Genomic DNA, 49,717 nt, shown 5'->3' with positions numbered 1-49,717 from the left:
GACCGCGCTCATCCTGGGCTTCCCTCCCCACCTCGCTCCCCTTCCCGCTCGACCGAGCCACACCTCATCCGCTGTTGCAGCGGCCGCCGAATGCCTGTGCGCCTATCGCCGAGCCCACCCCGGGTGCCGGAAGTCATCTGCACCCGCGGGGCTGCCGCAAACTCAGTAGAACGCAATGAAAAAGGCCCGGATCATCGCTGATCCGGGCCTTTGGCGTGGCACTTAACGCTGAGCCAGAAAGCGCTCCCTGAGGCTGTCGAGCAAGGCAGGCGAAACGATCATGTCTTCATGGCAAGACTCGACCCTGAGCGAACTGCCTGGACGCTGACCTCCCGCCAGGGCACTGATGGCCTCCTCCAGCCGCATGACCCGGGCCGCGCTGTAGTCCGCGGACCACCACAAGTGCGGGCTGACCCGCAGCGGTCGGTAGCTATAGGCGGCAAACAGACGACGCAGGTCGTTGAACACCGTGTTCACCAGCGCGCTGTCGAACTCGGCCTTGAACAGCGTCACCGCCCGGTCCAGCTCCGCGCGCGGCAGGTCGGTATGGGCGACCATCCAGGCAAAGATGCTGTCCCAGGACAGTTGCGCCTCGTCTCTCAAGCGGCTGCCAATCAGCCCGGCCTGTGCCGGATAGAGCAGGCTCAGCTTGTCGATCACGGCCCGCCATTCGGACTCGGCGGCCAATTTTGCGGCAGGAACCTGCAACTCGACCTGCTGATGCGCGGCATCCTCGGGCGGGGTTGGGTCAAACAGTCCGAGGAAGCTGACCTCTTCGCCCATGGCCTCCAGTTCGCTGGCGGCGTCCATGGCGATGGAACCGCCCAGGGACCAACCCAGCAAACGATAAGGGCCGTGCGGCTGGACCTGCCTGATATTGCCGACATAACGCCGCACCATGGCCTGCCATGAGGTTTCGCTCCAGTCCTCCTGCAGATAGGCCTCGTTCAGCACCCCGTAGACCGCATAACGGTCCTTGAGCCGCGCCGCCAGCGAGAGGTAGCAATAGACGGTCCCGCCCGCCGGGTGGAAACAGAAAACCGGCTGCCCGGTTCCGCCCAGCGCGACGATGTTGTCAGCCTTGGACGCCTGGCGCGTGGTCGCGAACCGGGCCATTTGCTGCACATCGGGCGAAGTGAAGACGGTGTTGAGGCTCAACTCCAGCCCCAAGGCCTGCCTGATCTCACTGACCAGTCGCAAGGCATCCAGCGAATGGCCGCCCAGTTCGAAGAAGTTGTCGGTCAGGCCGACCCGGTCCAGTTTCAGTACATCGGCCCAGATCGCTGCGAGTTGTTGTTCCAGCTCGGTTTGCGGCGCGACATAGGCCTGCTGCACCTGGCTGGCATCGGCTTTGGGCAGGGCCTTGCGGTCCAGCTTGCCGTTCGGCGTCAGTGGCAAGGCCTCAAGGAACAACAGATAAGCCGGCACCATGTAGTCCGGCAGGTTGTCCTTGAGCCGCGCCTTGATGGCCTCACGCAGATTGGCCTGGCGCGCCACATCGAGCGCTACGTCGGTATCGGCCGGCACGATGTACGCCACCAGTTGCTGGCCACCATCGCCGTCCTGCGCCAGGACAAAGGCTTCGCGTACCGCCTCCTGTTGCACCAGTCGCGCTTCGATCTCTCCCAGCTCGATGCGGAAACCGCGCACCTTGACCTGATGGTCGATACGGCCGATGTACTCGATCACCCCGTCGTCGCGATAACGCGTCAGGTCGCCGGTGCGATACAGGCGACCGCCGTCCGTGGCGAACGGATTGGGCACGTACTTCTCGGCGGTCAGCGCCGGGCGGGCCAGGTAACCCCGGGTGACCCCGGCACCGGCCAGGTAGAGTTCTGCCGCGCTACCCGCCGGCACCGCTTGCAGGTCCGCGCCGAGGATGTAGCCCTGGGTGTTGCTGATCACCCGGCCGATATTGGCCCGACCGCCTTTTTCCCGACGGGTATAGGTCGAGTAAGTGGTGTCTTCCGACGGCCCATACAGGTCATAGACGTGCTGCAACCCCGGGTTCTCATAAAGCTTGTCGACCAGGCTCTGCTTCAGCGGTTCGCCGGCCAGGTTGATGATGCGTACGCCATCCGGAATCTGCCCGCCACGCTGCAGAGCGGCAATGGCCGACGGCACGGTATTGATCAGGCGCACCTGGTCGCGCGCCGGCAGCTCGGGCAACTCCAGGGCATTACGGGCCAGGACGATATAACCGCCAGCGGACAGGGTAACGAACAGCTCCCACACCGACAGGTCGAAACAGATCGAGGTCGAAGCCAAGACCCCTTGCAGATCCGCCGGGCTGTAAACCTGCAGCGACCAGTCGATCAGCGCCAACACGTTGCGGTGAGCGATGGCCACGCCCTTGGGCAGGCCGGTCGAACCCGAGGTGTAGATCACATAGGCCAGGTTATCCGGGGTCGCCACCGCCTGTGGATTCTCCGCGGAGTACCCATCGAGCCAGCCAGCGTCGGCATCCAGTTGCAGGGTTCGCACGGACTCAAGGGTTGGCAGGACTTCCAACAATGCGCGCTCGGTCAACAGAATCTGCGCCTGACTGTCTTGCAGCATATGGGCCAGGCGATCCTGCGGATAATCCGGGTCCAGCGGCACATAGGCAGCGCCGGCTTTCAGCACCGCCAGCAAGGCCACAACCATTTGCGTCGAGCGTTGCAAGGCCACGCCGACGCTCACTTCAGGCCCCACACCCAGCTCGATCAGCTTGTGCGCCAGGCGGTTGGCCCGGGCATTCAATGCCTGGTAGCTGACGCGTTGCTCACCGAAGATCAGTGCCTGGGCATCCGGGGTTTTAACCGCTTGAGCCTGGATCAGCTCATGCACACAGCGCTCGCTCGGGAAATGGCTGGCCGGCGGATTCCACTCATGGAGGATCCGCGACTGCTCGGCGGCCCCCAGCAACGGCAACTCGCCCAGGGACTGCTGCGCGTCGAGCATGATGCCCAGCAGCAGGTTTTCCAGGTACTCGCCCAACCGGGTCATGGCCGCCGGGGAGAACGACGCCAGGGCGTATTTGAACTCCAGGGACAGGCTTTCACCCACACCCACCAGCAAGGTCAGCGGGTAGTTGGTCTGCTCAAAGTTGCCCACGCTACCGAAGCGCAATGTTCCAGGCGCGCCCTGCTCCAGGGCTTGCGAGACGGGGTAGTTCTCGAACACCAGGATATTGTCGAACAGGGCTTCGCCACCCAGGCCGGCCCAGCGCTGCACTTCATACAGCGGCGTATGTTCGTAGTCACGCAAGGCCAGGTTGTGGCGTTGCACCGCTTGCAGCCAGTCGCGCGCCGTCATGTCCGGACGTGGCGTGGCCACCACGGGCAAGGTGTTGATAAACAGACCGATCTGCTGCTCCACGCCTTTGAGTTCCGCGGGACGCCCGGACACCGTGGCGCCAAACGCCACCGTCTCCTGCCCGGTGCAGCGTTGCAGCAACAACAGCCAGGCGGCTTGCACCAGGGTGTTGACCGTGACCTTCTGCTGGCGGGCGAACTCGCCCAGGCGTCGGGTCTGCTGCGCATCCAGGCTGTGCAGATGGGTGGCATGGCCGCTGGCGCTCAACCCCTGCGCAGCCGCCACCATGGACTGGGCCAGGCGGGTCGGCTCGTCCAGGGCCACCAGTTGCTCTTTCCAGAAACGCTCGCTGGCCTGGGCGTCCTGACGCTGCAACCAAGCGATGTAATCGCGGTAGCGACCGGGCACATGGCCCGGCAACTGACCGGCATAACGTTGCAACACCTCGCCGAGCAGCTGCGAGTTGCTCCAGCCATCCATCAGGATGTGGTGGTTGGTGTAGATCAGGTGATGACGGTTTTCGCCAGTGCGCACCAGGGTCAGGCGCAGCAACGGCGCAGCGCTGAGCTCGAAACCGCGCTGACGCTCGGCATCGGCCAGAGTATCCAGGGCCTCTTGCTGTTGAGGCTGGCCACGCCAGTCATGCTCGACACAGTCCAGCACGATCTGCTTGTGCACGACTTGAACCGGCGTCGATAGCTCGCCTTGCCAGATAAAGCCGCTGCGCAAAATGTCGTGGCGATCGATGGCGTCCTGCCAGGCCTGCTGGAAGCGCCGCGGGTCGAGCCCGTCCACGTCCACCCGCAGCTGGTTGATGTAGTCGCCTGCGGCCTGCTCGTACAGGGTGTGGAACAGCATGCCCTGCTGCATCGGCGACAGCGGGTAGAGGTCCTCGATCTGCGCCACCGGCACGGGCAAGCGATCCAGTTGCTGCTGGCTCAGGCCCGCCAGCGGGAAGTCCGACGGCGTCACGCCACGGTGCTCGGGCTGGCTGCAATGCTCGATCAGCGCCCTGAGCTCCTCGGCGTACTCATCCGCCAGGCGCTGGATGGTCGCTGGCTCGAACATCGCCTGGCTGAAGCTCCAGCCCAGGCTCAGCTCGCCGCCATAGACCTGGCCATTGATGCTTAGCCAGTTGCCCAGCGGGGCCTCGGCACTCTGGTCTTCACCCTTGGCTTCACGGGCCGGCGTGAACAGCGCCTGCTCTTCATCGAAACTGGCATCGAACTGGCCCAGGTAGTTGAAGGTGATGCGCGGCACCGCCAGCAGCGCCAGGGCCTGCCGGGCCGCCTCGTCCCCCAGGTAACGCAGGGCGCCAAAGCCGATGCCCTTGTTCGGCACGGCACGCAGCTGCTCCTTGATCTGCTTGATCGAGTCGGCCAGGGCCGCCTGCGGCGTCAGCTTGACCGGGAACACACTGGTGAACCAACCCACGGTGCGGCTCAGGTCGATGTTGTCGAACAGCTCTTCGCGGCCATGGCCTTCCAGTTGCACCAGGGCACTGTCGCTACCGGTCCAGCGGGTGATGACCCGCGCCAATGCCGTCAGCAACAGGTCGTTGATCTGGGTGCGATAGGCCGCCGGGGCATCCTGCAGCAGGCGCTGGGTATCGCGCTTGTTCAGCCGGGTATCGACACTGCACGCGTGCTGGTTCTGCAGCCCGTCGCTGGCGTGATCCCTGGGCAGGCTCGAGTCGACGCCTTGCAGCTGTGCCTGCCAGTAACCCAGCTCCTGTTGCAGGGCCGCGCTGCTGGCATAAGCCTGCAACTGCCCGGCCCAGGCCTGGGTCGAACTGGACTTGGCCGGCAGCGGCCGGTTGCCCAGCAACGCCTGCAGGTCTTCCAGGAGGATCCGCCAGGACACCCCATCCACCACCAGGTGATGGAAGATCAGCAGCAAGCGCTGACTCTGGTCCGCCAGGGTAAAGAGCACGGCACGCAGCAGCGGGCCATCCTGCAGGTTCAGGCTGCGCTGGGCGCGCTCACTGAATTGCTGCAACGCCTGGTCGTTGGCCACGCTGGCCTGCCACAGCAGTTGCGCCTGCTCGTCGAACTCGGCGAACGCTGCGTTCCAGCCCCCCTCGCCCTCGACAAACCGCAGGCGCAAGGCGTCGTGCTGCACAGTCAACGCCTGCAAGGCCGTCTCCAGGACAGCCGCTTGCACAGGCTGGGCCGGTTTGAGCAAGACCGACTGGTTCCAGTGATGGCGCTCCGGCACCGGGGTGTCGAAGAACCATTGCTGGATCGGCAGCAGCGCCATCTGGCCACGCACCGGCCCTTGATCGATCTGCAACCCGCCCTCGCCCTGCTCCGCCACCGTGGCCAGCCCCTGCACCGTCTGGTGCTGGAACAGGTCTTTCGGGGTGAAACGGATGCCGGCCTGACGCGCGCGGCTGACCACCTGGATCGAGATGATCGAGTCGCCGCCCAGCTCGAAGAAGTTGTCGGTGACGCCGACCTGTTCCAGCTTCAGCACATCGGCCCAGATCGCCGCGATCTGTTGCTCCAGGTCGTTTTGCGGCGCCACATAAGTCTGCTGCATCAACTGGGCATCGACTTTCGGCAGCGACTTGCGGTCCAGCTTGCCGTTCGGTGTCAGCGGCAAAGCTTCGAGGAACAGCAGGTAGGTGGGCACCATGTAGTCCGGCAGGTTTTCCCGCAGCCGGACCTTGATGCTCTCGCGCAGTTGCGCCTGGCGTTCGGCACTGTGCGCCACGTCGGCGTCCACCGGCACGATGTAACCCACCAGCTGCTGGCCGCTCGGCCCCGGCTGGGCGATCACCGCCACTTCCAGTACCGGGTCCTGTTCCAGCAGCCGTGCCTCGATTTCACCCAGCTCGATACGGAAGCCACGCACCTTGACCTGATGGTCGACACGACCGACGTATTCCACCAGACCGTCGGTGCGATAGCGGGTCAGGTCACCACTGCGATACAACCGCGCCCCATTGGTGCTGTAAGGATCGGGAATAAAGCGCTCGGCTGTCAGCCCTGGCCGATCCAGGTAACCCCGGGCCACGCCCAGGCCGCCCAGGTACAGTTCGCCCGCCACCCCAACCGGCAGCAGGTTGAGGTTGGCATCGGCCACGTAGGCGCTGCGGTTACCGACGATATTGCCAATTGGCGCGTAGGCCGCGTCACACGGATCGCCAGCCTTGGCCTTCCAGATCAGTGGGGTAACCACCGTCTCGGTCGGGCCATAACCGTTGAAGATGTACTTGGGCCGCAGCACCCGCCAGGCCAGGTCGTAACTGGCCTGGGGCACTGCGTCGCCGCCGAAGCAGTAGACCCGCACCGCCGGCGGATTGCCGTCGCGCTCGGCGTGTACCGCCAGTTGTTGCAGGTACACCGGCGGGAACACGCCCACGGTGACGCCGTAGCGGTGCATCTGTTCGTAGGTGAATTCCGGTGACCACAGGCTGTCGTCGCGGATCAATACGCTGGCGCCGTAGATCAGCGGGTGCATCCAGCCTTCGTGAGAGCCGTCGAAAGCGAAGGACATAAAGTGCAGCTCGCAATCCGCCGGGCTCATTTCATAACGCTCGCCAGTGGCCAGGCTGTGCATGGCCAGCGGACCGTGGGATACCGCCACACCCTTGGGCAAGCCGGTAGAGCCGGAGGTGTAGATCACATAGGCGAGGTTTTCTTCGGCCAGATCCACTTCGGGTGCACTGGCGGGGTAGCCGGCAAAATCGGCCGCGCCTTCGACGCTGAGGGTCGGCAAACCGTCCGGAATCGGCAAGCGGTCCAGCAGGTGGCTCTGGGTCAACAGCAACCAGGCACCGCTGTCCTGCATCATGTAGCGCAGGCGGTCCTGGGGGTATTCGATATCCAGCGGCACATAGACCCCACCGGCCTTGAGCACCGCCAGGAAGGCCACCATGATTTCCGCGCAACGCGGCATGGCGATGGCCACCCGCACTTCCGGGCCGACGCCCAGCTCGATCAGCTTGTGCGCCAGCTGGTTGGCCTGAATGTCCAGCTCGCGATAGCTCAGGCGTTGTTCGGCGAACAACACCGCCGGCGCATCCGGGGCCTTGGCCGCCTGGTCGGCGAACAGTTGGTGGACAAAGCGGTTGGTCGGATAGACCACATCAGTGTGATCCCAGTCCTGGCGGATGCCACGTTGCTCTTCCAGGGTCAACAATGGCAACTCGCCCAGGCCCGTCTGCGGATGCGCCATCAGGCTCAGCAACAGGCTCTGCAAGTGCCCGCCCAACTGCACCATCGAAGCCTCGGAGAACGACTCGCGGGCGTAGATGAATTCGAACGACAGGCTCTCGCCCAGATTGACCGCGACCGTCAGCGGGTAGTTGGTCTGCTCATGGTTGCCCACCGTGCCGAACTGCAGTTGTGCCGGCGCGCCTTTTTCCAGCGCCTCGGACACCGGGTAGTTCTCGAACACCAGGATGTTGTCGAACAGCGCATCGCCACCCAGCCCGGCCCAACGCTGCACTTCGTACAGCGGCGTGTATTCATAGTCGCGCAGCGCCAGGTTGCGGCTCTGCACCGCCTGCAGCCATTGGCTCACGGTCATGTCCGGACGTGGCGTGGCCACCACCGGCAAGGTGTTGATGAACAGGCCCACTTGCTGCTCGATGCCCTTGAGCTCCGCCGGACGCCCCGCCACCGTGGCGCCGAACACCACGCTTTCCTGGCCGGTGCAACGCTGCAGCAACAGCAGCCAGGCCGCTTGCACCAGGGTATTGATGGTGACCTTCTGCTGGCGGGCAAATTCGCCAAGGCGCGCCGTCTGCGCCAGGTCCAGCTCGCGATGGTGCTGGCCGTGACCGGTGCCGGCCGGAATGTCCGCGACCCGGGACAGCGCCTGGGTCAGGCGGGTCGGTTCATCCAGCGTCTGCAGTTGTTCTTTCCAGAAGCTTTCACAGGCCTGGGCATCCTGGCGTTGCAGCCAACCGATGTAATCCCGGTAGCGACCGGGCGCATGGTTCGGCGCCTGGCCGGCATAACGCTGCAGCACTTCGCCGAGCAACTGCGAGTTACTCCAGCCGTCCATCAGGATGTGATGGTTGGTGTAGATCAGGTGATGACGCTGGTCGTCGATACGCACCAGGGTCAGGCGCAGCAAAGGCACCGCATCCAGCTCGAAGCCACGCTGGCGCTCGGCGGCGGCCAGGGCGTCCAGGGCTTCCTGCGGCTGTGGCTGGCCACGCCAGTCGTGCTCGCTGCACTCCAGGGCAATGTGCTTGTGCACCACCTGCAGCGGTGTCGACACCTCGCCCTGCCAGATAAAGCCGGTGCGCAGGATGTCGTGCCGATCGATGGCCGCCTGCCAGGCCTGCTGGAAGCGCCGCGGATCGAGCCCGTCCACGTCCACCCGCAGCTGGTTGATGTAGTCGCCCGCGGCCTGCTCGTACAGGGTGTGGAACAGCATGCCCTGCTGCATCGGCGACAGCGGGTAGAGGTCTTCGACCTGGGCCAGCGCCACCGGCAAGCGGTCCAGCTGCTGCTGGTCCAGGCCGGCCAGCGGGAAGTCCGAAGGCGTCGCGCCGCCCTGGCCCGGCTCGCAGCAATGCTCCACCAGGGCCTTGAGTTCCGCGGCATAGTCGTCCGCCAGGCGCTGGATGGTCGCGGCGTCGAACATCTGCGTGCTGAAGGTCCAGCTCAGGCTCAGCTCGCCGCCATAGACCTGGCCATCCAGGCTCAGCCAGTTGCTCAGCGGGGCCAGCGGGCTCTGGTCTTCGCCCTTGGCTTCACCGGTTGGCTTGAACAGGGAATCCTGCTCGTCGAAGCTGCCGTCGAACTGCCCCAGGTAGTTGAAGGTGATGCGCGGTACGGCCAGGGCCGCCAGGGCCTGCCGGGCCGCCTCGTCCCCCAGGTAACGCAGGGCGCCAAAGCCGATGCCCTTGTTCGGCACGGTGCGCAGCTGTTCCTTGATCTGCTTGATCGAGTCGGCCAGGGCCGCCTGCGGCGTCAGCTTGACCGGGAACATGCTGGTGAACCAACCCACGGTGCGGGTCAGGTCCAGGTCATCGAACAGCTCTTCGCGACCGTGGCCTTCCAGTTGCACCAGGGCGCTGGCCTCGCCGGTCCAGCGGGTGATGACCCGGGCCAGGGCCGTGAGCAGCAGGTCGTTGATCTGCGTGCGGTAGGCCGCCGGGGCGTCCTGCAACAGGCGCTGGGTATGGGCCTTGTCCAGGCACGAACTCAGGCTGCTGGCATGCTGGTTCTGCAACGCGGTCACGGGGCGATCCAGCGGCAGGCTCGACTCGACGCCTTGCAACTGGGCCTGCCAGTACTTGAGTTCCTGTTGCAGCGCCGCGCCTTGGGCATAGGCCTGCATCTGCTCGGCCCAGGCCTGGGTCGAGCTGGTCTTGGCCGGCAATGCCAGGGATTGATCGGCACTCAGTTGCGCGTGGGCCAGTTGCAGATCCTCCAGCAGGATCCGCCAGGACACCCCGTCCACCACCAGATGGTGGATCACCAGCAACAGACGCTGGCTGCCGTCCGCCAGGCTGAACAGCACGGCCCGCAGCAGCGGCCCGTCCTGCAAGTTCAGGCTGCGCTGCGCCTCGATCGCCGACTGCTCCATGGCCTGGGCGCTATCCACCGCGATCTGCCAGAGCAGCTCCGGCCGCTGGCTGGCATCGGCAAAACGCGCCGACCAGCCATTAGCCTCCTGGCTGAACTGCAAGCGCAGGGCGTCATGCTGCACCCACAGCGCCTGCAAGGCGTTTTCCACCACCTCGGCGCGCAACGGCTGGGCCGGCTTGAGCAGCACCGACTGGTTCCAGTGATGGCGCTCGCTCATGGGCGCCTCGAAGAACCACTGCTGCACCGGCAACAGCGCCGTGCTGCCGCGCACCGGCCCCTGGTCGATCTGCACCCCGCCCTCGCCCTGCTCGGCCACCGCCGCCAGACCTTGTACCGTCTGGTACTGGAACAGGTCCCGCGGGGTGAAGCGAATACCGGCCTGGCGCGCGCGGCTGACCACCTGGATCGAGATGATCGAGTCGCCGCCCAGTTCGAAGAAGTTATCGGTGACCCCCACCTGTTCCAGCTTCAACACATCGGCCCAGATGGCGGCGATCCGTTGCTCCAGCTGGCTTTGCGGCGCCACATAGACCTGTTGCAGCTGCTGCGCATCGACCTTGGGCAGGGCCTTGCGGTCCAGCTTGCCGTTCGGCGTCAGCGGCAACGCCTCGAGGAACAACAGGTACGCCGGCACCATGTAGTCCGGCAGATGTTCTTTCAGGGCAGTCTTGATGCTTTCGCGCAGGGCCAGTTGCCCGTCACCGGCAACCGCCGCCCCGGCATCGCTCGGCACGATATAGGCCACCAGCTGCTGGCCATTTTCACCGTCCTGGGCCAGGACGAAGGCTTCGCGCACCGCGGCCTGCTGCACCAGCCGCGCTTCGATTTCACCCAGCTCGATACGGAAACCGCGGATCTTCACCTGATGGTCGATACGGCCGATGTACTCGATCACCCCATCGGCGCGGTAACGGGTCAGGTCACCGGTGCGGTACAGGCGGCCGCCGTCGCTGGAGAATGGATTGGGCACGAACTTCTCGGCGGTCAGCCCCGGGCGCGCCAGGTAGCCGCGAGTCACCCCGGCGCCGGCCAGGTACAACTCGCCAGCACTGCCCACCGGTACCGGCTGCAAATCAGGGCTCACGATATAGCTCTGGGTATTGCTGATGGCCCGGCCGATATTGGCCTGGCCGCCGGCCTCGCGGCGGGTGTAGGTCGAGTAGGTGGTGTCTTCCGAAGGGCCGTACAGGTCGTAGACATGCACCAGCCCCGGCTGCTGGTAGAGGCTATCCACCAGCGCCTGTTTCAGCGGCTCGCCCGCCAGGTTGATGATCCGTACGCTGGCCGGAATCTGTCCGCTGCGCTGCAGCGCGGCAATCGCCGACGGCACGGTGTTGATCAGCCGTACCCGGTCGCGGTCCGCCAGTTCCGGCAGTTCCAGGGCGTTGCGCGCCAGGACGATGGAGCCACCGCTGGACAGGGTCACGAACAGCTCCCACACCGACAGGTCGAAGCAGATCGAGGTCGAGGCCAGCACCCCTTGCAGGTCGTCGGCCGAGTACACCCGGCTGGACCAGTCGATCAGCGCCAGCACGTTGCGATGGGCAATCGCCACGCCCTTGGGCAAACCGGTGGAGCCCGAGGTGTAGATCACATAGGCCAGGTTGTCCGCGGTCGCTCGCGGCGCCGGGTTTTCTAGTGAATAAGCGTCCAGCCAGCCCGGCTGGGCATCCAGTTGCAGGGTCTGCAAAGACTCCACAGCAGGCAGCAGCGACAGCAACGCGCTCTCGGTCAGCAGAATCTGCGCCTGGCTGTCGCGCAGCATATGAGCCAGGCGGTCCTGCGGATAATCCGGGTCCAGCGGCACATAGGCGCCACCGGCCTTGAGCACCGCCAGCAGGGCCACGACCATTTCCGGGGTGCGCTGCATGGCCACGCCGACCCGCACTTCCGGCCCGACACCCAACTCGATCAACTTGTGCGCCAGGCGGTTGGCCCGGGCATTGAGCTCCCGGTAGCTCAGGCTTTGCCCGGCAAACAGCAGGGCTTCGGCTTCAGGGTTTTTTAGTGCTTGCGTTTCCACCAGTTGCTGCACACAGCCATTGCTGGGGAATTCACCGGTGGCCGGGGCCCACTCGTGCAGCAGCTTGTTCTGCTCGGAGGCCGCTAGCAGCGGCAGGTCCCCCAGGCGCTGGCGCGGCTGCTGGACAATGCCCTGCAGCAACTGCACCCAGGACTGGGCCAGGCGCTCGATGGTCGAGGGCTCGAACAGGTCGGTGGCATAGGTCAGCGAAGCCCACAGGCCATCCTCGGACTCGAAGGTGTCCAGGGTCAGGTCGAACTGCGCGGCGCGCCCCTGCCAGCTCAGGGTTTCAATACTGAGGTCGTCCAGGCGCTGGCTCTGCGCACCCTTCTTGACCGCGGTCTGATGGTTGAACATCACCTGGAACAGCGGACTGTGGCTCAGGCTGCGCTCGGGGCGCAGGGCCTCCACCAGCTGTTCGAAAGGCAGGTCCTGATGGGACTGCGCCATCAAGGCGGTCTGCTTGACCTGTTGCAGGAAGTCAATGAAGCCCAGCTGGCCATCGACCTCGGCCTTGAACACCTGGGTGTTGACGAAGAAGCCGATCAGGCGTTCGGTCTCGACCCGGTTGCGGTTGGCGGTGGGCACGCCAACGCGGATATCCGTCTGGCCGCTGTAGCGGTGCAGCAGCACCTGGAACGAGGCCAGCAACAGCATGAACAGGGTCGCCCCTTCACGCTGCGCCAGTTGCTTGAGGCCGACCCGCAGTTCATCTCCCAGCGGGATGTCGAACAACGCACCGCGATAGCTCTGGATCGCCGGGCGCGAATGGTCCAGGGGCAGCATCAGCAGCGGCTGTTCCCCGCCCAGTTGCTGCAGCCAGTAGCCCAGCTGCCGCTCACGCTCGCCGGCGTCCATCCACTGCCGTTGCCAGTTGGCATAGTCGGCGTATTGGATCGGCAGGGCCGGCAGGCTGACCGTGCGTCCCTGGCGGTAGCCGGCATAGAGCTGGATCAGCTCATCGACCATCACCCCCATCGACCAGCCATCGGAGACGATATGGTGCTGGGTCAGGACCAGCACATGTTCGTCCGCCGTCACTCGCAACAGGCTGGCTCGCAGCAGCGGGCCGTTACGCAGGTCGAAGGGAGGCTGGCGCTTGCTGTCGGTCAAGGCGTTGACCTGCTCCTCATAAGACAGGCCGCCGGCTTGCAGATCGATGACCTCGATGTCCAGCGGCGCCGGTGGATGAACCACCTGCACCGCGATGCCATCTTCTTCGCAAAAGGTAGTACGCAGGGTTTCATGCCGGGCAATCAGGCTGTCGAACCCATGGCGCAGCGCGTCGAGGTCCAGTTCTCCGGTCAAGCGCAACGCCGTGGTGATGTGGTAGGCGCTGCTGTCGGGCTCCAGTTGCCAAAGGAACCATTGGCTTTCCTGGGTATAGGAGAGAACCGGCGCCCTCGGCGGCGCCGCGGCTGCAGATAGGAGCGATACCAAAAAGGTTGATGCCCTTTTCTTTAAGCAAAATCGCCAGGGCTTTTCTTTCTTTGGCAGAAAGCGTGCCTACCGAGTCGATTAAAGCTTGCATGTACTACCTCTCCTAAGAAATTATTTTTTCAAGATCATCAGGAGATAAACGTTTGAGGGCCTCCAAAGATTTAGCCAATTCATCCTGCAGCGAAGAGGTTGTTTCCCGCAGGGCCTGAACCTTCTCGACAAAGGCCGACAGGCTCTCCGCGCCGAACAGCGACTTGATCGGAATATCCACCCCGAACTGCTGCTTGACCCGGGTCACGACCTGGGCCACCAGCAGGGAATGGCCGCCCAGTTCGAAGAAGTTGTCGCTCAGGCCCACCCGGTCCAGTTTCAGCACATCGGCCCAGATCGCCGCGACCTGCTGCTCCAGCTCGCTCTGCGGCGCCACATACACCTGCTGCATCAACTGCGCGTCGACCTTGGGCAAGGCCTTGCGGTCGAGCTTGCCATTCGGCGTCAGCGGCAACGCTTCGAGGAACAGCAGATAGGTCGGCACCATGTAGTCCGGCAGATGTTCTTTCAGGGCAGTCTTGATGCTTTCCCGGAGCGCAGCCTGGGCCTCGACGGCCGCGGTGGTTTCGCTCGGCACGATATAGGCCACCAGTTGCTGGCCGTTTTCACCGTCCTGGGCCAGGACGAAGGCTTCGCGCACCGCCGCCTGCTGCACCAGACGCGCTTCGATTTCACCCAGCTCGATACGGAAACCACGGATCTTCACCTGATGGTCAATACGGCCGATGTACTCGATCACCCCGTCAGCGCGGTAACGGGTCAGGTCGCCGGTGCGGTACAAGCGGCCACCGTCGCTGGAGAACGGATTGGGCACGAACTTCTCGGCGGTCAGCCCCGGGCGCGCCAGGTAACCACGGGTCACCCCGGCGCCGGCCAGGTACAACTCGCCAGCACTGCCCACCGGCACCGGCTGCAAATCAGGGCTCACGATATAGCTCTGGGTATTGCTGATGGCCCGGCCGATATTGGCCTGGCCGCCGGCCTCGCGGCGGGTGTAGGTCGAGTAGGTGGTGTCTTCCGAAGGGCCGTACAGGTCGTAGACATGCACCAGCCCCGGCTGCTGGTAGAGGCTATCCACCAGCGCCTGTTTCAGCGGCTCGCCCGCCAGGTTGATGATCCGTACGCTGGGCGGAATCTGCCCGCTGCGCTGCAGCGCGGCAATCGCCGACGGCACGGTGTTGATCAGCCGTACCCGGTCGCGGTCCGCCAGTTCCGGCAGCTCCAGGGCGTTGCGCGCCAGGACGATGGAGCCACCGCTGGCCAGGGTCACGAACAGCTCCCACACCGACAGGTCGAAGCAGATCGAGGTCGAGGCCAGCACCCCTTGCAGGTCGTCGGTGCTGTACACCCGATTCGACCAGTCGATCAGCGCCAGCACGTTGCGATGGGCAATCGCCACGCCCTTGGGCAGGCCGGTGGAACCGGAGGTGTAGATCACATAGGCCAGGTTGTCCGCGGTCGCTCGCGGCGCCGGGTTTTCTAGTGAATAAGCGTCCAGCCAGCCCGGCTGGGCATCCAGTTGCAGGGTTTGCAGGGACTCGACAGCCGGTAGCAGCGACAACAGTGCGCTCTCGGTCAGCAGAATCTGTGCCTGGCTGTCGCGCAGCATATGGGCCAGGCGGTCCTGCGGATAATCCGGGTCCAGCGGCACATAGGCGCCACCGGCCTTGAGCACCGCCAACAGGGCCACGACCATTTCCGGGGTGCGCTGCAAGGCCACGCCGACCCGCACTTCCGGCCCGACACCCAACTCGATCAGCTTGTGCGCCAGGCGGTTGGCCCGGGCATTGAGTTCCCGGTAGCTCAGACTTTGCCCGGCAAACAGCAGGGCTTCGGCCTCGGGGGTTTTCCGCGCCTGGGCCTCGACCCACTGATGCACACAGTGATCGCCCGGGAACTCGACAGACGCCGGGGTCCACTCGTGCAGCAGCTGGTTCTGCTCGGAGGCCGCTAGCAGCGGCAGGTCCCCCAGGCGCTGGCGCGGCTGCTGGACAATGCCCTGCAGCAACTGCACCCAGGATTGGGCCAGGCGCTCGATGGTTGAAGGTTCGAACAGGTCGGTGGCGTAGGTCATGGACGCCCAGAGGCCGTCCTCGGACTCGAAGGTATCCAGGCTCAGGTCGAACTGGGTACTGCTCTCCTCGCCACTGAGCATCTCCACCTGTAAGCCGGGCACCACCAGGCCCCGGGCGCCCTGACGGGCGGCGGCCTGGTGGTTGAACAGCACCTGGAACAGCGGGCTGTAGCTCAGGCTGCGTTCCGGGTTCAGGGCCTCCACCAACTGTTCGAAGGGCAGGTCCTGGTGCTCCTGGGCTTCCAGGGCACGGCCTTTGACATGACCAAGGAAGTCGCTGAAGCTCGATTGCCCGTCGACCTCGGCCTTGAGCACCTGGGTGTTGACGAAGAAGCCGATCAAGCGCTCGGTCTCGACCCGGTTGCGGTTGGCGGTGGGCACACCAACGCGGATATCCGCTTGGCCGCTGTAGCGGTGCAGCAGCACCTGGAACGAGGCCAGCAACAGCATGAACAGGGTCACCCCTTCGCGCTGCGCCAGTTGTTTCAAGGCGCCCGGCAACGCGCCGTCCAGGCTGATGCCCAGGCGCGCGCCGCGGTGGCTTTGCTGCAAGGGGCGAGGATGGTCCAGCGGCAGGTCCAGCACCTGGGTGCCGCCTTCCAGTTGCCGCAGCCAGTAGCCCAATTGACGTTCACGCTCGCCGGCGTCCATCCATTGCCGTTGCCAGGCCGCGTAGTCCGCGTACTGCACCGCCAGCGCCGGCAGCTGTGCCGGCTGCCCCTGGGCATGGGCGCCATACAGCTGGATCAGCTCCTCGACCATCAGTTGCATCGACCAGCCATCGGAGACGATATGGTGCTGTACCAGCACCAGAACATGCTCGTCCGCCGCCAGACGCACCAGGGTGGCCCGCAGCAAAGGCCCCTGGCGCAGGTCGAAGGCCTGGCGTACCTGGGCCTCGATCACCTGCTGGATCAATTGCTCGGCGTTGCCGGCTTGCACCAGCAGCGACAGATCCTGTCGCTCGATCCGCAAGCGGGCCTGGGCCTCGATCACCTGAGTCAGGCCCTGGGGGCCCTCGACAAAGCGTGTGCGCAGGGTTTCATGGCGAGCGATCAGGGCATCGAAGCTGCTCTGCAGCGCCGCATCATCCAGGGCACCGCGCAGGCGCAAGGCCATGGGGATGTGGTAGGCGCTGCTGTCGGCATCCAGTTGCCAGAGGAACCACTGGCGTTCCTGGGCATAGGAGACCGCCAGGGGCTGCTGGCGATCCACCAGGGGAATCGGCTGGAGGGGCTGGGCAGTTTCCGGCCCAAGCAGGCGGACGAAATCTTCCAGCGACTCGCCTTCGAACAACAGCTTGAGCGGTGCCTCGATGCCCAGCTCCTGACGGATGCGGGACATCACCTGAGTGGCCAGCAGCGAATGGCCACCGAGCTCGAAGAAGTTATCGCTCAAGCCGACCTTTTCCAGTTTCAGCACCTGGGCCCAGATCCCGGCCACTTGCTGTTCGCGCTCGCTGCGCGGGGCCACATGGACCTGCTGTAACAGGCTGCCGTCAATGGCCGGCAAGGCAGCGCGATTGAGCTTGCCGTTGGCGGTCAGGGGCAGCGCCTGGAGGAACAGCACATGGGCCGGAACCATGTAGCCCGGCAGGTGCTCGCGCAGCCCGGCCTTGATGCCGTCGCGCAGTGGCAGTTGCTCGGCAACCGGGTCCTGGCTGTGCCAGTCCAGGCCGGTGGGCACCACATAGGCCACCAGTTGCGGACCGTCCGGCCCTTCCTGGGCCAGGACCACCGCCTCGCGCACCGCCGGCAGTTCCAGCAGGCGTGCTTCGATCTCGCCCAGTTCGATGCGGAAACCGCGGATCTTCACCTGATGGTCGATGCGGCCGATGTAGCCGATCGAACCATCGGCCTGGTAACGCGCCAGGTCGCCGGTACGGTACAGGCGCGCGCCAGGTTCGCCGAAGGGGTCCGGGACAAACCGCGCGGCGCTCAGGTCGCCGCGGTTCAAGTAGCCCCAGGCCAGCCCGGCGCGCCCGACATACAGCTCACCGATGCAGCCCTTGGGCACCGGTTGCAGATTGCCGTCCAGCAGGTACCAGGACATGTCGGGGATCAGCTCGCCGATCGGGCTGGCCCCCGCCAGCGTCACGTCCGCCCGGGACAGCGGGCGGTAGGTCACGTGCACCGTGGTTTCGGTGATGCCGTACATGTTCACCAGCTGCGGCTGGCAGTCGCCGAAACGCTGGAACCAGGGTTGCAGGGTATTGACCTCCAGGGCCTCGCCGCCGAACACGATGTAGCGCAGCGCATGCCCCTGCTCGGCGGCGCAGGCCACGTGCATCAACTGGCGGAAGGCCGACGGCGTCTGGTTGAGCACCGTGACCCCTTCGGCGCAGAGCAGCGGGTAGAAGTCCTGGGCCGAGCGCGCCACCTCCTGGGGCACGATCAACAGGCGCCCGCCATGCATCAGGGCACCAAAGATCTCCCATACGGAGAAGTCGAAGGCATAGGAATGGAACAGGCTCCAGACATCCCGCGGGCCGAAGCGGAACCAGTCGGCGGTCGCCGCGAACAGCCGCAGCACGTTGTGATGGGGCTGCAAGGTGCCCTTGGGCTTGCCGGTGGAGCCTGAGGTATAGATCACATAGGCCAGGTCCTGCGGGGTCACCCCGACCTCGGGGTTGTGCACCCCGTAGTCCTCGAGCGGCTGCTCGAGCAACAGGGTGCTGCCGGCAAACGCCGGCAGCCCCTGCCGCAGAGACGCCTGGGTCAGCAGCAGCCTGATGCCGCTGTCCTGCATCATGTGTTGCAGACGGTCCTGGGGATAGGCCGGGTCCAGCGGCACATAGGCACCGCCGGCCTTGAGGATCGCCAGCAGGCCGATCAGCATCTCCAGGCCACGCTCCGCCGCCAGCCCCACCAGCACATTGGGCCCCACGCCCTGCTCGATGAGTTTGTGCGCCAGGCGGTTGGCCCGTTCATTGAGCTGCCGGTAGTCCAGGTGCTGCCCCTGGAACGTCAGGGCGATGGCCTCGGGCGCCTGGGCCGCCTGCGCCTCGATCAGCTGGTGCACGCAGGCCGTCGAGGGGAATGCCTGCGGCTGCGGATTCCACTGGGCCACGATCCGCGCCTGCTCCCCGGCGTCGAGCATCGGCAACAGGCCAATGCGCTGCTCGGGCTGGCGGACCATGCCCTGCAGCAACTGGCGCCAGTGGCCGGCCATCTGCTCGATGGTCGCGGCATCGAATACGTCGGTCGCATAGATCAGCGCGGCGGCGATCCGGCCCTGGGTCTCGACGGTGTCCAGGGTCAGGTCGAACTGCGCCGACTGCCCCGCCGAGTCCAGGGCTTCGATGCCCAGGCCCGGCAGGTTGAGGGCGCCGGTTGGAGCCGCGGCCTCGACCTGATGGTTGAACATCACCTGGAACAGCGGGTTGTGGCTCAGGCTGCGCTCCGGTTGCAGCGCCTCCACCAATTGCTCGAAAGGCAGGTCCTGGTGCGCCTGGGCCGCCAGGGCGGTTTGCCGCACCTGCTGCAACAGCTGGCTTACGGACATCTGCCCGTCGATCTCGGCCTTGAGCACCTGGGTGTTGACGAAGAAGCCGATCAGGCGCTCGGTCTCGACCCGGTTGCGGTTGGCGATGGGCACGCCGACGCGGATATCGGCCTGGCCGCTGTAGCGGTGCAGCAGAACCTGGAACGAGGCCAGCAACAGCATGAACAGGGTCACCCCTTCACGCTGGGCCAGGCTGCCCAGGGCTTCACTCAACGGCTGCTCCAGGATCAGCTCCAGGCGCGCGCCGCGATGGCTCTGGACGGCCGGACGCGGACGGTCCAGCGGCAGTTCCAGCAGGGGCTGCTCGCCCCCCAGTTGCGCCGTCCAGTAGGCCAGTTGCCGCTCCTTCTCACCGGCTTCCATCCAGTTGCGCTGCCAGATGGCGTAGTCGGCGTAGTGGATCGGCAGCGGCGGCAGCTGGGGCTGCTGCCCCTGGCTGTAGCCGATGTAGAGGCTCATCAGCTCATCCACCATGACCTGCATCGACCAGCCATCGGAAACGATATGGTGCTGGGTCAGGACCAGCACATGGTCGTCCTCGGCCACCCGCAACAAGCCGACCCTGAGCAGAGGCCCTTGCAACAGATCGAACAACTGCCGGGTCTGGGCCTGCACGAAGCCCTGCACCGCGGTGTCGATCTCACATTCATCGGCCATGGCCGGCAACGACTGGCGGGCGATTTCCAGGCGCACCTCGGGCAGCACCATTTGCACCGCCGCGTCGGCGTCCTCGACGAAATGCGTGCGCAGGCTTTCATGGCGGGCAATCAGGGTGTCGAAGCTGCGCTGCAAGGCCTCCACGTCCAGCCGGCCACGCAGGCGCAGGGCCTTGGGGATGTGATAGGCGGTGCTGTCCGGCGCCAGTTGCCAGAGAAACCACTGGCGTTGCTGGGCATAGGAAAGCGGCAGGCGCGCCTGGCCCAGGCGCACCTGCGGAATCGGCAGGTTGGCCGGGGAAATGCCCTGCTCCAGCATCTTCTGCAGGTAGACCTTGCGCTTCTCCAGCGGCAGCAGGATGAAGCCTTTGACAATCTTCAGCGCGGTGGCGTTATCCATTACACAGCCTCCATTTCGTCGAGCAACAGCTCGAGCGCACTCAGGTCGGCGCCCTGCGCCTGGCCCGGGGCCTGCTGCAACTGGCTGACGAACAGCCCCAGGGTTGGAAATTCGAACGCCATCTGCACACTGACTTGACGCCCAAGCTTGAGCTGGACTCGAGAGACCATCGCGGTTACCAACAAGGAATGCCCACCTGATTCAAAGAAGTTATCGTTCATGCCCACTCGCTCGACTTCGAGCACCTCGGCCCAGATCGCCGCGACCTGTTGTTCCAGCTCGCTCTGCGGCGCGACATAGGCCTGCCGCAGCAGGCTGGCGTCGGCCTTGGGCAGGGCCTTGCGGTCCAGCTTGCCGTTGGGGCTCAGCGGCAGCGTTTCCAGGAACAGCAGGTGCGCCGGCAGCATGTAGTCCGGCAGCACCGCCTTGAGCGCCGCTTTCAACTCGTCGCGCAACCGGGCCTGGTCGTCCTGGCTGTTTTGTTCCGAGCACTGCGCCAACACGCCCTCGGCGGCGACCAGATAGGCCACCAACTGCGGACCACCGGCCGCCTCCTGGGCCAGCACCACGGCTTCACGCACCTGGGGCTGTTCCAGCAGGCGCGCTTCGATCTCGCCCATCTCGATCCGGAAACCGCGAATCTTCACCTGATGGTCGATACGCCCGGCGTAATCGATCACGCCCTCGGCGTCGTAGCGCGCCAGGTCACCAGAGCGATACAGGCGCCCGCCGTCCTGGCTGAACGGGTCGGGGATGAAACGCTCCGCCGTGAGGCCTGGGCGATCGTGGTAACCCCGGGCCAGCAGCTCGCCGCCGATCATCAGCTCGCCGGTGGCGCCCTTGAGGGTCAGGTTGCCGCTGTTGTCCAGCAGGTAGATGGAACGGCCCGGCAGGCCCTTGCCCAGGGGGATCTGGCTCGGCAGGGGTGCGTCGTCCCGCAGGTAGCGGCTGCAGTCATGGGCGGTGACACTCACCGTGGCCTCGGTGGGCCCGTAGGTATTGAGCAGGCAAACGTCCTTCAACCCGGCCTTTTTCCAGGCGGCCACCCCTTCCGCCGCCATGGCTTCGCCGCCCAGGTTGAGCTGGCGCAGGCGCCCGAAGTCCCGGGGTTCGCGGCTGGCGTAATCCTTGCCGAGCATGAACCAGTAGGCAGTGCTCAAGTCGACGATGCTGATGCCCTGCCCGATCAGCTCACGGTAGAAGGTCTCGCTGTCCCACAGGTCCTTGCCACGGATCACCACCGAGGCGCCGCAGATCAGCGCCGGGTACAGCTGCTCGACGAAGGCGTCGAAGTTGAAGGTGGAGAACTGCAGCCCACGGTCCTCGGCGGTCATCTTGAAATAATCCCGGGAAACCTGGGCGTGCCGGCTCAAGGCAGCGTGGCTGATATCCACGCCCTTGGGCCGCCCGGTGGAACCGGAGGTGTACATCACGTACGCCAGGTTGCCGGCCTCGGCCCGCGAGCGCGGATTGTCCAGGGGGTAGCCGCGCAGGCTGTGCTCATGCGGGTCCAGGCACAGGTGCGGCACCGCTACGCCGTCCTTCAAGCGTTCAAGCAGTGGCGCCTGGGTCAGCAAGAGCTGGATGCCGCTGTCCTGCATCATGTAGTGCAGGCGGTCCTGGGGGTATTCCGGGTCCAGCGGCACGTAGGCGCCACCGGCCTTGAGCACCGCCAGCAGGCCGACAATCATGTCCAGCCCGCGCTCCACGGCGATACCGACCCGGACATCCGGACCGATGCCCTGCTCGATCAGCTTGTGGGCCAGCTGGTTGGCCCGCTGGTTGAACTGGCCGTAGCTCAGTTGCTGGCCATCACACAGCAGTGCCACGGCATCCGGGGTGCGCTGGGCCTGGGTCTCGATCAACTGATGGACAGACTGCGACGCCAGGTCCCGCGCCGGGGTCCGGCCGCGCTGCTCGTCGATCAGCCGACGCTCGGTGGCGCCAAGCAACGACAGCTCGCCGATGCTGCCCTGCGGGCTCGCCAGCATGCCCATGAGCAGTTGCTCCAGGTAGCCGGCCAGTTGCTGGATGTCCGCCTGGGCAAAATGCTCGCGGGCATAGCTGTAGTCGAAGGCCAGGGTCTGCCCCAGGTAGACCGACAGGGTCAACGGGTAGTTGGTCTGCTCGTGGTTGGCCGCCACGCCGAAGCTCAACTGCGCCGGAGCGCCTTGGGCCAGGGCTTCGGACACCGGGTAGTTCTCGAACACCAGGATGTTGTCGAACAGGGCTTCGCCCCCCAGGCCGGCCCAGCGCTGCACGTCATACAACGGCGTGTGCTCGAAATCGCGCAGGGCCAGGTTGCGTTCCTGCACCAGCTGCAGCCAGGCGCTGGCGGCCATGTCCGGACGCGGCGAGGCCACCACCGGCAAGGTGTTGATAAACAGGCCGATCTGCTGCTCCACGCCTTTGAGTTCCGCGGGACGCCCGGACACCGTGGCGCCGAACACCACCGTGTCCTGCCCGGTGTAGCGTTGCAGCAACAACAGCCAGGCAGCTTGCACCAGGGTGTTGACCGTGACCTTCTGCTGGCGGGCGAACTCGCTCAAGCGCTGGGTCTGCTGCTCGTCCAACTGCTGCTGGTAAGCCCCATGGCCTTTGTCCAGGGTGCTCGGCCCGCTGCGGTGGATGGCCTGGGCCAGGCGGGTCGGCTCGTCCAGGGCCGCCAGTTGCTCTTTCCAGAAGGCCTCGCCGACCTGGGCATCCTGGCGCTGCAACCAGGCGATGTAGTCGCGATAGCGGCCAGGCGCCGCCCCCGCCGATTGCCCCGAGTAACGTTGCAGCACTTCGCCCAACAGCCGCGAGTTGCTCCAGCCGTCCATCAGGATGTGATGGTTGGTGTAGATCAGGTGATAACGCTGGTCGTCGATCCGTACCAGGGTCAGGCGCAGCAACGGCGCCGCCGCCAGGTCGAAACCGCGCTGGCGCTCCTGCTCGGCCAGGGCGTCCAGGTCCTCGGCCGCCGATGCCACGGCACGCCAGTCATGCTCGACACAATCCAGGGCGATGCGCTTGTGCACCACCTGGATCGGCGCCGGCAACTCGCCCTGCCAGAGGAAACCGCTGCGCAGGATATCGTGACGGTCGATGGCCTCTTGCCAAGCCTGCTGGAAGCGCTCGGGATCGAGCCCCTCCACGTCCACCCGCAACTGGTTGATGTAGTCGCCGCCCTGCTGCTCGTACAGGGTATGGAACAGCATGCCCTGCTGCATCGGCGACAGCGGGTAGAGGTCCTCGACCTGGGCCAGGGACAGCGGCAGGCGATCCAGTTGCTGCTGGCTCAGGCCCGCCAGCGGGAAGTCCGACGGCGTCACGCCACGATGCTGCGGCTGGCTGCAATGCTCGATCAGCGCCTTGAGTTCCTCGGCATAGTCATCCGCCAGGCGCTGGATGGTCGAGCGCTCGAACATTGTCTGGCTGAAGCTCCAGCCCAGCTTCAACTGACCGCCATAGACCTGGCCATTGATGCTTAGCCAGTTGCCCAGCGGTGCCTCGGCACTCTGGTCTGCGCCCTTGGCTTCGGCGCTTGGGGCAAACCAGGCATCCGGCTCGTCGAAGCTGGCGTCGAACTGGCCCAGGTAGTTGAAGGTGATGCGCGGTACCGCCAGGGCCGCGAGGGTTGCCTGGGCATTGGCATCCCCCAGGTAACGCAGGGCGCCGAAGCCGATGCCCTTGTTCGGCACCGCGCGCAGTTGTTCCTTGATCTGCTTGATCGAGTCGGCCAGGGCCGCCTGCGGTGTCAGCTTGACCGGGAACACGCTGGTGAACCAACCCACAGTGCGGCTCAGATCGATGCTGTCGAACAGCTCCTCGCGGCCATGGCCTTCCAGTTGCACCAGGGCGTTGGCCTCGCCGGTCCAGCGGGTGATGACCCGCGCCAATGCCGTCAGCAACAGGTCGTTGATCTGGGTGCGGTAGGCCGCCGGGGCATCCTGCAGCAAGCGCTGGGTATAGGCCTGATCCAGCTCGGTGCTGACGTCCAGGGCATCCTTGATCGCCACCCGGTCCGTTACCCGGTCACAGGGCAGGCCCGACTCGACGCCCTGCAACTGCGCCTGCCAGTAACCCAGCTCCTGCTGCAGCGCCGTGCTGCTGGCATAGGCTTGCAACTGCCCGGCCCAGGCCTGGGTCGAGCTGGTCTTGGCCGGCAGCCGGATGGCTTGCCCGGCCGCTTGCTGCACCAGAGCCCGATGCAGGTCTTCCAGCAGCACCCGCCAGGACACGCCGTCCACCACCAAGTGATGGATCGCCAGCAGCAGACGCTGGCTGCCGTCCTGCAAAGTGAAGAGCACGGCGCGCAGCAAAGGCCCCTGCTGCAGATTGAGGCTGCGTTGCGCTGTATCGCACAGGGCTTGCAGCGAATCTTCAGTGGCATCGTCCACCAGCCACAGCAGCGCATCGGCTTGCATCGCGGCCAACGGTGCCGAAGTCACCGGCGCCGACGGCGCATAAGTCGCGCTCCAGGCTGCGCCTGCCTCGACAAAATTCAGGCGCAGGCCGTCGTGGTGTTCGAGCAAGGCGTGCAAGGCGGGCTCCAGCGCCTTGGCACTCAGGGCTTTCAGCGGCTTGAGCAGCACCGACTGGTTCCAGTGCTGACGCTCCGGCACCGGGGTGTCGAAGAACCACTGCTGGATCGGCAGCAGCGCCATCTGGCCACGCACCGGGCCCTGGTCGATCTGCAACCCGCCCTCGCCCTGCTCCGCCACCGTGGCCAGTCCTTGCACCGTCTGGTGCTGGAACAAGTCTTTCGGGGTGAAACGGATACCGGCCTGCCGCGCGCGGCTGACCACCTGGATCGAGATGATCGAGTCGCCGCCCAGCTCGAAGAAGTTGTCGGTGACGCCGACCTGTTCCAGCTTCAGCACATCGGCCCAGATCGCCGCGATCTGCTGTTCCAGGTCGTTTTGCGGCGCCACGTAGGTCTGCTGCATCAGTTGCGCATCGACCTTGGGCAATGACTTGCGGTCCAGCTTGCCGTTCGGTGTCAGCGGCAAAGCTTCGAGGAACAGCAGGTAGGTCGGCACCATGTAGTCCGGCAGGTTTTCCCGCAGGCGGGCCTTGATGCTTTCCCGCAGTTGCGCCTGGCGTTCGGCGCTGTGCGCCACCTCGGCGTCCACCGGCACGATATAGCCCACCAGTTGCTGGCCACTCGGCCCGGGCTGGGCAATCACCGCCACTTCCAGCACCGGGTCCTGTTCCAGCAAGCGCGCTTCGATTTCACCCAGCTCGATACGGAAGCCGCGCACCTTGACCTGATGGTCGACACGGCCGACGTACTCCACCAGACCGTCAGTGCGGTAGCGGGTCAGGTCGCCGCTGCGGTACAGCCGCGCCCCCGTGGTGCTGTAAGGGTCGGGGATAAAACGCTCGGCCGTCAGCCCCGGACGATCCAGGTAACCCCGGGCCACGCCCAGGCCGCCCAGATACAGCTCGCCCGCCACGCCCACCGGCAACAGGTTGAGGTTGGCATCGGCCACGTAGGCGCTGCGGTTACCGACGATATTGCCAATTGGCGCGTAGGCCGCATCACAGGGATCACCGACACGAGCCTTCCAGATCAGTGGAGTGACCACCGTCTCGGTCGGGCCATAACCATTGAAAATGTACTTCGGCCGCAGTACGCGCCAGGCCAGGTCATAGCTGGCCTGCGGCACTGCATCGCCGCCGAAGCAATAGACCCGCACCGCCGGCGGGTTGCCGTCGCGCTCGGCGTGCACCGCCAGTTGTTGCAGGTACACCGGCGGGAACACTCCGACGGTGACGCCGTAGCGGTGCATCTGCTCGTAAGTAAATTCCGGCGACCACAGGCTGTCGTCGCGGATCAATACGCTGGCGCCGTAGATCAGCGGGTGCATCCAGCCTTCATGGGAACCGTCGAAGGCGAAGGACATGAAATGCAGCTCGCAATCCGCCGGGCTCATTTCATAACGTTCGCCGGTGGCCAGGCTGTGCATCGCCAGCGGGCCATGGGACACCGCCACGCCCTTGGGCAAGCCGGTGGAGCCGGAGGTGTAGATCACATAGGCGAGGTTTTCCTCGGCCAGATCCACTTGGGGTGCACTGGCGGGGTAGCCGGCAAAATCGGCGGCTCGCTCCACCGACAGGGTCGGCAGTCCTTCAGGAATAGGCAAACGATCCAGCAGATGGCTCTGGGTCAACAGCAGCCACGCACCGCTGTCCTGCATCATGTAGCGCAGGCGGTCCTGGGGGTATTCGATATCCAGCGGCACATAGACCCCACCGGCCTTGAGCACCGCCAGGAAGGCCACCATGATTTCCGCGCAACGCGGCATGGCGATGGCCACCCGCACTTCCGGGCCGACGCCCAGCTCGATCAACTTGTGCGCCAGCTGGTTGGCCTGAATATCCAGCTCGCGATAGCTCAGGCGCTGCTCGGCGAACAACACCGCCGGCGCCTCCGGCGCCCTGGCCGCCTGGTCGGCGAACAGCTGGTGGACAAAACGCTGGGTCGGATAGACCACCTGAGTGTGATCCCAGTCCTGGCGAATCCGCCCCTGCTCCTCCCGGCCCAGCATCGGCAATTCGCCAATCGCCTGTCGCGGTTCGAGCATGCCTTGCAGCAGGTTGCGCCAGTGATCGGCGAAACCCTCGATGGTCGACACCTCGAACAACTCAGCGGCATAGATGAACGACGCGTTGATCCCGGCGTCGGTTTCCAGGGTTTCCAGGGTCAGGTCGAATTGCGCGGTACCGCCCTGCAGGACCATCTCCTCGGCGTGCAGGCCCGGCAGGCTGGCGCCGTCGGCGCTTTCCCCGGCAATGCTCAGGTGGTTGTACATCACCTGGAACAGCGGGTTCTGGTCCAGCGCGCGCTGGGGCTTGAGCGCATCCACCAGGCGATCGAACGGCAGGTCCTGATGGGCCTGGGCAGCCAGGGCCGTGGCCTTGACCTGACGCAGCAACTGCCCCACCGCCAGGTTCGGCGCCAGGTCGACACGCATCACCAGGGTGTTGACGAAGAAGCCCATCACGCCTTCCATTTCCTGGTGGCGACGGTTGCTGACCGGCACGCCGATACGGATATCGGGCTGATCGCAATAGCGGTGCAGCAACAGGGCGAACGAGCCGAGGAACAGCTGGAACAGGGTCATGTCATGCTCGCGCGCCAGGCGCCGCAGGCCCTGCTCCAGGTCCAGCGGCAGGCGCAACCCCAGGCGCTCCTGGCGATGGCTCACCAGGGCCTGGCGCGGATGGTCCACCGGCAGTTCCAGCACCGGGTGCTCCAGCCCCAGCTGCTCGCGCCAGTAATCCAGTTGCCGCTGCTGCTCGCCCTGCTCGAGCCAGGCCCGGTGCCAGCTGGCGTAGTCGGCGTACTGCACGCTCAGTTCATCGAACCGCGGCGCCTGCCCCTGGATGAACCCCCGGTAGAGCGCGACGAATTCCCGGGCCAGCACACTCATGGAGGCGCCATCGGAAATGATGTGGTGCAGGGTCACCACCAGCAGGCAGTCCTGCTCGGCGATCTGCAGCACCCGGGCCCGGCACAGGGGGCCGTGCTCCAGGTCGAACAGCACCTGGGTTTCTTCCAGGGCCCTGGCCTCGACCGCCTCGCGGGACAGTCCCGGGGCCAGGCGTTCCCAGGCCAGGGTAATTTCACCCTGGGGGTGCACTACCTGGCACAGGCTGTCCTGGTGCTGGGTAAAGGTGGTGCGGAAGGCTTCATGGCGTCGGGCCAGGGCGTCGAAGCTGTGCTGCAGCGCCTGCCGGTCCAGCACCCCCTGGAGCCGGACCACGATCGGCGTGTGGTAGGCGGTGCTCTGGGGATGCATCTGCCAGAACAGCCACTGCCGCTGCTGGGCATGGGACGCCGGCAATGGCTCGTCGCGCCCTAGCGCCTCGATCAACGACAACGAACCCGTGCCGGCGCAAGCCTGCACCTGCTCGACGAACTCATCCAGGCGCGCGGTCTCGAACAGCACCCGCAGCGGCACCTCCGCCGCCAGCAGCCGGCGGACCCGGGAAATGATCTGGGTGGCCAGCAACGAATGCCCGCCCAGGGCGAAGAAGTTGTCGCTCAGGCCCACCCGCTCGACCTTGAGCACGTCCTGCCAGATCGCCGCGATCCCCCGCTGCAGCTCGCTGACCGGCGCGACATGCGCCGCCACCGGCGCCTGCTGCAACGGTGGCAAGGCCCGCAGGTCGAGCTTGCCGTTGGCGGTCAACGGCATGCCTTCCAGGGCCATGAAATGCATCGGCAGCATGTAGTCGGGCAACGCCACCGCCAGCTGCCGGCGAATCTCCTGCCAGGCCGCTTCCGGCTCCTGGACACTGGCTTTGGCCAGCACCACATAAGCCGCCACTTGCGGCTCATCCGCCACGCTGACCACCTGGGCCACGGCATCCTCGACCTGCGGCAACTGCTTGAGCGCCGCGGTGATTTCCCCCAGCTCGATGCGGTAGCCGCGAATCTTCACCTGGTGATCGATGCGCCCCAGGTAATCGATGACCCCGCCATCGAGGTAGCGCGCCAGGTCACCGGTGCGGTACAGCCGCTGCCCGTCGGCGCTGAAGGGGTCGGGAACGAAACGCTCGGCGGTCAAGGCCGGCCGGCGGTGGTAGCCCCGCGCCAGGCCGGCGCCCCCCAGGTACAGCTCGGCCGGGGTGCCGGGCGCCACGGGCTGCAACGAGGCATCCAGCACCCGGGCGCGAACGTTGGCCAGCGGCTGGCCCAGGGGCACCACCGCCAGGGCCTGATCCACGGCAGCAGCGGCCAGGGTCAGGGCGCCGACCGTGGTTTCCGTCGGGCCGTAGTGGTTGAACACCGCGCACTGCGGTGCCAGGGCCGCGATCTTTCTGACCAGCGCCGCCGGGCAGGCTTCGCCGCCCAGCACCAGGCACTGCCTTGGCAGGGAACGGGCCGGCTCCGCGCCGCTCATCAGCGCCTGCAAATGCGAAGGGACGATCTTCAGTACATCGATTTGCCGGGCGTCCAGGTAGACCGAAAAGGCCTCGGCGTCCAGGCCGGTATCCAGGTCGATCACATGCAGGCAACTGCCGGAGCACAGGGCGCCAAACAGCGTGGTATGCCCCAGGTCGGCGGCAATGGTGGAGACCACCGCCATGTTGCGCGCGGCCCCTAGCGGCAGGCGCGCCAGGATCGCCTGCACGTAGTTGGCCAGGGCTGCGTGGGTGATGGTGACGCCCTTGGCGGCCCCGGTGGAACCGGAGGTGTAGATCGAATAGGCCAGGTGCCCGGCCTCGACCCGCGGCAGTGGCGACTGCGGGCCGGTGGCCGGCGCCCAGCTGTCCGGCTGGTCCAGCAACAGCACGCTGACCCCGGCCGCCAGCGGCAGTCGCGCCTGCACCGCGGTTTCGCTCAGCAGCAGGGTAACGCCGCTGTCTTGCAGCATGTAGCGCAAGCGTTGCTCGGGATACTGGACATCCAGCGGCACATAGGCACCGCCGGCCTTGAGCACCGCCAGCAAGCCCACCACCATCTCCAGGGAGCGCTCCACGGCGATGCCCACCAGCACCTCGGGGCCCACGCCACGCAGTACCAGGGCCGCCGCCAGGCGCGCGGCGCGCTGATCCAGCTGGCGGTAACTCAGGCATTGCTCGCCGAACACCAGGGCCGGGGCCTCGGGCCGTACGCGCACCTGCTCGGCGAACAGCTCGAGCACCGAAACGGCGGCGAACGCCTCATGCGTACCGACGCCCTGGGCCAGGGTGGCCTGGCGTTGCTCGGGGCTGAGCAGCGGCAGTTCGGCGATCGCCGACCGCGGCTCACGCACCATCGCCCACAGCAGGTTCTGCCAGTGGCCGGCCATGCGCTCGACGGTCTGTTCCTCGAACAGCTGGCAGTCATAGGTGAAGGCGGCCTGCAGCCGGCCACCGCGCTCGAAGGTGTCCAGGGTCAGGTCGAACTGCACCGTGCGCTCGTTGCGCGCCAGGGCCTGCACCTCAAGACCGGAGCGGCTGCGCAGGGTGGTCAGCTCGGTGACCTGCGGCTGGTGGTTGTAGAGCACCTGGAACAGCGGGCTGTGGCTCAGGCTGCGCTCGAGTTGCAGGGCCTCCACCAGCCGCTCGAAAGGCAGCTCCTGATGGGCCTGCGCGCCCAGGGTGGTTTCGCGGATATCCGCCAGCAGTTGCTCCACCGTCAAGTGCGGGCTCAACTCGCTGCGCAGCACCTGGGTGTTGACGAAGAAGCCGATCAGCCCTTCGGCTTCCTGGCGCGTGCGGTTGGCGATAGGCACGCCCACGCGGATATCCTGCTGGCCGCTGTAGCGCGCCAGCAGCAGCTTGAAACCGGCCAGCAGCACGGCGAACAGGGTCACCCCCTGCTGTCGCGCCAGGGCGCCCAGTTGCTGGGCCAGGTCCGGCGCCAGCTCGAAGTCCAGGCGCCGCCCCTGGCGGCTGGAATGGGCCTGGCGCGGATGATCGGTGGGCAACCTGAGCACCGGATGCTCGTCCCCGAGCTTGGCCCGCCAGTACGCCAGCTGCCGCTCCTGCTCCCCCGCCTCCAGCCAGCTGCGCTGCCACAGGGCGTAGTCGCGGTACTGGATCGGCAGGGCCGGCGCACTCGGCGCCGCGCCCTGGAGCAGCGCGTCGTAGGCTTGCAGGAACTCCTCGATCAGCACGCCCATGGACCAGCCGTCGGCGACGATATGGTGCAAGGTCAGCAGCATGACGTGCTCCTGCTCCCCCAATCCCAGCACACAGACCCGCAACAGCGGCCCCTGCTGCAGATCGAAGGGCCGGCGCGCCTCGGCGTCGGCCCGCTGCCGCACGCTGGCTTCGCGCAGCGCAGGGTCAAGGTCGCTCAGGTCCTGGTAATCGATGTTCACCTGGGCCGTCAGGATGACCTGCCGCGGCTCGTCCTGCTCCAGGCGGAACACCGTGCGCAGGCTTTCATGGCGCTCCAGCAGCCAGTCGAAGGCCCGGGCCAGCACCGCCCGATCCAGCGGCCCGCTCAGGCGTACCGCGTTGGGCAGGTTGTAGGCCGCGCTCTGCGGGTCCAGCTGCCAGAGAAACCACATGCGCTGCTGCGCGTAGGACAACGCCTGGCGGTCAGGCACTGCGACCCCCGCGGGAATAGGCAGCAGAGAGAAGTCGACGCCTTCCTTGTCCAGAGCCTTCAAGAACAGCCGGCGCTTTTCCAGCGGCAGTTCAATGAATCTACGGGCGAGCTTCAAGGAGTCTTCGGCATTCATCGGGGGTCATCCGTACTTGCGTGTGGGGTATCGAGCATTGGCTCGGTCATCCCTACGGAACGGATGAAGGCCCGGGAAAATTAACCCCGCGCGCCACGCCGGCCGCCAACCCCAGGGCCGCGCAGGACAGGCCGACCAGCGGCCCCGACGGTAAATCGGACCCACCCCCCTTCGTTCCTTGCTTATCCCCCCTTGCAACAGGTACCCGCCCATGTCCTCCGCTCAATCGCTGACCGACATCCTCACCCAAGGCTTGCGCAAACTGACGGGCATCGACCGGCCCAGACCCAAGGGCTACCGGGTGATCAACGTCGAGCTCAAGCGGCGCATCGTCCTCAGCCCGTCCCTGGTGCGCCTGGTGTTCGCCGGCGAGGACATCGCCCAGGCCCGCACCCTGGCCCCGGACCAGCGCATCAAGCTGCTGTTCCCCGGCGCCGACGGCAGCGTCCCGCAACTGCCGGTGGAAGGTGACTGGCACGCCGCCCGGCGCAAGCTGCCGGCCGAGCAGCAGCCACCGATGCGCACCTATACCATCCGCGCCCTGCGCCTGCTGCCGGCGGAGCTGGATGTGGACTTCGTGCTGCACGGGGTCAACGGCCCCGCGTCCAGCTGGGCCACCCACGCCCGGCCCGGCGACCGCCTGCAGATGGTGGTACCGAACAAGGCCTACAGCGGCGATCCCGGTGGTTATGAATGGATGCCGCCGGCAGATATCCGCAAAGTGCTGCTGATGGGCGATGAAACCGCCCTGCCGGCCATTGCCGGGATTCTCGAGGAGCTGCAGGAGTATCCGGATTACCCGGACGTGCAGGCGTTTATCGAAGTGCCCCACGAAAGCGACTGCATCGACTTGCGCTGCAACCCCCAGACCCGGCTCAACTGGCTGCCGCGGGACCTGTTGGGCGCCCAGCACGGCGAAACCCTGATCCATGCCGCCCGGGAACTGGCCGAGCTGCCGCCGCCCCACACCGCGCACCGGTCGATCAAGGTCCGCGAGGGCGACGAGGAACAACGCCCCTGGGAGACCGCCACGCCGGCCGACAACAGCTTCTACGCCTGGGTGGCCGGCGAGTCCGCCACGGTGATGAGCATCCGCCGCCACCTGATCAACGAACGCGGCCAGGAACGCCGCAACCTGACCCTGATGGGCTACTGGCGCCTGGGCACGTCGTTGGGCTGATACATCTGCCTGGGCCTTGAGAACGCCGCGGCCGTGCCGGCCGTTCGCAGCCTGCGGCAGCGGCTACAGGGCCGCCGCGGTTTCCGGTTGCAGGTGACGCCGACGATGCACCTCAAGGTGGCCCTTGATCAGGCTCAGGACCCTGGCTTCGTGTTCGTGGATGAAAAAGTGCCCGCCCGCCAGCATGTCCACGGAAAAGCTGCCCTGGGTCTCCTTCCGCCAGCCAATCAACTGTTCGGTGGTGGCCCGGTCGGCCTTGCCTCCCAGGACATGCACCGGGCAGTTCAGCAACGGTCGCTGCAGCGGGCGAAAACGGCCACACAGGAGAAAGTCGGCGCGCAGGATCGGCAGGGTCAGGCTCATCAACTCCTGGTTGGTCAGCACCTCTTCGCTGGTGCCATTGAGGGTGCGCAACTGTTCGATCAGTTGTTCGTCCGTCTTGGGGTCGGCAAAACCCCGGTCGTAGTCGGTGCGCAGGGTCGGCGCCGCGGTCCCCGAAGCGAACAGCGCCACCGGTTCCGGACAACCTAGGGCCCGCAGGGCGTGGGCCAGCTCGCAGGCCAGCAGCGCCCCCAGGCTATGGCCGAACAAGGCATAGGGCATGCGCAGATTAGCGCGGATTTCCAGCGCCAGTTGCCGCGCCAGCTCGCGCATGTCGGTGTGCAGCGGCTCGGCATAACGGGCGCCCCGCCCGGGCAGTTCCACCGGCTGCAATTTCAGCCATTCGGGCAGCTTGCGCCGCCAGCGGCTGTAGACCATGGCGCTGGCTCCGGAATACGGCAGGCACAGCAACGTCAGCTGGGTCACGGTGTTCCCCTTGAGAAAAATGATGGTAAAGACTGGACGTGCCACCTGGCCGGCAAATTAGTGCGGCAGCCCGCCTGACGCCCATCTGTAGGAGCAGCCGGTCGACACTCGATTGCTCGCGATGGTCGTTAACGACACCGCGTCTTGCATTGGGTAAACGCAGTGTTCTCAGGTTCATCGCGAGCAAGCTTCGCTCCTACAGTAGCTCCCCTTCGCTTGACCGGTCGTCATTGAGTCAGTCGTCCCCATAAATTTCCCGATACAGCCTTCGTTCTCTGCTGCAGATCAAACCGCAAACAAGAGAGATCGCCGTGGACTTGCAGACCATTCTGTCAAAGCTGTTCGCCAATGCCGGTGCCGTGGGAATCGAAGGCACCTTTCAGTTCGTGTTCGGTCCACAGCTGGCATTCTGGTCAGAGGTCAAGGCGCACAGCCGCACCGAAGCCGGCCGGCATCCGGCGCCTGATGTCACCATCGAGGTCGCCCAGGCCGACTTTCTCGGGATCATGGGCGGCAGCGCCAACGTCGAGGAACTGTTCGCCAGCGGCCGCCTGAAGATCGGCGGCAACATGGGCCTGGCCACGCTGCTGCCGCAGATCATCGACCATGCGCGGCATGGTGGCGCAGTGGAAAAGAAAGTCGAGATGAACACCCGCTACCCCACTCCACCGCGCTACAGCGAACAAGTCTCGGCCGGCCTGCCGACCCAGCGCACGGTGGAGCGGCGTCCGCGCAGCGGGCTGTCGGTGGAGGAGTTCAGGACGCGTTACCTGCCCCAGGGCATTCCCGTGGTGATCAGCGATGCCCTGCAGGACTGGCCGCTGTTCCAGCTCAGCCGCGAAGAATCGCTGGTGCACTTCGCCGAACTGCAAGGCATCACCCGCCACGGCGACTACGTGAAAAAGACCTTTTCCACCGAGCGCGACTTTCGCTCCACCTCCATGGCCGAGTTCATCGCCTCGCTGGACAACCCGGCGCCGAAAAACGTCGACGGCGAACCGCCCGCCTACATGGGCAACAACATCCTGCCGGCGCAGTTGCTGGAGCAGATCCAGTACCCGCCCTACTTCGACCGCTCGCTGTTCATCCCGCCACGGATCTGGATCGGCCCCAAGGGCACCCTGACCCCGCTGCACCGCGACGACACCGACAACCTGTTCGCCCAGGTCTGGGGCCAGAAGTCCTTCATCCTCGCCGCGCCCCATCATCGTGAGGCGCTGGGCACCTGGTCGACCGCGCCCCAGGGCGGGCTCGACGGTTGCGAGGTCAACCCGGACGCACCGGACTACGAGCGTTTTCCGGCCTCGCGGGACGTGACCTTCCTGCGGATCATCCTGGAAGCCGGCGACCTGCTGTTCCTGCCCGAGGGCTGGTTCCACCAGGTGCAGTCGGTGTCCACCTCGCTGTCGGTGAACTTCTGGGTCAACTCCGGGCGCGGCTGGTAAGGCTCAGGCGACCGCCGGCTGGCTGCGGGTCAGCCGACGACAGCTCTGCACCGCCGCTCCCAGCACCACCACCCCCGCCGCCAGCGCCACCCAGAAGCCGCTGCGCGCGCCAAAGGCATCCACCAGCCAGCCGGAACTGGCGGCGCCGATGGCCACGCCGATGCTGACCCCGGTGACCAGCCAGGTCAGGCCTTCGGTGAGCTTGGCCGGCGGCACGATGTTTTCCACCAGGGCCATGGCGACAATCAGGGTCGGGGCGAAGAACAGGCCGGAGACGAACACCGCCAGGGACAGGCCGAAGATATTGCTCGCCAGCAGCAATGGCAGGGTGGTCACGGCGGTGGCGATGCCGCCGTACATGAACAGCCGCGGCAGCGGGATATTCAGTTTCAGCGCGCCGAAGGCGATGCCCGCCAGGCAGGAACCGATGGCGTACACCGACAGCACGATGCTCGCCGCCGCGGGTTGCCCCTGCTGCTGGGCGAACGCCACGCTGACCACATCCACCACGCCGACGATCATGCCCATGGCGATCATCAGCAGCACCAGCAGCTGCAACTCCAGCGAGCGGATGATCGACACGTCGTGCCGGGCCTCATGGGGATGCATCGGCGGCTCGGTCGCCCGTTGCGCCACCAGCGCGGTGACGCCGATCGCCAGCATCAGCAGCGCCGCCAGCGGCCCGGCCTCGGGGAAGGCCGCCACGCACAGCCCCACCGACAACGGCGGGCCGACGATAAAGCACACCTCATCGAGCACCGACTCCAGGGCATAGGCGGTCTGCAACTGTGGCTGGCCGCGGTACAGCTCGGTCCAGCGGGCGCGGACCATGGCCGGCATGCTCGGCATGCAGCCGGCCAGGGCAGCGAACAGGAACAGCGTCCAGTGCGGCGTCTGCAAGCGGGTGCACAGCAGCAACGCCAGCAGTGCGCCGCCGCCCACACCGGCGGCGATCGGCAGCACCCGGCCCTGGCCGAAGCGGTCGACCATGCGCGACACCTGGGGCGCGCAGAAGGCCGTGGCCAGGGCGAAGGTCGCCGCCACCGCACCGGCCAGCGCGTAGCCGCCCTTGAGCTGGGCCAACATGGTGATCAGGCCGATGCCGGTCATCGACATCGGCATCCGCGCAATCATCCCCGCCACCACGAAAGCGCGACTGCCGGGGGCCTTGAACAGTTCGCGATAAGGGTTTGCCATTGCGAGGTCTCTGCAAAATCGTGCACGTTGCCACAGATACCTCTACATGAGAACGTACTCCGCCCCAAAAACGACCACACAATCACAAACAAATAACAGAAAGCCTTTTAGAGCATGCGTCCGATAAAGTCCGCCCTCACGTTCATTAACAAAAATTCCATTTTCATTGCCATAGGATTGATCCTGCCCCTGCTGGCATTGAATCTTTGGTACTTCCTGCAACTGGCCATTGAGAAAAAAGAGGTACCACGGCTTCATGAGCTCGCAGTAAGTTCTTTCACTTCAGGCTCAAGCGCACTCATTGGCGTATTGATAGCGGCCTATCTTGCTTATCGCTACAACACCCGCATCGAGAACAAGAAACTCGAGGACTCTGAAGTCAGGGCATTGAGAAAATGCCGTATTCTGCATAGCAATAAAACTGAACAAGATCGCGGGAATTTATAACAGTTTCTTTAAAGAGAACGAGTTAAACGAACACCGTTGGGCACGTACCCCGGCAGCAGGCCCGATTGCTCTGAACATTGTGGAAATTGATTTCAACGAACTGGGCTTTCTTCATGAAGAGCACGGCAAGGCCCTGCTCGAGTTATCTGTCGCGGAAGAAAGCTACATTGCAGCTGTCAACGCCATTAATGAGCGTTCAAGACTGGTTTCAGAAAAGCTTGAGCCCGCGCAAAAAACTGCTCAGGAAAGGTTCAAAGCCACACTGGCCGAAGGCGACAAAAATCAACTTGGATATAGTCGCCTGAAAGAATTCGTGGATGCTGACATCTATCAAATCATGAGCAAGGCAACTGACAGCTGCTACTTGGTGTTCCATAGCACAATAAAAAACTACGCTGATATACAGCCTCGCATCCTGGAAATAGCAAAGAAGCGTTTTCCAAATATAAAGTTCATGGATCACCAGAAGATACTTGCAGAGTTGAATGCCGCCGCGGCCACCGCCTCGAACTCGAAGCCCGAGTAGCGATCCCGTTCAAAACAAGAGTGATCATTCTCCGCTGAACTCTTGTCCTGCAAGGTCAGTCAACCAGTCAACGACAGTTTTTCAGGTTGACCAATCATGCAGATCTCCCTCAACCAACAAGTCGCTCTGGTCACCGGCGCCAGTTCCGGCATCGGCGCCGCGGCGGCCACCGCCCTGGCCGCGGCCGGGGCCTCAGTGGTGCTCAATTACCATCGGCAGGCGGCGCCCGCGGAAAAGCTCGCCGCCGACATCAACGCCTGCGGCGGCCGGGCCATTGCCGTGGGCGCCGACATCTCCCAGGAAGACCAGGTCCAGCACCTGTTCGACAGGGCCCTGGAAGCCTTCGGTTTCCTCGATATCCTGGTGGCCAACTCGGGCCTGCAAAAAGACGCCGCCACAGTGGACATGACCCTGGAGGACTGGAACCAGGTGATCAGCGTCAACCTCACCGGCCAGTTCCTCTGCGCCCGCGCCGCCCTGCGCATTTTCAACCGCCAGGGCATCCGCACCGGCGTGTCGCGGGCCGCCGGCAAGATCATCCACATGAGCTCGGTGCACCAGCGGATACCCTGGGCCGGGCACGTCAATTACGCGGCGTCCAAGGGCGGCGTGGACATGCTGATGCGCAGCCTGGCCCAGGAGGTCAGCCACCAGCGCATCCGCGTCAATGCCATTGCCCCGGGCGCGATCGCCACGCCGCTCAATCGCAAGGCCACCGAGGGCGCGGCCGAGCGCAAGCTGCTCGAGCTGATTCCCTACGGGCGCATCGGCGACGTCAAGGATGTGGCCAACGCCGTGGTCTGGCTGGCCAGCGATGCCTCCGACTACGTGCTCGGCAGCACCCTGGTGATCGATGGCGGCATGAGCCTGTACCCGGAGTTTCGCGACCATGGCTGACACTGAACGACAGGCGCCGATCGACGCCCACGGCATCATCGGCGACCTGCGCAGCGCCGCGCTGGTCAACGACAAGGGCAGCGTGGATTTTTTCTGCTGGCCGGAGTTCGACAGCCCGTCGATCTTCTGCTCGCTGCTCGACACCCCGGACGCCGGCATCTTCCAGCTGGCGCCGGACCTGCCCGACGCCCGCCGCGAACAGATCTACCTGCCGGACAGCAACGTGCTGCAGACCCGCTGGCTCAGCGAACGGGCCGTGGTGGAAGTCACCGATTTGCTGCCGATCGGCGACAGCGAGGATGACCTGCCGCTGTTGATCCGCCGGGTGCGGGTGGTCAGCGGCCGCGCCACCCTGCGCCTGCGCTGCGCGGTGCGCCATGACTATGCCCGCGCCACCACCCGCGCACGGCTGGACGGCGACGCCGTGTGCTTCGAGGCCGAGCGACAGCCGGGGCTGCGCCTGGTGGCCAGCCAGCCCCTGCGCATCGACCGGCAGGCGGCGGTGGCCGAGGTCGAACTGGAACAGGGGCAGAGCGCCGAATTCATGCTGGGCGGGCTCGACGATCCGCGGCTGGTCACCGGCGGCAGCGAGCTGTGCCTGGAACGCACCCTGAAGTTCTGGCGCGACTGGATCGGCCAGTCCAACTACCGCGGCCGCTGGCGCGAGATGGTCAACCGCTCGGCCCTGGCGCTGAAGCTGCTGACCTCGCGCAAGCACGGGGCGATCCTCGCCGCCGCCACCTTCGGCCTGCCGGAAACCCCGGGCGGCGAACGCAACTGGGATTACCGCTACACCTGGATCCGCGACGCGTCGTTCACCGTCTACGCCTTCATGCGCCTGGGCTTCGTCGCGGAGGCCAACGCCTATATGCGCTGGCTGCGCGGGCGGGTCAGCGACTGCCGCGGCCAGCCGGCCAAGCTGAATATCCTGTACGCCATCGACGGCCGCCAGCAGTTGCCGGAAACCCGGTTGCCGCACCTGTCCGGGCATGGTGGCGCGACGCCGGTGCGTATCGGCAACCAGGCCTATGAACAGGTCCAGCTGGACATCTTCGGCGAGCTGCTGGACGCGGTGTACCTGGTCAACAAATACGGCGAGGCGATTTCCCACGAAGGCTGGAAGCACGTGGTGGACGTAGTGGATCAGGTCTGTAGCAGCTGGGACGGCGAGGATGTGGGCATCTGGGAAATGCGCGGCGAGCAGCATCACTTCCTGCATTCGCGGCTGATGTGCTGGGTCGCCCTGGACCGGGCCATCCGCCTCGCCTCGAAGCGCTCGCTGCCGGCGCCGTTCGCCCGCTGGGACCAGACCCGCCAGGCGATCTACGACGATATCTGGAGCAACTTCTGGAACGCGGAACGCGGGCATTTCGTCCAGTACCGGGGCGGCACCGCGCTGGACGGCTCGATGCTGCTGATGCCGCTGGTGCGCTTCGTCGGCGCCCGCGACCCGCGCTGGCTGGCGACCCTGGAAGCCATCGAGAGGACCCTGGTGCGCGACGGCATGGTCTACCGCTACCGCAACGAAGACAGCCAGATCGACGGCCTGGCCGGCACCGAAGGCGCATTCGCCGCCTGCTCGTTCTGGTACGTCGAATGCCTGGCCCGCGCCGGCCGGCTGGACCAGGCCCACCTGGAGTTCGAGCAACTGCTGCGCTACGCCAACCCGCTGGGGCTGTACGCCGAAGAGTTCGACAGCCATGCCCGGCACCTGGGCAACACCCCCCAGGCACTGACCCACCTGGCCTTGATCAGCGCCGCGAGTTTTCTCGATCGCCGGCTCAGTGGCGAGAAGATCCTCTGGCAGCCTTGAGCGACCTCGCTCATCGCACGCAAACACCCGCACTCTTCTGTAGGCGCGAGGCTTGCCCGCGATGGCCATACTGCGCAATGCCTGGAAGACCACGTCATCGTTCATCGCGCGCAAGCTGCGCTCCTACAGAAGCACACACAAGCACCCTACCATCCCGTAGGAGCGAGGCTTGCCCGCGATAGAAGCAACGCGGAATGTCGGGTGTGCCCCGTGATCCTTCATCGCGGGCAAGCCTCGCGCCTACAGAAGACAAGCCGTTCGCGGCAACGGCGGTTTGCGGGCAGAATAGGCCGCCCGGTTCCCTCAAGGATTCCCATGCGCCAGGTGCTGCTGATCATCGACGTGCAACCCTCATTCAACCCGCCGGACTGGCTGGTGAACGGCATCAACGCCCTGCTCGGCCAGTTGCCCTCGGTGGCCACCGTCGAGCGCCATGACGAAAGTCGCACGCCCTTCGTTCGCCAGCTCGGCTGGTGCCCCGCCGCCGATGACCACAGCCTGGTCGCCGCCGACCGCGTCTTCATCAAGCACGGCTACGCCCCCACGCCGGACACCATTGCCTACCTGCGCAGCCTGGCCCCGGACCGCGTGCTGGTCTGCGGCATCCAGACCGACACCTGCGTGCTCGCCGCCGGCTTCGCCCTGTTCGACGCCGGCCTGCAACCAACGCTGATCACCGACCTGACCGTGGGCTCGTCACTGGACCGCAGCGGGCAGTTGGGCGTGCGGTTGTGGCAGCACCATTTCAAGCACCTCACGACCAGCGCCGAGCTCGCCTTCCTGTAGCCGCTGACTGAGGTCTGAAGCATTCGTCAGCGCTTCATGCCATCAGGGCAAAGCCCACGAACGAGGTCCTGGCCCAACACTGACCAGGCATGCAGTTTGAGCTAAGGTTGCTGTTTTCCCTGTCGCCGGATCCGTCATGAACAGCTCGCTCTCTGTCCAGTACATCCAGACCCCGTCCTTGCGTGTCGCCTACGAACACCACGGCCCCGCCGACGGCGAGCCGGTGATTCTGTTGCATGGTTTTCCCTACGACCCTCGCTGTTACGACGAGATCGCCCCCGAGCTGGCGGCGCGCGGCTATCGGGTGATCGTGCCGTACCTGCGCGGCTACGGCCCGACCCGTTTCGCCGGCCCGGACATCCTGCGTTCCGGGCAACAGGCGGCGCTGGCCCAGGACCTGCTGGACCTGATGGACGCCCTGGAGATCCCCCGGGCCGCCCTCGCCGGTTTCGATTGGGGCGGTCGCGCCGCCTGCATCGTCGCGGCCCTGTGGCCGGAGCGGGTGCGCTGCCTGGTGAGCGCCGACGGCTACAACATCCAGGACATTGCCCGCTCGACCCAGCCGCGACCGCCCGAGACCGAGCACCGGCTCTGGTATCAGTACTATTTCCACACCCAACGCGGGGTCGACGGCCTGACCGCCAACCGCCGCGAACTGTGCGCACTGCTGTGGCGACTGTGGTCGCCGACCTGGGATCGCGGCCGCGAACTCTATGATCTGAGCGCGCCATCGTTCGACAACCCGGACTTCGTCGAGGTGGTGATCCACTCCTACCGGCATCGCTTCATGTACGCGCCGGGCGACCCGAGCCTGGAACACATCGAGCAGGCCCTGGCGCAGCAGCCGCCGATCCGCGTGCCGACCCTCTCGTTGTGCGGCGGCGATGACGGGGTCGGCCCGGCGAGCGAAGAGGACGAAGACATCGGCCTGTTCACCGGCCCTTACCAACGCCGGATCTTGCCCGGGGTCGGCCACAACGTGCCGCAGGAAGCGCCGCATGCCACCTTGCAGGCGTTGCTGGAACTACTGGAAGCCTGACTCCCCCTCTGGCGAAAAGCGCTCCCGATAGGCCTGCGGCGTCACGCCAACGACCCGCAGGAAGCTGCGGCGCAGGGTTTCTTCGCTGCCGAAGCCGCACTGCACGGCGATACGCTTGATCGCCACGCCGCTGTCGCCGAGCAGGCGCCGGGCGCTTTCCACGCGGATCTGCTCGATGGCCCGGGCCGGGGTCTGGCCGGTGTCGGCGCGGTAGTGGCGGACAAAGCTGCGTTCGCTCATGCCGGCCCGCTCGGCCAGGGCCGGGATGTTCAGCTCGCGACCGAGGTTTTCGGCGATCCAGGCGTGCAGGTCGTCGAAGCGGCTGCCCTGTTTTTGCAGGGCCAGGGTCGCGCTGAACTGCGACTGGCCGCCCGGGCGCTTGAGGAACACCACCAGTTGCCGGGCCACGTCCAGCGCCATGGCGTGCCCCAGGTCCGCCTCCACCAGGGCCAGGGCCAGGTCGATACCCGCGGTGACGCCGGCCGAGGTCCAGACCGGCCCCTCGTTGATGAAGATCGGGTTGGCTTCCACCCGCAGCTGCGGATATTGCCGCGCCAGTTGCTCGCAGCGGGTCCAGTGAGTGACCACCCGGCGCCCGTCGAGCCAGCCGCTGGCGGCCAGCAGGAACGCCCCGGTGCACACCGACGCCACCCGCCGCGCCAGAGCCGCCTGCTGGCGGACCCAGGCCACCAGCGCCGGATCTTCCGCCGCGGCGTACACACCCCAGCCGCCGGCGATGACCAGGGTGTCGCAAAGCGTGCCCGGCGCCGGCAAGGGCTCGGCCAGCAGCGCCAGCCCGGCCGAGGTGGTCACCGGCCCGTCGCCCGCGGCGATCACATTCACCGCGTAGGGCAGCGGCAGGCCTTTGTGCCGCGCCAGGTCGTTGGCCGAAGCAAACACCTGCAGCGGGCCCGTGACGTCGAGTACCTGGGCGTTGGCGAAAGTCAGTACATGAACGGTTCTGGCGGTCTGGGACATGATTGGCGTAAATCGTGGGTAGGTTGGCGTATTCGCCAAAGCCTAGGGCGCTAGAGTCGAACCGTCCAGCCACATAAGAGCGGACACCTTCGAACTTCTCCAGGGAGATACCCCATGACGCTGCAGATCGGTTTCCTGTTGTTCCCCAACGTCCAGCAACTCGACCTGACCGGCCCCTACGATGTGCTCGCGTCGCTGCCGGACGTGCAGGTGCATCTGGTCTGGAAGGCGCGCGGGCCGGTCACCGCCAGCACCGGCCTGGTGCTGCAGGCAACCACCAGCTTCGCCGATTGCCCGCCACTGGACGTGATCTGCATCCCCGGTGGCGCCGGTGTCGGGCCGTTGATGGAAGACCCGCAGACCCTCGACTTCATCCGCCAGCAGGCGGAGCAGGCGCGTTATGTCACCTCGGTCTGCACCGGCTCCCTGGTGCTTGGCGCCGCCGGGCTGCTGCGGGGCAGGCGCGCCACCACCCATTGGGCCTACCACCATTTGCTGGAGGCGCTGGGGGCGATCGCGATACAGGAACGCGTGGTGCGCGATGGCAACCTGTTGAGCGGTGGCGGGATTACCGCCGGGATCGATTTCGCCCTGACCCTGGCCGGCGAACTGTTCGGCGATGCAACGGCGCAGCGGGTCCAGCTGCAACTGGAATACGCCCCGGCTCCACCTTTCACGGCCGGTAGCCCAGAGACAGCGCCCAAAGCGGTGGTGGAACAAGCCCAGCGGCTCGCGGCGAACTCCATCCAGCAGCGCGGCGAGATCGTCGACAGGGTCGTGGCGCAGTGGCAGCAGGCCTGAGACGGCGCTTACAGAAGCTGAAGAAAGATGCGGACCAGGGCAACCTTATCGGCCAGCTGAGCCCTGGCCGCATCTTCGATGAACCGGCGTCAGGCCGGGACTGCTTGCTCACTGGCCTGTCGGAGGTAGTCGATCGCCTGCTGCACGGTCTGCAGGCCATCGGCTGCGTCGTCCGGGATAGTGAGGTCGAACTCGGCCTCCAGGGCCGACACCAGTTCCACCCGGGCCAGCGAGTCTGCTCCCAGGTTCTCGACGAACGAGTCCTGGTTGCCGATCTGCGCCAGGTCGACGGCCAGTTCGCTCGCCACCACTCTTTTCACGCGTTGTTCGAGGGTTTCCATATTCATTCCCTTGCAGTTGGATGCGTACCACGAAACAGTGGCCGACCCACGCCGGCCACCGGGTTCTTGCGCCTTGGCGAGGCGCCTCAGACCACCGTCAGGTGCATGAAGCCGCCGGAGAAGCGCCCGCTTTCCGGGACGAAACACAGCACGCGCTGCCCCTTGTGCAGGCGCCCGGACTCCAGCAGTTCGTGGATCATGATGTAGATCGACGCCGAGCCGGTGTTGCCGCGCTCGGACAGGTTGGTGAACCAGCGCTCCTGGGGAATCGCCAGTTCGGTGTTTTCCAGGCACTCGGCAATCGGCTTGCGAAAGTATTCCGATGACATGTGCGGCAGGAACCAGTCGATGGCCTCGGGCGACAGGTTGCGCTTGATCATCACCTCCTTGAGCGGCTTGCCGAGGGTGTACTTCACCACGTTCTCGTTCAGCAGCCGCACGTCCTGCTTGATCGCGAAGATCGAGCGCGAGGCCCACTCCTCCGGGGTCAGCAGCTTCCAGCCGATCAGGCTGTCGTCCTCGGCCTTTTCCGCGCCGGCGTACATGCAGGTCGGCAATTCGTTGGCGTAGGAAAAGATGTCGATCCAGTCAATGCGCAGCGACAAACCGCCGGCCCGTGGCTGGTTCTCGAGCAGGAAGGCCCCGGCCCCGTCGGACAGCATCCAGCGCAGGAAATCCTTATCGAAGGCGATTTCCGGGCGGGCAGCCATCTGCGCCACCAGCGCCTCGTTTTCCGCATCGAAATTGCGCGCATGCAGCACCGGCGAGGGCACCTCCGAGGCGGTGGCCACGGCATTGCGGCTGGCCCCCGCAAGCACCGACAGGTAGGCATATTTCAGCGCGGTGAGGCCCGCCAGGCAGATGCCGGCGGTGGACACCACCTCACAAGGCTTGTTGCCCAGCTCGCCATGCACCATCACGCCATGGTTGGGCATCAACTGGTCCGGCATGGTGGTGCCGGTGGACAGGCATTCCATGGCGTCCAGGGTAAAGCCGTCGCCCACCAGGCCCTTGATCGCCTCGGCGGTTATTTGCGCGTTAGTGAAACGGGGAATACCGGTCTGCGGGTCCAGCACATAATAGCGCTGCTTGATTCCGTTATTACGCAGCACTACTTGCCGAGACCGCGAAGGTCGCCCGCCTACATACCCGAGAATGCTCTCCATCGTATCGTTATCCACTGCCTCTCCCGGCATATAAGTGGATGTTTTCGTGATATAGACAAACAATTCACTCATGATGATTTCACCCTTCGGATTCAAGATTTAGTTGCGAACCGGACGGCTGTTCGTAATAACGCTGTAACTTATCGAGCCGCGTCCGGATAAAGGGATGAAGCAAACGGCGTAACACCAGTGAAACAGGCAGGACAGTCAAGATGACCAACAATAGATAAACGATGAACAGGCACAGCAAGAGTCGCCGCAGCCATTGCCCATACTTGCCGAAACGGCAAATTATTCCCGACCAGAACTTGAAGCCTCTATAGGCCGCCCGCTCGCTGAGTATCAGCCCGGGGTTGACGGTCGCCGCCCCCAGCCCTGCCAGCATCGGCCCTTCGGCTTGCTCTTTATTGGCCTGCAAGGCGGCATTCAATGCCCGCCCGAAACGTGCGGCGCCCTGGACATCCTCGGCGCTGATCCCGGCCTTGGGCAGGCCGAGGAATGACTCGCGGCTGCCGGTGAACATCCAGCGCGGCGTGGTAATCAGGGTGGCGAAGGTGTTGGCCCGGTCGGTCAGCACCACGTTGTCGAGCAACCGCGCGCCGGCCTCGTGCAGCAGGCGCTTGACCGCCTCCTGGGCCATCAGCCACATGTTGCGGCAGGCGATCACCGTGACCACCGGGCGCCCGGCCAGCAGGCGCTTGCCTTCCGCGCTCTGGAGAAACGCGGTGATCAGCGGCGACGGCGACAGGTACCAGACCTGATACGCCAGGATCACCAGGTCGAAGGTCCCGGGATGATCGGTATGCAGCGGTTCGATGGCTGGCGGGCTGAGCTGCACGGTCTCGGGAAACACGTCGAAAAACCGGCCCACCGGCCAGGGAAACGGATAGGCGACCCGGGGCTTGAGCACCATCTCATGCACCTTGACCTCCCGCGTCGAACGCAGGGGCGAGATCAGGCTTTCGACTACGTCGTTCAACTGACCGCTTTGCGAATAACGAACCACAAGAACATGTTTCATAAGTGCGGGGACCTTTGGCTTTTCAACCACACAGACACGCCAGAGATTCACTTGAATGTGAACTTCAGCATGAAAGGCAGTTTTTATAAGTTGGGCACGACGAGAAAGACGCGCACTGTATTCGTGGCTGTTCGAACTTAAAAAACAAAACATGCTGCACGACAAAAACAGCAGCACCCGGAGCAGCGGCCTGATGACGAACTGAACCCGGAAATCGCCCACCCCGCATGACAAATACTTTCTGCCTGTTTTTGACAGAAAGAACCTGTAGTGGGACAGAACCCGTCTTCTGGTTGAAACTCTATCTGCAATCGGACGCTTGTAAACCTACCAACTCTGGTAGGCCCTTCGCGCTACCCAACGGACGAACTTACATGCTCTTATCGGAACTTTTTTAATCTAAGCAGGGCACATTCAATACTGGCTACTGGCCTTAATCAAAAAGTTTTCCCGCTAATGTCCGGGCAGCTTCTACACTCTGGCCCAGCCTTCCCTCAGGAGCCTTGCCATGCACAAGACTTACACCGGCAGTTGTCATTGCGGTGCAGTGCGCTATGAAGCCGAGATCGACTTGAGCCAGGGCACCCACAAGTGCAATTGCTCGATCTGCAGCAAGACCCGCAACTGGAACGCGATCATCGCCCCCAAGGCCTTTCGCCTGCTCAGTGGCGAACAGGCGCTGAGCGACTATCAGTTCAACACCGGCAATACCCATCATCTGTTCTGCAAGCATTGCGGCGTACGCCCCTTCGGGCGCGGTCATGTGCAGGAGATCGGCGGCGACTATGTCGCGGTGCAAGTGATGACCCTGGATGACATCGACCTGCAGGAGCTGCTTGCGGCCCCGGTGCATTACGCCGATGGGCGCCATGACAACTGGGGCAACGTGCCGGAGGAAACCCGCCACCTCTAGCTTTTCCACAGGCGAAAAAAAAACCCCGCCGAAGCGGGGTTTTTTCAAGACCATTACGACATCCTGTCGCTGCATCCTTGCACATGGTCGGTCATCCATGACCCTGAGCGCGTCCTGCGCTGCAGTTGGTGGGTGAAGATTAAGCCTGTCGCCCAATCGGCAACAGGCGAGATAGCAGCCAGCGCATGTAAGCCTTTCGCCATAGATCGACCTGCCAAAACCCCTAGGCCGCGCCTTCCAGAGCGTGGATGGCCAATTCCGCCACTTGCAGTTGGTGTTCCGCGCTGGGTACGTCGCCGTCCTCCAGGAACCAGGCGGCGGACAGCCCGGTATAGGCCAGCACCCATTGCAGCAGGCGCTTGCGCTCCAGCCCGGCGGCCTGGGCGATGACCTCGACCTGGCGGGTGAAGCGCCGCGGATCGCTGCTGGTCGCCAGGTCCGGGTTGCAGATCAGGTTGGCAAAATCGAAACCGCGCTCGCCCATGACCCGCTTGGGATCGATCACCAGCCAGCCGCGTTCCTCGAAATCCAGCACATTGTCGTGATGGATATCGCCGTGCAGCACCACCTTTTCCCGAGGGGTAGCCAGCAGTTCATCGGCCGTGGCCAGGCAGCGCAGGAAAACCCCACCCTCGCGCCGGGCGGCCGGGCGCAGGGCCTTGAACCATTCCTGCAGGCTCAACAGCGGCGGCAAGGGCGTCGCGCGTGGCGCATGCAGGCGTGCCAGGCTGGCGCAGACGATCCGGCTGACCTCGTCGTCTTCGCCGGCCAGGGCCATCTGCATCAGCGAACGCCGGCCCATGGCCCGCTCCATCAACAAACCATCGCCATGGTGCGCGTAGACTCGGGCGGCGCCCTCGCCGGCCCACCAGACCATCAGGCGGTTACCGTATTTTTCCTCGTCGTCGAGGGCGATCTTCAGCATCGCCGGCGCATCGTCCAGGCGCACCGGCAACAAGTGGCTGCCAGGGGTGACGATGGGCGCACCATCGACCTGCAGGTTCCAGCGTTTCAGGTAAAACTCGAACATCCGTGACTCTTTCCGTTATGACTCGACAAAGGCCTGCAATTGACCCAGGGCATGATCCCATTGCTGGCTGATCACCTCCAGCGAGCGCCGAGCCTCGGCCAGCCGGCCCGGTTCGAAGGCCCACAGGCGCTCGCGCCCCAGCTTGGCGTCGCGCACCAGCCCGGCCTGCGCCAGCACCTGCAAATGCTTGGTCACCGCCTGGCGGCTGATGTCGGTGCCGAGGGTCAACTGGCTGATCGACAGGGCGCCACCTCCACACAGAATGGCGACGAGCCGCAGGCGGGTCTCGTCGCCCAGTGCCGCGAAGATCATGGCCGAGCCGTCCAGCGATGCCGCCACTGGCAGCAGGGATGTGGAAGGGGTATCAGGGGCCAAGGTAGGTCTCGATATTGTTCATCTGCTCGTCCCAGCCGCGGCTGTTCATGCGAAACGCCTTGAGCCGCCGTTCGGGTGGAATGCCATCGAACCCCGACTCGACCACCCGCAGCAAGGTGCCGCCATCCAGGTCTTCGAGCTCGAATTGCACCAGGGTACTGGGCTCGGCGCAATAGTCGACTCCAGGCTCCACCGCGTACGGGTGCCAGCTGAAGGCGAACAGGTGTTCGGGCTCCAGCCGCTCCACCAGCACATCCCAGACCAGGTGTTCATACCCGGGATAGGTAATCTGCCCCCGGGTCCGTTGCCCGACGACAAAACGCTGGCCCGCGAGCGCCACGCCGAACCAGCTGCCGAACGCCTCGGCATTCGCCAGCGCGGCCCAGACACGAGAACGGGTTGCCTTGAGCAGGATCTTTCTTTCGATGCGATCTGATGAGTTCATGGGTCACCTCCAGTGATCACACCCTAGCTCGCCCTGGCAGAAGAGCAACCTTTAAGTTGCGTTTTTTCGCAAAGACGGACACGCGGTCGTCGTCAGAGCTAGGATGCAGGCCAAAGAGCTGTCGCCAGCCTGAACCGGGCGGCCGGCAAAACGTCCTTGATGCCCCCTTGATCGTCCATCGCGAGAATCAGCATGAACCCACGTATTTTCCTGGCCCTGGCGCCGCTGCTGCTCACCCCGCTGGCCCAGGCCGCCGACTGTGCCAATGCCAGCACCCAGGCCGCCATGAACCAGTGCGCCGCCGAGCAGCACCAGGTGGCGGACAAGGAACTGAATACGCTTTACCAGCGCATCACCCAGCGCCTGAAGGACAACCCGGACGGCAAGAAACTGCTGGTCGGCGCCCAGCGCGCCTGGGTGGCTTTTCGGGATGCGGAGTGCGGGTTCGCCGCCTCCGGGGTCGCCGGTGGCAGCGTCTATCCGTTGATCTACAGCAACTGCACCACCGACCTGACCAAGGCCCGGGTCGAGGCGTTCAAGACCTATCTCAAGTGCCAGGAAGGCGACCTCGGCTGCCCGGTGCCGGGGAATTAAATCGGCGGCGATCTTTAGATTTTTCGCGAGCAAGCTCGCTCCTACAGGGCGTCGCTGTTCCTGTAGGAGCGAGCTTGCTCGCGATGGCTAGCGCTCGAACACCTGGGCCGTGGTGATCGCCATGTCCCCGCCCGGCAGCTTGATGCTGCCGATCTGCTTCAGGCTGTCGGCATCGAAGATCGCCACGTCGTTGAAGGTCCCGGCCAGGTAGATCTTGCTGCCCGCCTTGTTGAACGAAATGCAGTAGTAGGAATGGTCCAGGGTGGCGGCCTGGAGCAGTTTTTTCTGCCGGATGTCGTACTTGGCCAGGCGGTTGAGCACGCCGAACATCAGGTTCGGGTCCTTCGGCGAGCGCATGCCACTGAAGTAGATTTCCGTCAGCGGACCGAAGTCGGTGGTTTCGCTCTTGCCGGTTTTCAAGTCGATGCTGAACAGGCCGTACAGGTACTCGGCGCTGGCCGGGTCCTGTTTCTGGTCCTTGAACTTGGCGGCGGTGTAGAGCAGCGAGAAATCATGGCGCCAGGTCTGCTGGTTCCACACGTAGAGCACGTCCGGCGCGCTGTAGTTCGGGCGTTTCCAATGGCGGCTGGGGATCAGCACGTCGAACTTGCCGGTCTTGACGTCGACCTTGTACACATCCGCCCCGGCCACATACAGCGAGCCGTCGTCACCGCTCTGCATGATGGTCAGCTGCCGCGGCGCCGGGAAGCTGCGCACCGGCTTGGCCTTGAGCCCGGCGTCGGTGG

23 protein-coding genes and 1 pseudogene (1 of these 24 running past the window's edge) are annotated in these 49,717 nt (G+C 65.2%); 11 read left to right on the top strand and 13 right to left on the bottom strand.

The window, feature by feature from the left end; all coding sequences use genetic code 11:
- Positions 1–222: 222 nt before the first annotated feature.
- The 3 genes and pseudogenes from AC07Y9_RS23460 to AC07Y9_RS23450 all read right to left on the bottom strand — a co-directional run bounded on the left by AC07Y9_RS23460 (position 223) and on the right by AC07Y9_RS23450 (position 31,170).
- Positions 223–13,405, bottom strand: a pseudogene (locus tag AC07Y9_RS23460) (non-ribosomal peptide synthetase).
- A gap of 12 nt (positions 13,406–13,417) precedes the next feature.
- A complete protein-coding gene (locus AC07Y9_RS23455; protein ID WP_494990230.1) occupies positions 13,418–19,999 on the bottom strand; it encodes an amino acid adenylation domain-containing protein in 6,582 nt (2,193 codons plus the stop codon).
- Positions 19,999–31,170 (bottom strand): non-ribosomal peptide synthetase, encoded by an 11,172-nt coding sequence (locus tag AC07Y9_RS23450; protein ID WP_102680830.1) that lies wholly within the window; start codon positions 31,168–31,170, stop codon positions 19,999–20,001. The genes AC07Y9_RS23455 and AC07Y9_RS23450 overlap by 1 nt, the downstream gene beginning before the upstream one ends.
- Positions 31,171–31,381: 211 nt before the next feature.
- Here AC07Y9_RS23450 and AC07Y9_RS23445 point away from each other — a divergent pair, with 211 nt between their 5' ends.
- On the top strand, positions 31,382–32,350 hold the full coding sequence (locus tag AC07Y9_RS23445) for a siderophore-interacting protein (protein WP_102680831.1): 969 nt from the start codon (positions 31,382–31,384) through the stop codon (positions 32,348–32,350).
- 63 nt (positions 32,351–32,413) lie between these two features.
- Here AC07Y9_RS23445 and AC07Y9_RS23440 read toward each other — a convergent pair whose 3' ends face one another.
- Positions 32,414–33,157 (bottom strand): thioesterase II family protein, encoded by a 744-nt coding sequence (locus AC07Y9_RS23440; RefSeq protein WP_102680832.1) that lies wholly within the window; start codon positions 33,155–33,157, stop codon positions 32,414–32,416.
- 311 nt (positions 33,158–33,468) lie between these two features.
- Here AC07Y9_RS23440 and AC07Y9_RS23435 point away from each other — a divergent pair, with 311 nt between their 5' ends.
- Positions 33,469–34,602, top strand: coding sequence for a cupin-like domain-containing protein (locus tag AC07Y9_RS23435; RefSeq protein WP_102680833.1), 1,134 nt, complete (start codon positions 33,469–33,471; stop codon positions 34,600–34,602).
- 3 nt (positions 34,603–34,605) lie between these two features.
- Here AC07Y9_RS23435 and AC07Y9_RS23430 read toward each other — a convergent pair whose 3' ends face one another.
- On the bottom strand, positions 34,606–35,799 hold the full coding sequence (locus AC07Y9_RS23430; protein ID WP_102680834.1) for an MFS transporter: 1,194 nt from the start codon (positions 35,797–35,799) through the stop codon (positions 34,606–34,608).
- Between the two features lie 114 nt (positions 35,800–35,913).
- On the opposite strand from AC07Y9_RS23430, the gene AC07Y9_RS23425 reads away from it, so the two are divergent.
- The 6 genes from AC07Y9_RS23425 (at position 35,914) to AC07Y9_RS23400 (ending at position 41,307) form a co-directional block, all read left to right on the top strand.
- Positions 35,914–36,246, top strand: a complete 333-nt coding sequence (locus tag AC07Y9_RS23425) for a hypothetical protein (RefSeq protein ID WP_146021799.1) — start codon at positions 35,914–35,916, stop codon at positions 36,244–36,246.
- 79 nt (positions 36,247–36,325) lie between these two features.
- Positions 36,326–36,772, top strand: a complete 447-nt coding sequence (locus AC07Y9_RS23420; protein WP_102680835.1) for a hypothetical protein — start codon at positions 36,326–36,328, stop codon at positions 36,770–36,772.
- 96 nt (positions 36,773–36,868) lie between these two features.
- On the top strand, positions 36,869–37,669 hold the full coding sequence (locus AC07Y9_RS23415; protein ID WP_102680836.1) for a glucose 1-dehydrogenase: 801 nt from the start codon (positions 36,869–36,871) through the stop codon (positions 37,667–37,669).
- Entirely contained in the window at positions 37,662–39,482 is a 1,821-nt protein-coding gene (locus tag AC07Y9_RS23410) for a glycoside hydrolase family 15 protein (protein ID WP_102680837.1), read from the top strand. Before AC07Y9_RS23415 ends, AC07Y9_RS23410 begins: the two co-directional genes overlap by 8 nt.
- 315 nt (positions 39,483–39,797) lie before the next feature.
- Entirely contained in the window at positions 39,798–40,268 is a 471-nt protein-coding gene (locus tag AC07Y9_RS23405) for an isochorismatase family protein (protein ID WP_007921939.1), read from the top strand.
- A 136-nt stretch (positions 40,269–40,404) separates the two neighbouring features.
- Entirely contained in the window at positions 40,405–41,307 is a 903-nt protein-coding gene (locus AC07Y9_RS23400; RefSeq protein ID WP_102680838.1) for an alpha/beta fold hydrolase, read from the top strand.
- Here the strand turns inward: AC07Y9_RS23400 and AC07Y9_RS23395 are convergent.
- The gene (locus AC07Y9_RS23395) at positions 41,293–42,285 is read right to left on the bottom strand and encodes a GlxA family transcriptional regulator (protein ID WP_102680839.1); all 993 of its coding nucleotides are present in this window, start codon (positions 42,283–42,285) and stop codon (positions 41,293–41,295) included. The genes AC07Y9_RS23400 and AC07Y9_RS23395 overlap by 15 nt on opposite strands.
- A 114-nt stretch (positions 42,286–42,399) precedes the next feature.
- Here AC07Y9_RS23395 and inhA point away from each other — a divergent pair, with 114 nt between their 5' ends.
- Complete coding sequence (gene inhA, locus AC07Y9_RS23390) at positions 42,400–43,086, top strand: isonitrile hydratase (protein ID WP_102680840.1); 687 nt, start codon at positions 42,400–42,402, stop codon at positions 43,084–43,086.
- Between the two features lie 89 nt (positions 43,087–43,175).
- Here inhA and darC read toward each other — a convergent pair whose 3' ends face one another.
- The 3 genes from darC to darA form a co-directional block, all read right to left on the bottom strand.
- A complete protein-coding gene (darC, locus tag AC07Y9_RS23385) occupies positions 43,176–43,433 on the bottom strand; it encodes a 2-hexyl-5-propylresorcinol biosynthesis acyl carrier protein DarC (RefSeq protein ID WP_146021800.1) in 258 nt (85 codons plus the stop codon).
- A gap of 80 nt (positions 43,434–43,513) precedes the next feature.
- Entirely contained in the window at positions 43,514–44,665 is a 1,152-nt protein-coding gene (darB, locus tag AC07Y9_RS23380; protein WP_007921929.1) for a beta-ketoacyl synthase DarB, read from the bottom strand.
- 7 nt (positions 44,666–44,672) lie between these two features.
- Positions 44,673–45,614 (bottom strand): 2-hexyl, 5-propylresorcinol biosynthesis aromatase DarA, encoded by a 942-nt coding sequence (darA, locus tag AC07Y9_RS23375; RefSeq protein WP_102680841.1) that lies wholly within the window; start codon positions 45,612–45,614, stop codon positions 44,673–44,675.
- 508 nt (positions 45,615–46,122) lie between these two features.
- On the opposite strand from darA, the gene AC07Y9_RS23370 reads away from it, so the two are divergent.
- Positions 46,123–46,527: a GFA family protein gene (locus tag AC07Y9_RS23370; protein WP_053262038.1), complete on the top strand. Its 405-nt coding sequence runs from the start codon at positions 46,123–46,125 to the stop codon at positions 46,525–46,527.
- A 223-nt stretch (positions 46,528–46,750) separates the two neighbouring features.
- On the opposite strand, the gene AC07Y9_RS23365 is transcribed toward AC07Y9_RS23370, so the two are convergent.
- Genes AC07Y9_RS23365 through AC07Y9_RS23355 form a run of 3 tightly spaced genes read right to left on the bottom strand, consistent with a single transcriptional unit; the run spans position 46,751 to position 48,377 of the window.
- Positions 46,751–47,557: an aminoglycoside phosphotransferase family protein gene (locus AC07Y9_RS23365; protein ID WP_102680842.1), complete on the bottom strand. Its 807-nt coding sequence runs from the start codon at positions 47,555–47,557 to the stop codon at positions 46,751–46,753.
- A gap of 15 nt (positions 47,558–47,572) precedes the next feature.
- Positions 47,573–47,932 (bottom strand): ArsR/SmtB family transcription factor, encoded by a 360-nt coding sequence (locus tag AC07Y9_RS23360; protein WP_102680843.1) that lies wholly within the window; start codon positions 47,930–47,932, stop codon positions 47,573–47,575.
- Complete coding sequence (locus AC07Y9_RS23355) at positions 47,922–48,377, bottom strand: SRPBCC family protein (protein ID WP_087091775.1); 456 nt, start codon at positions 48,375–48,377, stop codon at positions 47,922–47,924. Before AC07Y9_RS23355 ends, AC07Y9_RS23360 begins: the two co-directional genes overlap by 11 nt.
- Before the next feature lie 192 nt (positions 48,378–48,569).
- Between AC07Y9_RS23355 and AC07Y9_RS23350 the strand changes: the two genes are divergently transcribed.
- Positions 48,570–48,971 carry a lysozyme inhibitor LprI family protein gene (locus AC07Y9_RS23350; protein WP_087091777.1) on the top strand — a complete coding sequence of 134 codons (402 nt, stop codon included), beginning with the start codon at positions 48,570–48,572 and terminating at the stop codon, positions 48,969–48,971.
- A gap of 87 nt (positions 48,972–49,058) precedes the next feature.
- On the opposite strand, the gene peaD is transcribed toward AC07Y9_RS23350, so the two are convergent.
- A protein-coding gene (peaD, locus tag AC07Y9_RS23345; RefSeq protein WP_102680844.1) for a quinohemoprotein amine dehydrogenase subunit beta crosses the window boundary here: on the bottom strand, positions 49,059–49,717 show its 3' portion. Its footprint extends 466 nt past the window's final position; 659 of the gene's 1,125 nt are visible here — the last part of the coding sequence; the start codon falls outside the window, past its right edge; the stop codon is at positions 49,059–49,061.

This window comes from Pseudomonas sp. GW456-L12, assembly GCF_059424045.1.
This window is presented reverse-complemented; position numbering and strand designations above follow the sequence as displayed.

Bases quoted from the DNA above. Each gene is read 5' to 3' on its own strand.
- darB (WP_007921929.1), bottom strand. From the start codon at position 44,665: ATGAGTGAATTGTTTGTCTATATCACGAAAACATCCACTTATATGCCG.
- AC07Y9_RS23450 (WP_102680830.1), bottom strand. From the start codon at position 31,170: ATGAATGCCGAAGACTCCTTGAAGCTCGCCCGTAGATTCATTGAACTG.
- AC07Y9_RS23370 (WP_053262038.1), top strand. From the start codon at position 46,123: ATGCACAAGACTTACACCGGCAGTTGTCATTGCGGTGCAGTGCGCTAT.
- inhA (WP_102680840.1), top strand. From the start codon at position 42,400: ATGACGCTGCAGATCGGTTTCCTGTTGTTCCCCAACGTCCAGCAACTC.
- AC07Y9_RS23355 (WP_087091775.1), bottom strand. From the start codon at position 48,377: ATGAACTCATCAGATCGCATCGAAAGAAAGATCCTGCTCAAGGCAACC.
- AC07Y9_RS23425 (WP_146021799.1), top strand. From the start codon at position 35,914: ATGCGTCCGATAAAGTCCGCCCTCACGTTCATTAACAAAAATTCCATT.
- darA (WP_102680841.1), bottom strand. From the start codon at position 45,614: ATGAAACATGTTCTTGTGGTTCGTTATTCGCAAAGCGGTCAGTTGAAC.
- AC07Y9_RS23455 (WP_494990230.1), bottom strand. From the start codon at position 19,999: ATGGATAACGCCACCGCGCTGAAGATTGTCAAAGGCTTCATCCTGCTG.
- AC07Y9_RS23395 (WP_102680839.1), bottom strand. From the start codon at position 42,285: ATGTCCCAGACCGCCAGAACCGTTCATGTACTGACTTTCGCCAACGCC.
- AC07Y9_RS23350 (WP_087091777.1), top strand. From the start codon at position 48,570: ATGAACCCACGTATTTTCCTGGCCCTGGCGCCGCTGCTGCTCACCCCG.
- darC (WP_146021800.1), bottom strand. From the start codon at position 43,433: ATGAATATGGAAACCCTCGAACAACGCGTGAAAAGAGTGGTGGCGAGC.
- AC07Y9_RS23400 (WP_102680838.1), top strand. From the start codon at position 40,405: ATGAACAGCTCGCTCTCTGTCCAGTACATCCAGACCCCGTCCTTGCGT.
- AC07Y9_RS23365 (WP_102680842.1), bottom strand. From the start codon at position 47,557: ATGTTCGAGTTTTACCTGAAACGCTGGAACCTGCAGGTCGATGGTGCG.
- AC07Y9_RS23445 (WP_102680831.1), top strand. From the start codon at position 31,382: ATGTCCTCCGCTCAATCGCTGACCGACATCCTCACCCAAGGCTTGCGC.
- AC07Y9_RS23410 (WP_102680837.1), top strand. From the start codon at position 37,662: ATGGCTGACACTGAACGACAGGCGCCGATCGACGCCCACGGCATCATC.
- AC07Y9_RS23415 (WP_102680836.1), top strand. From the start codon at position 36,869: ATGCAGATCTCCCTCAACCAACAAGTCGCTCTGGTCACCGGCGCCAGT.
- AC07Y9_RS23405 (WP_007921939.1), top strand. From the start codon at position 39,798: ATGCGCCAGGTGCTGCTGATCATCGACGTGCAACCCTCATTCAACCCG.
- AC07Y9_RS23430 (WP_102680834.1), bottom strand. From the start codon at position 35,799: ATGGCAAACCCTTATCGCGAACTGTTCAAGGCCCCCGGCAGTCGCGCT.